At 71.6% G+C, this 40,659-nt stretch carries 39 protein-coding genes and 3 pseudogenes; 8 read left to right on the plus strand and 34 right to left on the minus strand.

The genetic code is table 11. The features are described from left to right. From GU5_RS17715 to GU5_RS0111620, 3 genes and pseudogenes are all read right to left on the minus strand, one after another. A pseudogene (locus GU5_RS17715) lies at nt 1-684 on the minus strand (hypothetical protein); the annotation flags it as partial. Between the two features lie 692 nt (nt 685-1,376). Next, nucleotides 1,377-1,865 (minus strand): annotated as a pseudogene (locus tag GU5_RS17955) (AAA family ATPase); the annotation flags it as partial. Continuing rightward, the gene (locus tag GU5_RS0111620; RefSeq protein ID WP_010525741.1) at nt 1,862-3,106 is read right to left on the minus strand and encodes an exonuclease SbcCD subunit D; all 1,245 of its coding nucleotides are present in this window, start codon (nt 3,104-3,106) and stop codon (nt 1,862-1,864) included. The gene GU5_RS0111620 and the pseudogene GU5_RS17955, both read right to left, overlap by 4 nt. A 168-nt stretch (nt 3,107-3,274) precedes the next feature. Here GU5_RS0111620 and GU5_RS0111625 point away from each other — a divergent pair, with 168 nt between their 5' ends. Further along, nucleotides 3,275-3,817 carry a hypothetical protein gene (locus GU5_RS0111625; protein ID WP_010525742.1) on the plus strand — a complete coding sequence of 181 codons (543 nt, stop codon included), beginning with the start codon at nt 3,275-3,277 and terminating at the stop codon, nt 3,815-3,817. Nucleotides 3,818-3,851: 34 nt separating this feature from the next. Continuing rightward, the gene (locus tag GU5_RS0111630; protein WP_010525743.1) at nt 3,852-4,763 is read left to right on the plus strand and encodes an ADP-ribosylglycohydrolase; all 912 of its coding nucleotides are present in this window, start codon (nt 3,852-3,854) and stop codon (nt 4,761-4,763) included. A gap of 89 nt (nt 4,764-4,852) precedes the next feature. Here the strand turns inward: GU5_RS0111630 and GU5_RS0111635 are convergent, their stop codons facing one another. From GU5_RS0111635 to clpS, 7 genes are read right to left on the minus strand one after another with little or no spacing between them, the layout of a single operon-like run. After that, nucleotides 4,853-5,962, minus strand: a complete 1,110-nt coding sequence (locus GU5_RS0111635) for an exonuclease domain-containing protein (RefSeq protein WP_010525744.1) — start codon at nt 5,960-5,962, stop codon at nt 4,853-4,855. Further along, complete coding sequence (rdgB, locus tag GU5_RS0111640; RefSeq protein WP_010525745.1) at nt 5,959-6,633, minus strand: RdgB/HAM1 family non-canonical purine NTP pyrophosphatase; 675 nt, start codon at nt 6,631-6,633, stop codon at nt 5,959-5,961. The genes GU5_RS0111635 and rdgB overlap by 4 nt, the downstream gene beginning before the upstream one ends. Continuing rightward, the gene (gene rph / locus GU5_RS0111645; protein WP_010525746.1) at nt 6,633-7,400 is read right to left on the minus strand and encodes a ribonuclease PH; all 768 of its coding nucleotides are present in this window, start codon (nt 7,398-7,400) and stop codon (nt 6,633-6,635) included. Before rph ends, rdgB begins: the two co-directional genes overlap by 1 nt. A 60-nt stretch (nt 7,401-7,460) precedes the next feature. Further along, nucleotides 7,461-8,285, minus strand: a complete 825-nt coding sequence (locus tag GU5_RS0111650; protein ID WP_010525747.1) for an MBL fold metallo-hydrolase — start codon at nt 8,283-8,285, stop codon at nt 7,461-7,463. Next, entirely contained in the window at nt 8,276-9,292 is a 1,017-nt protein-coding gene (gene murI, locus GU5_RS0111655) for a glutamate racemase (protein ID WP_010525748.1), read from the minus strand. Before murI ends, GU5_RS0111650 begins: the two co-directional genes overlap by 10 nt. Further along, nucleotides 9,289-10,038 carry a DUF2017 family protein gene (locus GU5_RS0111660; protein ID WP_010525749.1) on the minus strand — a complete coding sequence of 250 codons (750 nt, stop codon included), beginning with the start codon at nt 10,036-10,038 and terminating at the stop codon, nt 9,289-9,291. The genes murI and GU5_RS0111660 overlap by 4 nt, the downstream gene beginning before the upstream one ends. A gap of 5 nt (nt 10,039-10,043) precedes the next feature. Beyond that, nucleotides 10,044-10,352: an ATP-dependent Clp protease adapter ClpS gene (gene clpS, locus GU5_RS17105; RefSeq protein WP_010525750.1), complete on the minus strand. Its 309-nt coding sequence runs from the start codon at nt 10,350-10,352 to the stop codon at nt 10,044-10,046. An 18-nt stretch (nt 10,353-10,370) separates the two neighbouring features. Here clpS and GU5_RS0111670 point away from each other — a divergent pair, with 18 nt between their 5' ends. Then, entirely contained in the window at nt 10,371-11,714 is a 1,344-nt protein-coding gene (locus GU5_RS0111670) for a nicotinate phosphoribosyltransferase (protein ID WP_010525751.1), read from the plus strand. Nucleotides 11,715-11,789: 75 nt separating this feature from the next. On the opposite strand, the gene GU5_RS0111675 is transcribed toward GU5_RS0111670, so the two are convergent. Beyond that, entirely contained in the window at nt 11,790-12,353 is a 564-nt protein-coding gene (locus tag GU5_RS0111675; protein WP_010525752.1) for a helix-turn-helix domain-containing protein, read from the minus strand. Nucleotides 12,354-12,502: 149 nt separating this feature from the next. Here GU5_RS0111675 and GU5_RS0111680 point away from each other — a divergent pair, with 149 nt between their 5' ends. The 3 genes from GU5_RS0111680 (at nt 12,503) to GU5_RS0111690 (ending at nt 14,879) form a co-directional block, all read left to right on the plus strand. Further along, a complete protein-coding gene (locus GU5_RS0111680; protein ID WP_010525753.1) occupies nt 12,503-13,576 on the plus strand; it encodes an NAD(P)/FAD-dependent oxidoreductase in 1,074 nt (357 codons plus the stop codon). A 79-nt stretch (nt 13,577-13,655) separates the two neighbouring features. Then, entirely contained in the window at nt 13,656-14,300 is a 645-nt protein-coding gene (locus tag GU5_RS0111685) for an isochorismatase family protein (RefSeq protein ID WP_010525754.1), read from the plus strand. Between the two features lie 33 nt (nt 14,301-14,333). Continuing rightward, nucleotides 14,334-14,879 carry a hypothetical protein gene (locus tag GU5_RS0111690; RefSeq protein WP_139084437.1) on the plus strand — a complete coding sequence of 182 codons (546 nt, stop codon included), beginning with the start codon at nt 14,334-14,336 and terminating at the stop codon, nt 14,877-14,879. A 28-nt stretch (nt 14,880-14,907) separates the two neighbouring features. Here GU5_RS0111690 and GU5_RS0111695 read toward each other — a convergent pair whose 3' ends face one another. The 8 genes from GU5_RS0111695 to GU5_RS16485 all read right to left on the minus strand — a co-directional run bounded on the left by GU5_RS0111695 (nt 14,908) and on the right by GU5_RS16485 (nt 24,168). Next, nucleotides 14,908-16,650 carry a DEAD/DEAH box helicase gene (locus GU5_RS0111695; protein WP_050806679.1) on the minus strand — a complete coding sequence of 581 codons (1,743 nt, stop codon included), beginning with the start codon at nt 16,648-16,650 and terminating at the stop codon, nt 14,908-14,910. A 197-nt stretch (nt 16,651-16,847) separates the two neighbouring features. Next, entirely contained in the window at nt 16,848-17,243 is a 396-nt protein-coding gene (locus GU5_RS0111700) for a DUF3039 domain-containing protein (RefSeq protein WP_010525757.1), read from the minus strand. An 87-nt stretch (nt 17,244-17,330) separates the two neighbouring features. After that, complete coding sequence (locus GU5_RS0111705) at nt 17,331-18,338, minus strand: NAD(P)-dependent alcohol dehydrogenase (protein WP_010525758.1); 1,008 nt, start codon at nt 18,336-18,338, stop codon at nt 17,331-17,333. Nucleotides 18,339-18,506: 168 nt separating this feature from the next. Next, nucleotides 18,507-19,763, minus strand: a complete 1,257-nt coding sequence (locus tag GU5_RS16055) for a hypothetical protein (RefSeq protein ID WP_010525759.1) — start codon at nt 19,761-19,763, stop codon at nt 18,507-18,509. Between the two features lie 32 nt (nt 19,764-19,795). Beyond that, nucleotides 19,796-20,080, minus strand: a complete 285-nt coding sequence (locus GU5_RS16480) for a hypothetical protein (protein WP_010525760.1) — start codon at nt 20,078-20,080, stop codon at nt 19,796-19,798. A gap of 62 nt (nt 20,081-20,142) precedes the next feature. Next, nucleotides 20,143-20,991, minus strand: a complete 849-nt coding sequence (locus GU5_RS0111715; RefSeq protein WP_010525761.1) for an ATP-binding cassette domain-containing protein — start codon at nt 20,989-20,991, stop codon at nt 20,143-20,145. Nucleotides 20,992-21,095: 104 nt separating this feature from the next. Further along, the gene (locus GU5_RS0111720) at nt 21,096-22,127 is read right to left on the minus strand and encodes a tetratricopeptide repeat protein (protein ID WP_010525762.1); all 1,032 of its coding nucleotides are present in this window, start codon (nt 22,125-22,127) and stop codon (nt 21,096-21,098) included. A gap of 79 nt (nt 22,128-22,206) precedes the next feature. Next, nucleotides 22,207-24,168, minus strand: a complete 1,962-nt coding sequence (locus GU5_RS16485) for a hypothetical protein (RefSeq protein ID WP_010525763.1) — start codon at nt 24,166-24,168, stop codon at nt 22,207-22,209. Between the two features lie 293 nt (nt 24,169-24,461). On the opposite strand from GU5_RS16485, the gene GU5_RS0111730 reads away from it, so the two are divergent. Continuing rightward, nucleotides 24,462-25,814 carry an AI-2E family transporter gene (locus tag GU5_RS0111730; protein WP_010525764.1) on the plus strand — a complete coding sequence of 451 codons (1,353 nt, stop codon included), beginning with the start codon at nt 24,462-24,464 and terminating at the stop codon, nt 25,812-25,814. Between the two features lie 23 nt (nt 25,815-25,837). Here the strand turns inward: GU5_RS0111730 and GU5_RS0111735 are convergent, their stop codons facing one another. Next, nucleotides 25,838-26,152, minus strand: coding sequence for a hypothetical protein (locus GU5_RS0111735; RefSeq protein WP_029514249.1), 315 nt, complete (start codon nt 26,150-26,152; stop codon nt 25,838-25,840). A gap of 37 nt (nt 26,153-26,189) precedes the next feature. Between GU5_RS0111735 and nucS the strand changes: the two genes are divergently transcribed. After that, nucleotides 26,190-26,882, plus strand: a complete 693-nt coding sequence (gene nucS / locus GU5_RS0111740) for an endonuclease NucS (protein ID WP_010525766.1) — start codon at nt 26,190-26,192, stop codon at nt 26,880-26,882. A 128-nt stretch (nt 26,883-27,010) separates the two neighbouring features. Here the strand turns inward: nucS and GU5_RS16875 are convergent. The 14 genes and pseudogenes from GU5_RS16875 to rho all read right to left on the minus strand — a co-directional run. Continuing rightward, nucleotides 27,011-27,278, minus strand: a pseudogene (locus tag GU5_RS16875) (F0F1 ATP synthase subunit epsilon). An 84-nt stretch (nt 27,279-27,362) separates the two neighbouring features. After that, complete coding sequence (gene atpD, locus GU5_RS0111745) at nt 27,363-28,823, minus strand: F0F1 ATP synthase subunit beta (RefSeq protein ID WP_010525767.1); 1,461 nt, start codon at nt 28,821-28,823, stop codon at nt 27,363-27,365. Between the two features lie 75 nt (nt 28,824-28,898). Next, the gene (locus GU5_RS0111750; RefSeq protein WP_010525768.1) at nt 28,899-29,792 is read right to left on the minus strand and encodes a F0F1 ATP synthase subunit gamma; all 894 of its coding nucleotides are present in this window, start codon (nt 29,790-29,792) and stop codon (nt 28,899-28,901) included. Nucleotides 29,793-29,888: 96 nt separating this feature from the next. Continuing rightward, the gene (gene atpA, locus GU5_RS0111755) at nt 29,889-31,517 is read right to left on the minus strand and encodes a F0F1 ATP synthase subunit alpha (protein ID WP_010525769.1); all 1,629 of its coding nucleotides are present in this window, start codon (nt 31,515-31,517) and stop codon (nt 29,889-29,891) included. A 136-nt stretch (nt 31,518-31,653) separates the two neighbouring features. Continuing rightward, complete coding sequence (locus GU5_RS0111760) at nt 31,654-32,463, minus strand: F0F1 ATP synthase subunit delta (RefSeq protein WP_010525770.1); 810 nt, start codon at nt 32,461-32,463, stop codon at nt 31,654-31,656. Continuing rightward, nucleotides 32,463-33,026 (minus strand): F0F1 ATP synthase subunit B, encoded by a 564-nt coding sequence (locus GU5_RS0111765; RefSeq protein ID WP_010525771.1) that lies wholly within the window; start codon nt 33,024-33,026, stop codon nt 32,463-32,465. The genes GU5_RS0111760 and GU5_RS0111765 overlap by 1 nt, the downstream gene beginning before the upstream one ends. Before the next feature lie 84 nt (nt 33,027-33,110). Then, nucleotides 33,111-33,314 (minus strand): ATP synthase F0 subunit C, encoded by a 204-nt coding sequence (locus GU5_RS0111770; protein ID WP_010525772.1) that lies wholly within the window; start codon nt 33,312-33,314, stop codon nt 33,111-33,113. A 133-nt stretch (nt 33,315-33,447) separates the two neighbouring features. Next, entirely contained in the window at nt 33,448-34,260 is an 813-nt protein-coding gene (gene atpB / locus GU5_RS0111775; protein ID WP_010525773.1) for a F0F1 ATP synthase subunit A, read from the minus strand. 357 nt (nt 34,261-34,617) lie between these two features. Further along, on the minus strand, nt 34,618-35,058 hold the full coding sequence (locus tag GU5_RS16490) for a hypothetical protein (protein WP_010525774.1): 441 nt from the start codon (nt 35,056-35,058) through the stop codon (nt 34,618-34,620). After that, the gene (locus GU5_RS0111785) at nt 35,055-36,293 is read right to left on the minus strand and encodes an MraY family glycosyltransferase (protein WP_010525775.1); all 1,239 of its coding nucleotides are present in this window, start codon (nt 36,291-36,293) and stop codon (nt 35,055-35,057) included. Before GU5_RS0111785 ends, GU5_RS16490 begins: the two co-directional genes overlap by 4 nt. Before the next feature lie 18 nt (nt 36,294-36,311). Further along, nucleotides 36,312-36,986 carry an L-threonylcarbamoyladenylate synthase gene (locus tag GU5_RS0111790; RefSeq protein ID WP_010525776.1) on the minus strand — a complete coding sequence of 225 codons (675 nt, stop codon included), beginning with the start codon at nt 36,984-36,986 and terminating at the stop codon, nt 36,312-36,314. Further along, a complete protein-coding gene (gene prmC / locus GU5_RS0111795; protein ID WP_010525777.1) occupies nt 36,983-37,924 on the minus strand; it encodes a peptide chain release factor N(5)-glutamine methyltransferase in 942 nt (313 codons plus the stop codon). The genes GU5_RS0111790 and prmC overlap by 4 nt, the downstream gene beginning before the upstream one ends. After that, nucleotides 37,921-39,030: a peptide chain release factor 1 gene (gene prfA, locus GU5_RS0111800; RefSeq protein ID WP_033228239.1), complete on the minus strand. Its 1,110-nt coding sequence runs from the start codon at nt 39,028-39,030 to the stop codon at nt 37,921-37,923. The genes prmC and prfA overlap by 4 nt, the downstream gene beginning before the upstream one ends. 132 nt (nt 39,031-39,162) lie before the next feature. After that, the coding region (rho, locus tag GU5_RS0111805; protein WP_010525779.1) for a transcription termination factor Rho at nt 39,163-40,659 on the minus strand (1,497 nt) is incomplete at its 5' end.

Below are 40,659 nucleotides of genomic sequence, written 5' to 3' on the forward strand. Positions count from 1 at the left end.
CTGCTCAGGCTGCTCAGGCTGCTCAGGCTCTGCCGCTTCCCCGGCGAGCTCGGTCAACCGTCGCCGCGATTCGGCCACCGCCTCCTCGGCGACGCGCAGCTGCGCCTGGACCTGCTCTCGGGCAGTCTGGGCGGCCACCGCCTCCTGGCGGGCGTCCTCGACCTGCTGCTCGGTGATCGGCTCGGCGTCCTCGCGGCGATGGGCCGGATCGGGATGCTCCGTCGCCCCGCAGACGGCGCAGGGGGCACCGGGCTCGAGCTGCTCGGAGAGCCGCTGGGCGACCAGCCGCAGATGGCGGTCAAGCAGATCGCGGTGGACGGCGGAGGCCTGCTCCCAGGCCGTCTGCCGCGCCTGCAGGTCCGCCCGCAGCACCTCGACCCGGGCCGACCCCGAGTCCCGCTCCTCGACGAGCTCCACGCGGCGTGCGGCCTGCTGGGCGGCGGCCCCGACGGCCTCGACGGCGGCGTCGAGCTCCTCCGGATCGCGACGGGCCGCTTCGTCCTGCTCGATCTCGTCGACGAGGGTGCTCTGCTGGGCGGTCCGCTCGGCCTGCGCGGCGTCGAGCTCCTCCAGCGTCCGGAGGAGCTCGGCCCGGCGCCGTCGACGACGTCGCTGCGCCTTCTCCAGTCCCGCGACGTCGTCGGCGGTGAGCCGGCCGCGCAGCTGGCTGGACTCGGCCAGCACGCTCTCCAGCGCGGTCTCCTGGGCGCTCTCGTCAGGGGCTTCCGCGGCCTGCTCCCCCGCGACGGCAGCGCCTCCGGCACCGAGAGGTCGTCCTGGCCGGCGAGCGCCTCGGCGGCCTCGGCCACCACCACCTCGGCCTCGGCGCGTCGGCGGGCGACGGTCGTGGCGGCTTCGTCCGCGGAATGCACCCAGCGCAGGATCTCGGCGGCCTGGTCGTCGGCGGCGAGCGCGGCGCGGGCGACGGAGATATCCTCATCGGCGCCGCGATGCCGGGCGAACTCCTCGCGGTGCTGCTCCGCGCGCAGCAGCCGCGTGCGACGACGGCGCAGCTCCTCAGCCTCCTCGCCGGCGTGCTGGGCCTGTTCCGCACGCACCGCGGCGTCGACGGCGAGGTCGCGGGCATGCCAGGCGGCGAGCTGCTCGACGGTGTCCTCGAGCTCCTCGGCGGCCACGGCGTCGAACAGTCCGTCCTCAGCGCCTGCTGCGGACCCTGCGAGGGCCGGTCCCAGCAGCTGCGCGGCGCCGTGGCGGACGATCTCGGCATTCTCCGCCGCCCGGGTCTCGACCTGCTCCAGCCGGCGGCCGAGCACCCGTGCCTCCTCCACCGCCTGATCCTCCAGCCGGCGGAAGACGCTGGTGTCGAAGAGCCGTTGGAGCAGCTTCTGCTTCTCCGCGCTGCCGGCGTGCAGGAACTCGGCGAACTGGCCCTGCGGCAGCAGGATCACCTGGGTGAACTGCGCCCGGTCCAGCGGCAGGATCTCGTGCATCTCCTTGCCCACGGCCTGGGTGCCGCTGGTGGCCTCGCGCCAGACGGCGCCGTCGTGCTCCTGCAGCACCGCCGTCGGATTGCCCTTCACGCTGCCGTGCTTCGCCCGTCGACTGGGCCGGGTGTGCTGGGGCGTGCGGGTGATCCTGCGCCGTCGCCCGTCCAGGCTGAACTCCAGGACCACCTCCGGGATGCGGCCGGGCGGGGCGTGGTGGCTCTGCAGTCCGCGCGCGTCGCGCCGGCCGGGCACGTCGCCGTAGAGGGCGAAGGTGATCGCGTCCAGCACTGTGGTCTTGCCCGATCCGGTGCGACCGTTGAGCAGGAAGAGCCCGTCGGCGCTCAGCGCGTCGAAGTCGATGCGCTCGGTGCCGGGGAAGGCGCCGAAGGCCGTCAGCGTCAGGGCGTGGATCTTCATCGCACCCCTCCGGTCTCGGCGCGGACGGCGGCCAGCGCCTCGTCGATGAGTCCCCGCTCCTCCTCCGAGGCGCCGCGCCCGCGGACGTGGGCGAGGAAGGCCCCGACCACCTCCGGCTCGGTGCGGGCGGCCTCCACCGCCGCGGAATAGGTCGGCGGCTCCTCCGGACGCTGGGGAGGACGGTGGGTGAAGGTCGCCAGATGCGGGTAGGCCTGCTGCACCCGCTGGTGGGCGCGCTCGGGGCGGATCTCGTCGGTCAGCGTGATCTGTACGAAGGACTCCGCGTGGGCGGCGACGGTGTCTTCGTCGAGGATCTCGTCGATCGTTCCTTCGAGCCGGGCCAGCGGTCGGCCGATGGACCAGTCCAGCGGGCGAGGTTCGACCTCCGGCGTCGCGCTGTCCCAGAGCCAGGCGCCCTTGGCCTGGTCGGTCTCGGAGAAGGAGAGGCGCAGCGGCGAGCCGCTGTAGCGCACGGTCTCGCTGAGCCGCTGACGCCCGTGCAGATGCCCCAGGGCGACCTGGTCGAAGCCGTCGAAGACCTCCAGCGGGACCACGGCCAGCCCGCCGGCGGTCTCCTCGTCGTGGATGGCCGACTCGCCGGTCGGCACGTCGGCGCCGATGATCCGCTCGGAGTCACTGCCCACTCCGCGGGCCGCGAAGAGATGGGCCATCACCACGGTGCGCACCGGCGCTTCCGGGACGACGCCGTCGACCGAGCCGGCGGCGACCTGCTCGGCGCGGGCGGCGACGTCGGCACGGATGCGGTCGGTGACCGCACGCATCACCGCAGTGTGCGTCGCCCGCGCCAGGCCCAGGCGAGGGCCGATCAGCTGCGGCTCCAGATACGGGATCCCATAGACCAGCTGCAGCGCCGAGCCGTCGGGCTCGGGCAGCATCACCGGGGTCCAGGCGTCCTCCAGGGCGGTGCGCAGGTGCACGCCCGAACGGCGCATCAGCGCCGAGCCGAAGCCCAGTCGCCGGGCGGAATCGTGGTTGCCGGAGGTGATGATCACCTGGACGCCGGTCTCGACCAGGCGCTTCAGGCAGTCCTCGAGCATGGTGACCGCCCACTCCGGCGGCAGGGCGCGGTCGTGGACGTCGCCCGAGACCAGCAGCACGTCGACCCCCTCCTCCACGACGGCGGCGCAGACGGTCTCCAGCATCTCCTGCTGCGCGTCGCGCAGCGAGGTGCCGTGGAAGCCGCGGCCCAGGTGCCAGTCGGAGGTGTGCAGCCAACGCATGGCTCCACCGTATCGACGGGGCCGGACGCATCGGCCCGCGGCGCGCGTGTGACGTGGATCCGGCCCCGCGCCTGACGGCCGGAGGCGCATCGGACCCTCCTGCCTCCAGGCTGATTCCAGAGACTGTCTCTGCCGCAGTTCTGACGTGTCGCCCCGAAGAGGAGAAGTGTGCCGATCACCCCGGAGGAGATCGACGCCGCCGACGCCCTCGTCCGCGAACGATTCGACCACGCACGTCTCGTCGAGGCGTCCCTGGCGTCCGGAGACTCGCGGACCGGGGCCGCCAGGCTGGCCCGATGGGCACCTGACGCCTCCGAAGCGCAGGTGGATCACCTGGTCGCGGAGGAGTCGCAGGACGAGACGGTGTCGATCTCCGTGCGCACTGTCCGCGATCTGCCCAGTCCTCATGTCCTGCGGCGCATGCACGGTCAGGCGATCATGCAGCGCAATCATGCCCGGTACCGGCCCTCCGCCGTCGGCGCGACGGATGAGGCCCGGGCCGTCAGGATCAGTCTCGACGGAGAGCCCGTCGCAGCGCTGCGCTGGGACGAGGAGGAGAGCTGGTGGCTCGCCGCCGACCTGGCGGACGGCACCGCCGTCGTCGTCACCGGGACGGTCGGCACACCGGTGACCACTGAGCTGCGCACGGTCACCGATGTGGAGCCGCTGCTGGCCGCCCGCCGCAGACACCTGCTGCCCACGCCGGGCTGACCGACTGGATCCACAGACGTGGTTGGATAGTGCCGTGACACCACCGAGCCCCTCCCCCACGCCGTCCGAGCACCCCGAGACGCCGCAGGCCTCGGCAGCTGATCTGCTGCTGATCGAGCGGCTGCCGTCGGTGCTCGCCGCCGCCCTGCCGGACGAGGACTCGGGACAGGGATCGAACCGGAGACAGACGGAGGCGCCGGCCGACGGCTCGTCCGAGGCATCGTCCGCGTCCGACGCTGCGGTCCACGCCGAGGCGCTGCATCAGCTCTGCCTGGCCGACGGGCTCCTGGAGCTGCTCGACTGGACGCACCAGGGCGTCGGCGCCGATCCGCTGGCCTGCTTCTGGCTGGCCGCGCTGCGCTGGCACCGGCTGGTCACCGGCGGCTTCCCCGAGGCGGCCCCGCGTCCGCCGTCGCGCAGCGTCGACGAGCAGCTCTCGGCCCGGCTGCGCGCCGCGGGCAGGACCTCCGGTCCCCAGCAGGATGGCGCCGTACCCCTGGCGGTGCGCCCCGGCACCGAGACCCCCGGCGTCGACGGTCTGGCCGCCGGGGAGATGGCCTATCCCACCGCACCGGCGCAGCCGGAGCTCGACGACCCGACGGTGCTGCTGCGTCTGGTCCCGCTGGCGCTGGTGCCCTATATCGACGATGCGCTGCGCGAGCAGTGGGTCCGCCAGGCGACGGCTCTGACCCACGGGCATCCGCTGATCCTGGACCGCGCGCAGCGCCTGGTCCATCTGTTCCGCCGCGCCGCCTCTGCTCCGGCGGCCGAGCTCGCCGAGCATGCCGACTCGCTGGGCGGCGAGCTCGACGAGCTGCTCGCCGGCGCGGAGGGCGAGGCCCCGGTGAGCTCGACGCCGCGCAGACGCTGCGCCGCCAGCTGCAGGCGCTGCTCGACCTGGCGCAGTCGCCGATCGCCGACGACGGCGACGTCCCCGCCGCGCTGACCGAGCTGGTCGCCGAGTGGCGGAGGGTCACGCTGCCCGCCGGCTGACCGGCCGGCAGGAGCAGTCGCCCGGATCGGGCCGCCGACCGGTCAGTCGGCGAGGTCGCGGGCGATCGGCCACGCCTCCCCGAGCAGCTCGGCGAGCTCCGGCTCGGAGAGCAGCCGGATCGGCTGGCCGCCGGCGAGGCGGCGCAGCGCGTCACGAGCCTTGTTGCTGGCCAGCGGGCCGTCGAGCAGCACCGGAGCCTCGGCTTCCCCGCCGAGCACGCCATCGGCCTCCCTGACGTCGCTGCTGACCGACGCCAGCTCCTCGCCCACGGCGCCGTCGCCGACGACCAGCATCGTGGTGCCGGCGGTGACCCGGGAGCTCGTCCGCGCCCCGTGGGCGGCGACCAGACGCTTCGCCTCGCCGCGGGCCACGCCCAGGCCGCCGGTGAAGACCAGGTGCTGGCCGTGCAGCGGGTGGGCGGGATCCGCCCCGACGGCGGGCGGCAGGTTCTTCCCCTCGTCCTGCCAGCGCATCAGGTCCGGCAGCTGATCGTCGGGGACGGTGATCCGCCGGGCGTCGAAGATCGGGCCCATCGTGCGCACCTGGCGCGTCGCCCGCGACTCGCGGGCCGGGCGTCCCTGCCAGCGCGGCAGGTCATGGGTCTGCAGTCCCAGCGAACCGGCGAGGCCGTCGAGGTCGTCGGTCCCGCGCCGCGCGGCGATGTGCACCGCCACGGCCGCACAGGCCCGTGCGTCGTCGAGGGCATGATGGTGGTGGCGCAGCTCGTGGCCTGCCGCGGCGGCCGCCGACGGCAGCGCGTGGGAGTCCAGAGCCAGGACCTCCCGGGAGAGCTGGACGGTGCACCAGGCGCTCAGCCCCGGCGAAGACATCCCGCTGACCTCCAGCGCCGAGCGGAAGACCTCGATGTCGAAGGCCGCGTTGTGCGCGACCAGCACGTCCTCGCCGACGAACGCTGAGATCTCGGCGAAGAGTTCGGCGAAGCGGGGGCGGTCGGCCACCTGCTCGGCGCTGATCCCGTGGACGGCGACGTTGGCCGGATCGAAGCGGTCGAATCCCTGCGGCGGACGCATCGTCGCATAGTGGGCGTCGACCTCGACGCCGTCGCGCACCCGCACCAGTCCGATCGAACAGGGGGAGCCGCGGAATCCGTTGGCCGTCTCGAAGTCGACGGCGGTGAAGTCCAGGCTCACCGGCCGCCGTGCTCCTGACCGGGCCACTGATGGCCGGCCGCCTCGCCGGCCAGCGCCGCGGCCATCGGCGCGCGCAGAGCCGCGAAGGCCTTCCCCCGGTGAGAGATGGCGTTCTTCTCGGCCATGCTCAGCTCCGCGCAGCTGCGCGTCTCGCCCGCCGGACGCAGGATCGGGTCATACCCGAACCCATCCTCTCCCCTGGGCTCAGTCAGCAGCGTCCCCTCGAGGCGACCATGACGCACGATCTCGGTGCCGTCGGGCAGCACCAAGGCCGCGCAGCAGACGAAGGCCGCCGCCCGATGCTCCTCGCCGATGTCGGCCAGCTGCTCGAGCAGCAGCTGCAGGTTCCGTGCGTCCGAGGCCCGCGCCCCGGCCCAGCGGGCGGAGAAGATGCCGGGCGCCCCGCCGAGGACGTCGACGGCGAGCCCGGAGTCGTCGGCGACGGCGGCCAGACCGGTCTCCGCCGTGACGGCGCGGGCCTTCAGCAGGGCGTTCTGCTCGAAGGTCACCCCCGTCTCGGCCACCGGCGTGCAGCCTGCCGTGCCGGCGTCGACGACGGCGCTCTCCAGGTCCACACCGGCGTCCGAGACCTCCGGGGCCTCGGCCAGCAGGGCCTGCAGTTCGCGCAGCTTGCCCTGATTATGGGTGGCCAGCACCAGGGACGGGTGCATCAGGGCCGCCCCGGCGTCGTGGGCAGCTCCTCGGCGAGTGCCCGCCGCTGGTGCTCGGTCAGCTCGGCGGTGCCCTGCAGGGCGAGGTCCAGCAGCCGGTCGAGCTCGCCGCGGCCGAAGGCCGCGCCCTCGGCGGTGCCCTGGATCTCGACGAAGTCGCCCTCGCCGGTGGCCACGACGTTCATGTCCGTCTCGGCGGTGGAGTCCTCGGTGTAGGGCAGGTCCAGCACCGGGGTGCCGTCGGGCAGGATGCCCACGGAGATCGCGGCCACCGAGCTGGTCAGCACCTTCGCCGATCGGGCGACGTGTCCCTTCCGGCGAGCCCACTCGATCGCGTCGGCCAGCGCCACGTAGGCGCCGGTGATCGCCGCGGTGCGGGTGCCTCCATCGGCCTGCAGCACGTCGCAGTCCAGCGTGATCATGTTCTCCCCGAGAGCCTCGGTGTCGACGGCGGCGCGCAGCGCGCGGCCCACGAGTCGGGAGATCTCGTGCGTGCGCCCGCCGATCTTGCCCTTGACCGACTCGCGCGGCGAGCGGCTGCCGGTCGCCCGGGGCAGCATGGCGTATTCGGCGGTGACCCAGCCGCTGCCGCGGCCCTTGAGCCAGCGCGGCACCGTCTCCTCGAACGACGCCGTGCACAGCACCCGGGTCTCGCCGAACTCGATGAGCACCGAGCCCTCGGCGTGGGTCGACCAGCCGCGGGTGATGCGCACCTCGCGGAGCTGGTCAGGGGTGCGTCCGTCGCTGCGCAGATGGTTTTCAGTCACGCGTGTTCTCACAGTCCTCTCGGGAGTTCGGGGGGCTCAGTGGGGCTCAGGGGCCCGTGGTCAGGCATCGGCGACGGTTCGTCGCGGCGGGGCCGGCTCGACCTGGTAGGTCACGCCGGCCACGGCCACGGCGAGCTCGCCGTCGTAGACTTCGCGGGCCTTGTCCAGCAGGGTCCGCTGGGAGGTCCAGACCGGGATGTGGGTCAGCAGCATGCGCCCGACGCCGGCCTCGGCGCCGGTCAGCCCGGCGCGGCGTCCATTGAGGTGCACGCCCTCGAGATGGTCGTCGCGGCCGTCCTCGAAGGCGGCCTCGCAGAGCAGCACGTCGGCGCCGCGGGAGGCCTCGATCAGCCCCTCGCAGGCGTCGGTGTCGCCCGAGTAGGTCAGCGTGCGGACCTCGCCGCCGGCCCCCTCGGCGACCTCCACGCGCAGCGCGTAGGCCTCCTCGATGGGATGGCGCACCGGCACCGGGGTGATGGTGAAGGGACCGACCGTCTCCGGGGTGCGCGACCGCCAGTCGCGGAAGTCGAAGTCCGGGTGCATCCCCGGGTCGGTCTCCAGCCCGTAGGCGCTGGCGATGCGCTCGTCGGTGCCGGTGGGCCCGTAGACCGGGACATGCTTGCCGGGCCAGCCACCGGGGCGCCAGCGGATGGCCACGTGCAGCCCGCAGAGATCCATGAAGTGATCCGGGTGCAGATGCGTCAGGCAGACTGCGTCGAGATCCTCGAGCGCCATGTGCTGCTGCAGCTTCCCCAGCGCTCCGTTGCCCAGGTCCAGGATGATCCGCCAGGTGCGGCCCTCGTGCTCGGCGCTGAGCAGATAGCAGGACGCCGGGGACTCCGGCCCGGGGAACGACCCGCTGCATCCGATGATCGTCAGTTCCATGTGCTGCCCAGCCCTCGGTCGACGTCTCCGCCGGCGGGACGCGCACCCGCCGCCGGGTCGGCCGACTGTCCGGCGGCCCCGGCGGAGACGGCGTCCCCCGACGATCCTCTCGCTGCCGCCAGCATATCCGGGGTGATCCTCCGGATCACACCGGTGGGATAGGTCTCGGTGACATGGTCGATGCGGCGCACGGAGGCCACCTCGGGCCCCAGGAACCGTCGAGCGAGCTGCTGGAAGGCTTCGGCGTCGCCGGTGGAGAGGAAGCTGTGCTCGCCCGCGTCGGGCGTGTCGCCGGGATTGAGCAGTCCGTGGCGGGTCAGCGCCACGAAGAGGTCCTTGGCCGTCTCCTCCGCCGAGGAGACCAGCGTGACCTTCTCGCCCATGACGTAGGAGACCACGCCGGTCAGCAGCGGGTAGTGAGTGCATCCCAGCACCAAGGTGTCGACGGCGGCCGCCTGCAGCGGGGCCAGGTACTCCTCGGCCAGCGCGATCAGCTCGTCGGAGGCGGTGATGCCGCGCTCGACGAACTCCACGAACCGCGGACAGGCCGCACCGTGCACCTGCAGGTGCGGCGCCGCGGCGAAGGCGTCCTCATAGGCGCGCGAGCCGATCGTCGCAGAGGTGCCGATGACGCCGATGCTGCCGCTGCGGGTCGCCGCGGCCGCGCGTCGCGCCGCCGGCTGGATGACTTCGACCACGGGGATCCCGTACCGCGCGGTGTAGCGTTCCCGCGCGTCGCGCAGCACCGCCGCCGAGGCCGAGTTGCAGGCGATGACCAGGGCCTTGACCCCGGCGTCGACGAGTTCGTCCATCACGCCCACCGCATGGGCGCGGACCCGGGCGATGGGCAGCGGCCCGTAGGGACCGTGGGCCGTGTCGCCGATGTAGATCAGCCGCTCGTCGGGCAGCTGGTCGAGCACGGCGCGGGCGACCGTCAGGCCGCCGACGCCGGAGTCGAAGATCCCGATGGGGGCCTGACGGCCGCGATCGTGGCCGCCGACCCTCATGCCCGTCGGCCGTCCGCGGCTCCACCCTCGGCGTCGCCGTCCCCGCCATCGTCGGGCAGCGCCTCGAGCATCGCCGAGAACAGCGTCTCCTGCAGCCAGGTGACGAAGGTGTAGACCTCGGCCATGAACGTCTCCTCGTCGCTGCCGCCGCCGCGCACCGCGCGCTGCTGGACCGCCTCGGCGTCGGATTCGTCCTCGACGCCGAGCCGGGCGGACAAGGTCAGCCGCACGTCGTTCAGCGCCCGACCGAGCATCGGCGCCTGCTCGTCGGTGACCTGCACCGGCGAGGACTCGAGCAGCATCCGGGCGGTGCGCAGATCGGCGATCTTCGCAGCGCGCAGCGAGGACTCGCTGAGCCGGCGGAAGCGGCCGGCCTCCTCGGCGTCGGTCGAGGCGTCGGGCAGCAGCCGGCGCAGCACCGGGTCCTCGGGCGCGGAGAGCGAGTCGTCGCCGTCGAGGCCGGCCAGCTCGGCGCTGAAATGCGCGAAGACCGAGTCGTCCATGCCGATGTCGGCGGGCGCGTCGGCGGATGCGTCGGCGGATGCGTCGGCGGATGCGTCGGCGGGCGCCTCGATCGGCTCGCTCGCCGGCGCGTCGTCAGAGACGTCGGCGTCGTCGGAGACGTTCCGGGTGCGCCCCTCGAGGATCGTCACGACATCGCCGCAGAGACGGCTGAGGAGCCGGCGCTCGTGCTGCTCCAGCTCGGCGCGGCAGCCGCGGGTGGTGGGACGGAAGGCAGTGGCCACGTCGCTCAGCTCTCCTCGAGGGTGGCCTGCAGGCCGTAGTGGTGCATGGCGGTCACATCGCGCTCAGCCTGCTCACGGCTTCCGGTGGCGACGACGGCGCGGCCCTTCTCATGGACCTGCATCATCAGCTCGTGGGCGCGAGAGGACGAGTGGCCGAAATAGGTGCGGAAGACCCAGCTGACGTAGGACATCAGATTCACCGGGTCGTTCCAGACGACGACGTGATACGGACGCTGCGCCGCGGCCCGGACCGAGGACTCCTCCTCGAGGTCGGTCTCTCCGCGGGCGAGCGTCGACCCTGCAGTGGAGCTCATGGCCGATATTCTACGCTGGTGACCGTGACACAGACATCCGAGGCCGCGACCGCCGGGCCCGGCGACTCCACCGCGCTGCGCACCGACCAGTACGAGCTGACCATGGTCCAGGCCGCCCTGCGGTCCGGGGCCGCGCATCGACGCTGCGTCTTCGAGGTCTTCGCCCGCAGCCTGCCGGCCGGGCGCCGCTACGGTGTGGTCGCCGGCACCGGCCGGCTGCTCGAAGGGCTCGCCCGCTTCCGCTTCACCGAGGAGCAGCTGGGCTGGCTCGACGACCGGGGCATCGTCGACGCGCCGACGCTGGAGTTCCTGCGCGACTACCGCTTTTCCGGCACGATCACCGGCTACGCCGAGGGCGAGGTCTACCTGCCCCACTCCCCCGTGCTGCGCGTCGAGTCCAGCTTCGCCGAGGCCACGCTGCTGGAGACCTATCTGCTCTCGGTGCTCAACCACGACTCCGCCGTCGCCTCGGCGGCCTCCCGGATGACGCTGGCCGCCGGCGACCGCCCCTGCGTCGAGATGGGCTCGCGCCGGACCCAGGAGGCCAGTGCGACCGCCGCGGCGCGGGCGGCGATGATCGTCGGCTTCTCCGGCACCTCGAACCTGGAGGCCGGCCGCCGCTGGGACGTGGCCACGCTGGGCACCGCGGCCCACGCCTTCACCCTCCTGCACGACTCCGAGCAGGAGGCCTTCGCCACGCAGGTCGAGGCCTTCGGCCCGTCGACCTCGCTGCTCGTCGACACCTACGACGTCGCGGCAGGCGTCCGGCGCGCGGTCGAGGCCGCCGGCGCCGAGCTCGGCGCCGTCCGGCTGGACTCCGGCGATCTGGTCGAACAGGCCCACGAGGTCCGCCGGCTGCTCGACGAGCTGGGGAACACCTCCACCCGGATCATCGTCACCTCCGACCTGGACGAATACGCCATCGCCCGACTGCAGTCCGCGCCGGTGGACTCCTACGGCGTGGGCACCCAGCTGGTGACCGGCTCCGGGGCGCCGACCGCCTCGATGGTCTACAAGCTCGTCGAACGCACCGACGCCGACGGCGCCGCCGTGCCCGTGGCCAAGACCGCGGTGGGCAAGCGCAGCGTCGGCGGAGTCAAGCACCCGCTGCGCACCTATGGGGCCGACGGCTCCGCCACCACCGAGCTGATCGGGGTCGGCGGCGCCCCCGACCCCGAGGGACGCCGAGCGCGGGAGCTGATGGTCCCGCTGGTCGTCGACGGTGAGATCCGCGCCGAGCACACCGGCGCGTCCGGCGTCGAAGCCGCCCGCGAGCGCCATCGCGCCTCGGTGGCCGAGCTGCCCACGGCCGCGCATCGGCTGCAGGACGGGGAGCCGGTGCTGCCGACCGTCTTCGACTGAGGCCCCCGTTGCGATGACTCCGTGGAAAGCGCGGGAAAGCCGACGCATTCCCACCCGTTCCGCGGAGTCATCGCGTCATGGTGAGGACGAGACGCGGGTGCGGAAGTGCTCGCCGGACTCGTTGAAGATGCCGATCACCTCGGCCGACTCCGGGCCGGGAGCACTGAACGCGTGCGGAGTGACGGTGTCGAACTCCGCGGCCTCTCCCGGATGCAGCATGATCTCCTGCTCCCCCAGCTGCAGACGCAGCCGACCCGAGATCACATAGCACCAGTCGTGGCCGGGGTGGCTGTGGAGCTCCTCGGCGGGGAGCGGCGGACGCGGGGCATAGGTCAGCTTCATCGTCTGCACGGGCGCGGTCTCCGGCGAGAGCGGCTGGACGTGCATCTCCTCCTGCCGCCAGCCGTCACGACGCACGCGCGGGTCGCCCGGCTCGACGGCGAGAAGATCGTCGACGGCGATCCCCAGGCTCCGCGTCAGCGGCAGCAGCAGCTCCAGACTGGCCTGGCGTTTGCCGGACTCCAGCCGCGAGATCGTGCTCGCCGAGACGCCGGCGGACCGGGCCAGGCGGTCCAGGGTCCAGCCCCGCCCGGTGCGCGCGGCGCGCAGCCGCAGCCCGACCTGAGAGAGCGCGTCCATCCGTCCTCCTGTCTCGATCGCTGCTTCGAACCCTGCCTCGAAGCCTGCCTCGCGCGCCGGAGCCGGCGTCGCTCCTCCCAGCATGGGAGATTCTTGCCGATCCGGCAAGATGCATTTCTGAGATCGAGTCGCAGGAGGAGGATGAAGCCATGAACACCTCATCCCCCGCATCCTCCGCCGTCCCCACGCCCCACACATCCGCCGACCACGATGCGGTCGCCCCCTCACGGCTCCATGACGTCATCGTCCTCGGCGGCGGCGCGGCCGGTCTCTCCGCGGCCGTCGCTCTGGGCCGCGCCCGGCGCGACACCCTCGTGCTGGACACCGGTGCCCCGCGCAATCGCTTCGCCGCCGGCATGCATGCCGTCCTCGGCCACGAGGGCCTCGACCCGGCCGATCTGCTGGGCCGCGGACGGGCCGAAGCGGCCGCGTACGGCGTCTCCTTCGCCGAGGCCGGCGCGGTGGAGGTCGTCGAGTCGGCCCCGGCGGCCGACGATTCCCCGGACGCCGCGGCCCCGCGGCCGCTGCACGTGACCGACACGACCGGCGTCGTCCGCCGGGCGCGCGCCGTCGTCGTGGCCACCGGAGTGAGCGACCGACTGCCGGAGATCCCCGGTCTCGCCGAGCACTGGGGCACCGCTGTGCTGCACTGTCCGTACTGCCACGGCTGGGAGGTCGGCGACGCCCGACTGGGAGTGCTGGCCGCCGGCCCGATGAGCCTGCACCAGGCCGAGCTGATCCGCCAGTGGAGCGACCGACTGACGTTCTTCAGCGCCGCGGCCGAGCCCCTCGAGCAGCAGACCCTCGACCGGCTCGCCGTCCGTGACGTCGTCGTCGAGCCGTCCGCGGTGGTCGAGGTCGTCGGCGACGGCGAGCGCCTGCACCACGTGGAGCTGGCCGACGGGAGGCAGGTGGCCCTCGACGCACTGTTCACCGCCGGCGAGCTGATCCCGCACGACGGCTTCCTCGACGCTCTCGACCTGGAACGCGCCGACACCCCCGTAGGCCGCTTCCTGGCGGTCGACCAGGGAGGCAGGACCAGCCATGGGCGGATCTTCGCCGCCGGCAACGTCGCCCAGCCGATGGCCAACGTCCCCACGGCGATGAGCACCGGCACCATGGCCGGCGCCATGGCCAATATGACCCTGGTCACCGAGGACTTCGACCGAGCCGAGCGCCATCGGCGGGGTCCGACGCAGGACGCTGTGCGCGACCGCTTCTGACTCCCCCGCCAGCCGGTGTCCGGCTGCGCGGCACGTGCAGTAGCGTGGAAGGGACAGCCCGCCGACAAGGAGGATCATCATGGCCGAGGCCCTGATCATCGTCGACGTCCAGCATGACTTCTGCGAAGGCGGCGCGCTCGCCGTCGAAGGCGGCGCGCGCGTCGCCGGCGAGATCAGCGAGCATCTGGAGGACGCCCACGCCCAGTACGAGGCCGTGGTCACCACGCAGGACTGGCACATCGACCCCGGATCGCACTTCTCCGACGATCCAGATTTCCGGACCTCCTGGCCGGTGCACTGCGTGGCCGGCACCCACGGGGCCGAGCTCCACGACGACCTGGACACCGACCACGTCGACCAACCCTTCCTCAAGGGGCTCTACAGCGACGGCTATTCGGGCTTCGAGGGCCTGGTCGGCGATCCGGAGAAGGTCGGCACGCTCGAAGGCGAGAAGGGCACCAAGGTCGGCGCCGCCGACGCCGTCGCCGCCGACGCCGAGGATCTGCACGCCTGGCTGGCCGAGCGGGAGATCGACGCGGTCACCGTGGTCGGGCTGGCCACCGACCACTGCGTGCGCGCCACCGCGCTGGACGCGGTGGAGAACGGCTATCAGGTGCGGGTGATCCGCGAGCTCACCGCCGGCGTCGACGCCGCGGCAGTGGCCGAGACCTATGAGGAGTTCGCCGAGGCCGACATCGAGGTCGTCCGGCTCGACGAGCTCTGAGCACCGGCGAGAGCCGACGAGCACGGAGGAACTGTGGAACGAAAGCGACAGAGGACATCCCCGGCGACGGCGGGGCTCGCAGCGCTCGGAGGGGGCGTGCTGGCCGTGGTCCACGTCCTGGCGACGGGCCTGCTCGGCGTCCAGGTCATGGCGGCCGAGCTCGGCATCACCATGAGCGCGACCAACGAGGTCATCTCGGTCACGGGGACGCGCACACCGGGACTCCCGCTGCTGGGCATCGCCGCGGTCGGCGCCGCCGTCTACGGTTTCGTCGCCGCGCTCCCGCGCCGTCGGGCTCCGGGCGTGCGCCTGGGGCTGCTCGGCGGCTTCCTCGTCGTCGGCACCGCCCTGTGCCTCTGGTCCTTCACGATCACGACCGACGCCTCGCAGATGCCCGCCCCGGTGGACCTCGCCGGCGGCTGGCAGGGGTGGATCCAGCACGGCGGCGAGAACTCGGCGGTGCACCTGCTGCTGGTGATCGCGCTGGCGGCACTCGTGCCCGCAGTCCGCGCCCTGATCGCCGACCGGAGAGCGCCCGAGCCGCAGGGCCGGCCGGCCGGGGCGTCGGCCCGCGGCTGAGCTGTCGCCGGGCCCGACCCGGCTGAGCTCACTTCCGTCCGACGAACCAGTTCTGCAGCTTCTTCAGCCGCTCCTCCAGCTGCGTCTGGGTCGCCTGGCCCACCTGCGGGCCGCCGCAGGCCTCGCGCAGCTTGTTGTGGATCGTGCCCTGGTGCATGCCGGTCTTCCCGGCGTACGCCGAGACCGACTTGTTCAGCTGGCCGCGCAGCTTCTTCAGCTGTCGGTGGTCGACGACGTCGGCCGCCCGATCCTGCGCATCCTGCGGGCGCCGCTTGATCTGCTCGGCCTGATGCTGGCGCAGCAGCGTGGAGACCTGTTCGGGCTCGAGCAGCCCCGGGATGCCGAGGAAGTCGCGTTCCTCGTCCGAGCCGACCTCTCCGCCGAGACCGAACTCGTCGCCGTCGAAGAGCACGCGGTCGAAGGAGGCGTTGGAGTCCAGCGCGGCGAAGGAGCCGCGGGCCAGCTCGTCGGAGGCCTTCTCCTCCTTCTCCGCCTCCTCGAGCAGATCGTCGTCCAGCCCCTCCTCCTCATCGGTCTTCTGCGCCGACTCGGGGACGTCGAGGGCATGGTCGCGCTCGGCCTCCAGCTCATTGGCCAGATCCGTCAGGGTCGGCACCGAGGGCAGGAAGACGCTGGCGACTTCGCTGGCGTTGCGCCGACGCACGAAACGCCCGACCGCCTGGGCGAAGAACAGCGGCGTGGACGTCGAGGTCGCGTAGACCCCCACGCAGAGCCGCGGCACGTCGACGCCCTCGGAGACCATCCGGACGGCGACCATCCAGAGCTTCGAGCCGTCGGCGGTGAACTCCTCGATGCGCTCGGAGGCTTCGTCGTCGTCGGAGAGCACCACCGTGGTCTTCTGGCCGGTCAGCTTGTCCAGCTGGGCGGCGTAGGCCCGAGCGTGCTCGTGATCCGTGGCGATGACCAGCCCGCCGGCGTCCTCGACGCGGTCGCGGACCTTCAGCAGCCGCTGGTGCGCGGCGGCCAGCACCTGTGGGATCCACTCGCCCTCGGGGTTCAGCGCGGTGCGCCACGCCTGCTGGGTGATGTCCTTGGTGGCGGCCTCCCCCAGCTGGGCCTCCATCTCCTCGCCCTCGGAGGTGCGCCAGCGCATCGTCCCCGAATAGGCCATGAAGACCACCGGGCGCACGACCTTGTCCTGCAGCGCCGGGCCGTAGCCGTAGGAATAGTCGGCCTTCGAGCGGCGCACTCCGTCGGCGTCCTCGACGTAGTCGACGAACGGGATCGGCGCCGTGTCCGAGCGGAACGGCGTGCCGGTCAGCGCCAGCCTCCTCGCCGCGGGTTCGAAGGCCTCACGGATGCCGTCGCCCCAGGACAGCGCGTCGCCGGCGTGATGGATCTCGTCGAGGATCACCAGCGTGCGGCCGGCGTCGGTCTTGTTGCGGTGCAGCGCCGGCTTGTTGGCCACCTGCGCATAGGTCACCGCGACGCCGAGGAACTGGCGGCCGTGGCGGCCATCGGAGTTTTTGAAGTTCGGGTCGATCGCCAGCCCCAGGCGCGAGGCGGCGTCGGCCCACTGATGCTTCAGATGCTCGGTGGGGGCGACGACGGTCAGCCGGTTGATCTCGCCGGAGTCGACCAGCAGCTTCGCCACCCGCAGCGCGAAGGTCGTCTTGCCGGCTCCCGGGGTCGCGACGGCCATGAAGTCCCGCGGCCGTCGCTCGATGTAGAGGTCCAGCGCCTCCTGCTGCCATTGGCGCAGCTTCGGCGCCGTGCCGCGCGCCGCCCGGTGAGGATAGACCGGCGGCATCGACGAGCCGACGTCGCTGCCGACGTCGAAGAGCGACTCCGTCTGAACGCCCGAGGAATCAGTCACAGCTGTGCAAGCACCCTTGGAAGGTCGGGGATGGTGGATCTGCCGTCGGCGGAGCGGGCGTGGCGCCCGCGCACACGGCACCCGCCGGACGACCGCTGGGCCGTCCGGCGGGTGCCGGGCGAAACGTCGGACTACTTGTTGCGGCCGAAGCCGAAGAATCCGCCGCCGGATTTTCCGGATCCGGAGTCGGAGTCGTCGTCGCCGCCCTGCAGCTCCTCGTAGATCTCCTTGCACTCGGGGCAGACCGGGAATCGCTGCGGGTCGCGGGAGGGCACCCAGACCTTGCCGCAGAGGGCGACGACGGCGTCGCCCTCCAGCGCGGACTCCATGATGCGGTCCTTCTTCACGTAGTGGGAGAACCGCTCGTGGTCGCCGGGCTCGGCCTGCTGCTCCTGCTGCTCCCGCTCGATCGTGGCGGCGCCGCCGGAGGACGGCGCGGCGTCCGGGTCGGCGGTGTGCAGACGGACGTCGAGGTCCTCCTGGCCGGAGACCTCGGCGGCGGAGTGGCTGTGCGCATGAACCATCATGTCCCCCATTCTACCGGCCCGCGGCGACTCGGCGAGATCCGGTGCGGACGCAGACCTCCGGTCCCGGTCTCACCAGCCTCACCGGTCTCAGTGCTCCAGGACGATCTTGCCGACGTGGCGTCCAGACTCCTGGTGCCGGAAGGCCTCAGCCATCTGCGCCAGCTCGAAGCTGCTGTCGATCAGCGGACGGATGCCGGTGGTCTCCAGCGCCCGGACCAGCTGCTGCTGATGCGCCCGGCTGCCGACGGCGACTCCGTGCAGCGTGGCCTGCCGGCCCAGCAGCGCACCGGTGGGCACCTCGCCGGTCACCCCGGTGAGCACGCCGATCTGCCAGATGTCGCCGCCGACGGCGACGGCCTGCAGCGACTGCGGCAGCGTCCCGGCGCCGCCGACCTCGACGACGTGGTCGACGCCGCGGCCGTCGGTGAGCTCGCGGACTCGGCGCCCCCACTCGGGGTGCTCGGTCCGGTCGATGGTCGCCCCGGCGCCGAGCTCCTCGAGCCGACGCCGCTTCGCCTCCGAGGAGGTGGTGGCGATGACCTCGGCGCCCATGGCGCGAGCGATCTGCAGCGCGATGATCGACACGCCGCCGGTGCCCAGCACCAGCACCGACTGGCCGGCACTGAGCCCGCCGTCGGCCACCAGCGAGCGCCAGGCGGTGACCCCTGCCGTGGGCAGCGTCGCGGCCTCAGCATGGCTCCAGCCGGCCGGCGCACGGGTGAAGGAGGTCGCCGGCCGGACCACGATCTGCTGGCCGAAGCCGTCGATCCCGTCGCCGGGCACTTGGGAGAACTCTCCTGTGGTCGGCGGCCCGTCGAGCCAGGTGGTGAAGAAGGTCGAGACCACGGCGTCGCCGACGACGAACGCCTCGACGCCGGCTCCGACGGCCTCGACCTCGCCGGCGCCGTCGGCCATCGGCACGCGTCCGGAGGCAGTGGGCATCAAGCCGGCGACGATCGCGTAGTCGTGGAAGTTCAACGAGCTGGCGTGCACGCGCACGCGGATCTCGCCGGGTCCGGGCTCTCCCGGATCGACGACGTCCTCGACGACGAGACGGTCGAGTCCGGCGGAATCGGGGACGGTGACACGGCGCATGGGGGTATTCCTCTCGTGCAGGAGACGACGGCGGACCTCACCGGACGGCGACGTCCGTCCGGGCCAACAGCGCCCGCGGCGACGCTGTTCCTGCGCTCCCGCTCCCACGACTCGCCCGAGCCGGCGTCGGCCGTCGCACCGTCCACGCCGGCTGCGGCCGACTCGCCGTCAGTCGCTGACCTGCTGGAAGAGCTCGGGCTGGTGCCGGTCATAGACGCGGGCGCCGAGCCGGATGCCCAGGATGAGCAGCCCGAGGCCCTTGAGCAGCGTCACGGCGAGGAGCACCGGCACCAGCCAGTCGAGCTCGGCGAACATCCAGACGATCCAGAGCACGAGCTCGGGAAGCATCGTGGCCGCCATGACCACCATGGAGCCGAGCTGCACCATCATGGTGCGCCCCGCGGCCCCGGGCGGCTGCTTGAACGGGCTGTCGCCGGGCCGCGGCACCGGATAGGTGAAGCGCGCCGAGACCAGGCTGGAGATCCCTGTGGAGGCGAGGAGCAGTCCCAGACTGACCGCGGTGGTCAGCACCACCGCCGTCGCGTCGCCGACCAGGGCCGCGGGCACGATGGCGGCGATCAGCGTCGCGGGCACCGCGAAGGCCAGCAGCGCGAGCGCCCGGCCCAGCCGATCGTCGATCCCCCGCACTCCGGCGGTGACGTGCAGGCTGAAGGCCGAATGGTCGTAGGAGACGTCGGCCGAGATCCCGAAGCCCAGCATGAACGCGACGAGCAGACCCAGTCCGTAGAGCGTCCAGTCGGCCTGGCTCTGCAGATGCAGCATCACCGCGACGGCCACCAGGCCGGGCAGCACGATCAGCGAGCCGCCGTAGCGCGGATCGCGCATCCAGTAGATCAGCGCCCGCGCCGCGACGGCCGCCCAGGGCCGGTCCGGGACCAGGCCCAGCACCCCGAGCCCACGCCGGCCTGCGGAGCGCGAGGCCGCCGGAGGACGGGGGCGCTCGGTGATCCGCACCAGCCCCGCCCGGATGACGAGTAGCGCGACGGCCATCGTGGCGACCACGATCACCAGCCGCAGGCCGACGGCGGCCCAGTCGCCGGCGGCGACGTCGGCAGGCACCGCGGCGGCCGCGCCCAGCGGCGTGGCCGCCAGCACTGTGGTGATCGTCGGCAGCGCGTCGGCCAGCGTGTCGAAGGAGTTCTGCACGGCAGTGGTGATCGGCCAGATCATCACCGCGAGGCCCACGCCGAGCACCGCGAACAGGTCGCGCGCGCGGCGTCCGGAGAACCAGGCGCTGGCCGCGGTCGTCGCGGCCTGGCTGAGCAGGCTGAGCATGCCCAGCAGCACCGGGGCCATGACCAGCGCGGCGAGCATCGCCCCCGGATCGGCGCGCCAGTACAGGATGTGGCCGGCCTGCCAGAGCAGGGTGAGCACGGTGGAGATGGAGACCAGCCCGCAGAGCACCAGTGCGAGGACGAGCTGCCTCCGGCCGATGCCTAGGGGATCAGCTGACGCGGATCGATCACGCTGTCGCCACCGGTGAGGAAGAGCGGCACCAGCACCCAGATCAGCGTCGCTCCGGCGCCGAGCAGCACGGAGACCGTCGCCCGGGTGTCGACGGGGACCTCCTGACCGCCGGCGAACCCCAGGCCCCCCGCGATCATGCCCACCACGCCCAGTCCGTAGAGCAGCGCGAAGATCGTGCCGACGATCTGCCAGGTCGAGCGCATCATGCCGTTGCCCAGCAGCCGCAGCTTCAGCCGCAGGATGGTGGCGATCATGCTCGGCGGCCTCGTCGGTCCCGTCGGAACCGTCGGAACCCTCGGAGCGGCCTCGGACGGGGTCACAGGCGCAGCCACGAGAGCTCCTCTCCCCCGCCTTCGGCGCCGACGAGTTCGACGAAGCGGCTCTCCAGATCAGCCTCGCCGCGGACCTCGTCGGTGGTGCCGGCGTCGAGCAGCCGCCCGTCGGCGATGATCCCGACATGGCTGCACATCCGCTGGACCAGGTCCATCACATGCGAGGAGAGGATGACTGTGCCGCCGGAGGCGACGTAGCTGTCCAGCAGTCCGCGGATGGTCCGAGCCGAGACCGGGTCGACGGCCTCGAAGGGCTCGTCGAGCACCAGCAGCTGCGGGGCGTGGATCATCGCCGAGGCCAGGCCGATCTTCTTCGTCATGCCGGCCGAGTAGTCGGCGACGAGCTTGCCGGCGGCGTCGGCGAGCCCGAGCACCTGCAGCAGGTCCTCGGTGCGTTCGGAGACGGTGGCGCGGTCCATCCCGCGCAGCAGCCCGGAGTAGGTGACCAGCTGCCGGCCGGTGAGCTTGGTGAACAGCAGCACGCCGTCGGCGAGCACGCCCATGGCCTGCTTGGCCCGCTGCGGGGAAGCCCAGACGTCGACGTCGCCGACGGCGGCATACCCGGAGTCGGGCCGCAGCAGACCGGTGGCCATCGACAGCGTGGTCGTCTTGCCCGCACCGTTGGGGCCCACGAAGCCGTAGAACGAGCCGCGCGGCACGGCCATGTCCAGCGCGTCGACGGCGAGCGTGTCGCCGAAGCGTTTGGTCAGCCCGTTCAGGGTGAGCGCCGGCGTCTCGCCGGTCGCTCCGCCGGACAGATCGGAGGGTGCCGGTGCGGCGGAGTGCTGAGGGCCCGCGGCGGTCGACGTCGCCGACGAGCCGGACGGTGGCATGCTCATCATGTCCGGCAGACTAGGCCATGCGAACGAGCATGCCATCCGTCGCAGGGATGATCCCGCCGGATCGGCGCCTCACCGGTGTCCGCTCGTCCCGCCCCTCAGAACAGCGCGCGGGCGAGCTGCTGCCGCGACTTGTTCACCCGCGGGTCGGAGTCGCCGACGATCGAGTACAGCTCGACCAGATGCGCCCGGGCCGTCTCCCGGTCCTCGCCGGGGTGCTGCTGGATGAAGCGCACGAGTCGGGCGAAGGCGTCCTCCACATGGCCGCCCAGCACGTCGACGTCGGCCACGGTCGTCTGGGCGTCGACGTCGTCCGGCGCGTCGGCGGCCGCGCGGCGGACCTGCTCGACGTCGACGTCCTGGGTGCGCTTCATGAGCTTCACCCGGGCCAGGCCGAGCGTGGCGTCCTCGTCGGCGGGCTTCTGCCGAAGCGCCTCCTCGTAGGCGGCGATCGCGTCGTCCAGGTCCCCGGCTTCGAGGGCGTCATGGGCCTTCTGATGCTCCGGCGGCAGCTCCGGCTCCGCCTCGGTGCCGCCTGCGGCTCGAGCGGACTGCGGCGGCAGCACCTCGGTCATGCCGTTCTGCGTCGCGGCCTGGACCAGCTGCGGAACCAGCTGATCCAGCTGCTCGGCCGGCACCGAGGAGTCGAACTCGCCGACGGGACGACCGCCGAGGAAGGCAGTGGCCACCGGCACCTGGTCGGCGCCCTGAGCCTGGGCGATCTCCGGGCTGGAAGCGTCGATCTCGGCCATCAGCACGCGCCCCTGCTGGGCGTCGACCGCGTCCTCAAGCCGGGTGCGCATCTGTTCGGAGGCGTCGTCGGCACCGTGGATCAGCACGATCACCGGTGCCTGCGACGAGAGCTGCACGACCTGCTGCAGCTGCTGGGCCTGCACGGCGATCACCCAGCTGTCGGCGCCCTGACCGCCGCCGGAGGCGGCCGGCTGCTGCGCCGCCTGCGGCGCCGGCCGGCTCGCTCGACTCTGCTGGCCCTGCTGGCCGCCGGCCAACGACGAGAGGTCGACGGCGCCGCGCGAATCGACTCCGCGCGGTTCATCGGCGCCGCCGGCGGGCGCGGCGCCGGCGCGCGGGTCTGCGGAACGCGGGTCCTCGGGTCCGGGCTGGGTCACGGGGCACTCTCCTGTGCTGCTGGTCGTCTCTGCTGGGATCCTGCTCTGCGGGAATCCGGCCGACCGGGCGCCGTGCGCCTCAGTCGTGGATGGTCACATCACTCACGATAGTATCCACGCCCAACACAGACATATCCTGCTCCTCGTCCGCGGGGATGTGCAGGATCATCCCCTCGCGGCTGATCACGTCGGCATCGGCGTCGGTGGAGCTGGTGCCGGCGATGTCGGCGGCCACCGGGGAGTCGAAGTTCACCTCGGCCCCCTCCTCGGGACGGAGCTGCATGGTCGAGTCGAAGCTGCCCACCGCGATCGCGGAGCCGTCCGGCAGACGCAGGGCAGTCAGGTCCGACACCAGCGGTCGGGTGTAGTCGACCTCCACGTCCTCGGCGTTCTCGGCGACCTCCTCCTCGTAGGCGTGCAGGTCCTCGATGTACGCGTTGTCGGCGACATAGTTGCCGAAGTAGTACTCCTCGTTGTTGAGGTAGACCGCGGTGTGGATCAGCGAATGCTCGGGCGAGAAGGCCGCGGCGTCCTCGTCGGGGCCGATCGGCGACACCCCGCCCTCCTCGACGCCGATGGCCGGGAACTCGGCGCCGGGCATCATCGTCACCGCCTGGCGCACCTTGTAGTTGCTGCGCGCCGTGTGCTGCTCCAGCGCCAGCACCTGGTTGGTCTCGGAGTCCTCGGAGGTGGTGATGGCCACCGCCTGCCGCGGGAACTCGCTCGAGGAGGTCACCGCCGCGGCGAGGATCTCGGTGCCGATCGGCTCCGGCGCCGGCTCGGAATCGTCGATCTCCTGATTCCGATAGGTCAGCTTGCGCATGTCGTAGGCGTTGCCCCCGAAGCGCGTCATCAGCTGCTCGGGGTCGCCTGCCTCGTCGCCGGCCGCCGCGGCCTCGGAGATCTCGCCGAGGATGCGCTCGAGCTGGCTGTGCAGCAGCACCGAGTACTCTCCCTCGGACGCTGCGGGCTCCTCCTCGCCGGACTCCGCGGACTCGGCCGAGGCGCTCGATGAGCCGCTCGGCTCCGCGGAGCTCGCGGCGAGGACGCCGTCGGCGCCCGGCACCGCCGGAGCGAGGGCGACGGCGACCGCGGCGAGCGTGCCCACCGCCGGCCGCCGGGTCCACCACGTACGACGGCCGTGGCCGTCGGCGTCCTCCTCCGAATCCTCGCCGGGACTGTCTCCGGCCTGGTCCTCGGTCTGGTCCTCGGTCTGCTCCTCGGCAACCGGCACAGCGGTCTCCTCCGTCTCGTGATGCGTCTCGGAATGCGTCTCAGGCTCCGCCTCGGGGTCGGTCTCGAGCTCCTGCTGCTCGTCGTGGAGCCCTTCGCCCGCGGCGGTCTCCTCGCCACGGCCTGCAGCCCCGGCGGCCCCGGCAGACTCTGCGGCGTCCTCCCGGCGCGCCTCGCGATCCTCGCCGCGCCGCCGGCGGTCCCGGGCCAGCGCCCGGTAGAAGAGCGCCAGGGCCAGCAGGATGAGCACGGCGCCGACCACGATCAGCACCACCGGGATGGTCTGGTCGTGCTCCTGCGCGACCGAGACCTCGACGTCGGTCGGCGCGGCCTGTTCGCCGTCGCGGAAGATCAGCAGCGCCCAGTCGCCCGAATCGTCAGGCACGGACCAGCGATACTGCAGAGGACCCTCGGCCTGCTCCTCGGCGGCCCAGAGATCGGAGCCGGAGGGGTCCGGGACGGTCGATTCGCCGTCGACGTGCTCGCCGACCATCTGCGGCGCCTCGTCCTCGCCGCCCTCCTCGAGCCCGGTGATGCGGTTGTGCGCGGCATCCCCGATCCACGCCTCGACGTCGCCCTCGCGGGCCAGCGCCAGCGAATACTCGCCCTCGGCGTCGACGGTCAGATCCTCCCGGCCCGCCGCGGGATCGACGACGCCGTCGGTGACCACGGTCAGCGGCGCCTCCTCCAGCGAGGCGGACTCGGCCACGACGGAGTCCTCGGGAGCCCAGACGGTGAGCTGACCGATGCCCGCGCCGAGCGCGACGAGCCCCAGGAGGAGGGAGAGCAGGGAGGAGAGGATTCGCACAGGTCGTGTGTCCTTCGATGAGACGGGGCGGAGACGAGTCGGGAGACGCCGGGGCGCCCTCCTACGGCGCCGGCTCCGCGGTCCCGTGACGGGGCCGCGCCGGACACGCACGGACTGACTGTCTCAGATGAACAGAGACCCCAGGATATCGCGAGATAACGATCTGGTCACACTCTCGCTTCACTCCGGAGATCTCTGCAGGTCAGCTTCGCTCGCGCGGACGCAGCACACCCTCCGGGCGCGCCCCGCCCATGCTTCTCGGCCTCGACGGCGCCAGTGGCTAGGGTGGTGTCGTGGATTCCCTGCGACGAGGGCGACGCCGCATCGCCCGCCTGACGGCCCCGCTGCGCTCCCGGTTCGCGTCCGGGCGCGCGGCCCGCGCCCGGGCCGCCGACCGACGCCCGCGCTATGACGCCCACGGGCTCCCCGTCGTCGAGGAGACTCCGACCGAGGCGCACAGCGCGCCGCACCCCGGGCTCGACGGGGCCCCGGACGTCGTCGCACCCGCCTCCGGCTCGGAACGCGCCGAGGCCGAGGGCGGCGGCGACGCGGCGGCCGGGGCCGGGGCCGGGGCCGGGGCCGGGGCCACCGTCCACCATTCCACCGCCGGCGTGCTGGCACGCCCCATCTACACCGGCTTCATGTTCACCGTCGGTGTGGGCCTGGCGCTGCTGCTGTTCTACATCGGCCAGTCCAACACCCAGCTGCTGATCTGGATCGGCGCGGCCCTGTTCATCGCCCTCGGCCTCGACCCGATCGTCCGCGGACTGGAGCGGCTCGGCCCGCCGCGGCCGATGAGCGTGGCGATCACCATGCTCGGCTTCGTCGGCGTGCTGGCCGGCTTCCTCGCCGCCGTGATCCCCGTGGCGACCCGGCAGATGTCGACCTTCGCCCAGTCGGTGCCGGAGCTCATCGACGACATCTCGTCCTCGGACTGGTTCCGCCGCCTCGACGAGACGCTGGGCCTGCAGGATATCGTCGACCGCGAGCTCAGCCGCTTCGTCGCCGACCCGACGGCGGTGACCGATGCGCTCGGCGGGATCTTCGGCGTCGGTGCGGCCGTGCTGACCACCGGCGTCGGCCTCCTCGTGGTGCTGGTGCTGGCCCTGTACTTCCTGGCCTCGTTGCCGACGATGAAGGCCTGGGCCTATCGGCTCGCACCCGCCTCGCGGCGGCCCCGTCTGCAGCATCTCGGCGACCGGATCCTCGATGGCGTCGGCCAGTACGTCATCGGACAGGCCTGCGTGGCCGTGCTCAACGGTCTGGTGGCCTTCGTGGCGATCCGCCTCGCCGAAGTCCCCTTCGGGGCGCTGCTCGCCGTCGTCGTCGGCATCCTGGCCTTCATCCCGCTGGTCGGCGGGGTCACCGGCGGCGTGCTGGTCACGCTGATCGCGCTCACCGTGGACTGGCAGACGGCGCTGACCTTCGCCGTCGTCTACTTCATCTATCTGCAGATCGAGGCCTACTTCGTCTCGCCGCGCATCATGTCCCGGGCCGTACGCATCCCCGCTGCGGTGGCGGTGATCTCGGTGATCGCCGGGGGCGCGCTGCTGGGGATCCTCGGCGCACTGATGGCCATCCCGCTGGCTGCGGCGGTGATGCTGGTCATGCGCGAGGTGCTGATCCTCCACCAGGATCGACGGTAGCTCCAGGACGCCCCGGGGACGTCCTAGCCGATGCGCCAGCAGTGCGGGTGCCAGTGGCGGCGCTCGGAGACGGCATGCTCGTCGCCGAGGATGAAGTCCGCCCGCCAGGCGACGACGTGCGGAGTCCCCGGCGGGATCGGCAGATGGCACCCCGGGCAGATGTATTCTTTCGTCGCCCCGGACGCTGTGATCCGCCGCACGTGATACTCGCCGTCGCGACGACGCACTGTGCCGCCCTCGACCCCTCCGGGCATCGTCAGCCCCGGATTCAGCGGGCGGTGGCCCTGCTGCCACTTCGATCCCCGCCGGCGCCCCGGCTTCCCCGCTCCTCTCGCCATGTCGGCCATTCTTCCAGAACCGGTAGGATCGTGGACTGTGCGACTGGTGATTGCGACATGCTCAGTGACCTACACGGGGCGGCTGACCGCCCACCTGGCCCAGGCGACGCGCCTGCTGATGGTCAAGGCCGACGGCTCGGTGCTGGTCCACTCCGACGGCGGCTCCTACAAGCCGCTGAACTGGATGTCTCCCCCGGCGACGATGCGCGTCGGCGAGCCCGAGCCCGATGAGGTCTCCGCAGGGGTGACCGAGGTCTGGACGGTGCAGGCGACCAAGAGCGACGACACCCTGCGCATCGCGATCTTCACGCTCCATCACGACTCCTCCCACGAGCTCGGCACCGACCCGGGCCTGGTCAAGGACGGCGTCGAGTCCGATCTGCAGCGGCTGCTCGCCGAGCAGATCGAACGCCTCGGACACGGCCATGCGCTGATCCGTCGCGAGCACCCCACTCCCATCGGCCCGGTGGACATCCTCGCCAGGGGTCCCGAAGGGCACGTGGCGGTGGAGCTGAAGCGCCGCGGAGACATCGACGGCGTCGAGCAGCTCACCCGCTACCTGGAGCTGCTCAACCGCGATCCGCTCCTCTCGCCCGTCGAGGGCGTCTTCGCCGCGCAGCAGATCAAGCCCCAGGCGCGCACGCTGGCCGAGGACCGCGGCATCCGGTGCGTGGTGCTCGACTACGACGAGATGCGCGGCCTCGACGACGCCGACTCCCGGCTGTTCTGAGGGTCCGCGGCTCCGCGCACGACGACGGCCCCGAGCCCGTCTCCGCGCAGGAGACGAGGCTCGGGGCCGTCGTGCGTGTGAAGTGAGTGGAGTTCCTCGCCGCCGGCCGGTCTTCCGGCCGGCGCGGATCAGTCCGAGACCAGCTGGGCGTCGTCGGCCACGATGGTCACCCGGTCGGAGTCGACCGACGAAGAACCCGCCGTTGACCTGGGCCCGCACCGGAGCGCCGTCCACCGGCTCGATGACCAGCTCTCCGGAGTCCAGCAGCGCCAGCACCGGAGTGTGGCCCGGCAGGATCCCCATGTCTCCGTCGGTCGTGCGGCCGCGGATCGCCGTGGCGGCTCCGGACCACACCGCGTGGTCGTGCGCGACGACCTCGACGTCGAGTTCAGCCATGCCCTGTTTCCTTCCTCAGCAAGCGGGCGGCGGGGCCCCCGTCGACGACGCCGAGGCGTCGTCGACGGGGCCGACGCAGTGTGGTCAGGAGTTCTTCTTGAGCTCCGCGTACTTCTGCTCGACGTCCTCGAGGCCGCCGACGTTGTAGAACGCCTGCTCCGGCACGTGATCCAGATCGCCGTTGCAGATGGCGTTGAAGCCCTCGATGGTGTCCTTGATCGGGACGGTCGAGCCCTCGATGCCGGTGAACTGGATCGCGGTGTAGGTGTTCTGCGACAGGAACTGCTCGATGCGACGGGCGCGCGAGACGGTGACCTTGTCCTCCTCGGACAGCTCGTCCACACCGAGGATCGCGATGATGTCCTGCAGCTCCTTGTTCTTCTGCAGGATCGCCTTCACGCGGGTCGCGGTCTGGTAGTGCTCGTCGCCGATGTACTGCGGGTCCATGATCCGCGACGTCGACGTCAGCGGGTCCACGGCGGGGTACAGACCGCGGGAGGCGATCGCACGGGAGAGCTCCGTGGTCGCGTCCAGGTGGGCGAAGACGTTCGCCGGCGCCGGGTCGGTGTAGTCGTCGGCGGGGACGTAGACGGCCTGCATCGAGGTGATGGAGTGGCCGCGGGTGGAGGTGATGCGCTCCTGCAGCACGCCCATCTCGTCGGCGAGGTTCGGCTGGTAGCCCACCGCCGAGGGCATGCGGCCCAGCAGCGTGGAGACCTCCATGCCGGCCTGCGAGAACCGGAAGATGTTGTCGATGAAGAGCAGCACGTCCTGGTTCTGCACGTCGCGGAAGTACTCCGCCATGGTCAGCGCCGACAGCGCCACGCGCAGGCGCGTTCCGGGCGGCTCGTCCATCTGGCCGTAGACCAGCGCGGTGTCCTTCAGCACGTCCGACTCGGCCATCTCGACCCAGAGGTCGTTGCCCTCGCGGGTCCGCTCGCCGACGCCGGCGAAGACCGAGGTGCCTCCGAAGTTGCGGGCCACACGGGTGATCATCTCCTGGATGAGGACCGTCTTGCCCACGCCGGCGCCGCCGAAGAGGCCGATCTTGCCGCCGGAGATGTAGGGGGTCAGCAGGTCGATGACCTTGATGCCGGTCTCCAGCATCTCGGTCGAGCCCTCCAGCGTCGCGAAGTTCGGGGGCTCGCGGTGGATGGGCCAGTGCTCGGTGACCTCCAGCTCGGAGGTCGGGATGTCCAGAGTCTCGCCCAGGACGTTGAAGACGTGACCCTTGACCCCGTCGCCGACGGGAACGGTGATCGCGGCACCGGTGTCCTGCACCGGAGTGCCGCGGACCAGGCCGTCGGTGGCCTGCACGGCGATGGCGCGCACCAGGTTGTCGCCCAGGTGCTGCGAGGTCTCGAAGGTGACCGTGCGGGTCTGGCCGTTCGTGGTGATCTCGGTGGTCAGGGCGTTGTACAGCTCCGGGATCGCGTCGGACGGGAACTCGACGTCGACGACCGGACCGATCACACGTGCGATGCGACCGGTCGCGCCCGGCTGAACGGCTCCGGAGGAGCCCTGTTCGGTCGTGGTGGCAGTCATCTCTCTCACTTCACTTGATCTTGGATGATGTCGGAACGTGGTCTGCGTGGTCTCCGGCGACTCCGGAGACGGCCGCTAGCTGGCGGACAGCGCCTCGGCGCCGCCGATGAGCTCGGTGAGCTCCTGGGTGATCTCGGCCTGGCGGGCGTTGTTGCGCAGCAGCGTGTACTTCCGGATGAGCTCGTCGGCATTGTCCGCTGCCGACTTCATCGCACGCTGGCGGGCGGCCAGCTCGGAGGCGGCGGCCTCGAGCATCGCGGCGAAGATCCTCGACTCCACGTAGCGCGGCAGCAGCGCGTCGAGCACCGCCTCGGGGCCGGGCTCGAACTCGTAGAGCGGCAGCGGGTCCTCGCCGGACCCCGGCTGCTGCTCGACGAAGGCCAGCGGCAGCAGGCGCTTGACCACCGGCTCCTGCCTGATCATCGACTGGAACTCGGTGTGCACCACGTAGAGCTCGTCGACGCCGCCGGCGTCGGTGCCGCGCGAGAACCGGTCGATCAGCGCGTCGCCGATCTCCCGAGCGGTGTACACCTCCGGCGCGTCGGTCTTGCCGGTCCAGACCTTGTCGTACTCCCGCTCGCGGAAGTCGAAGTAGGCCTGCGCCTTGCGGCCGTAGAGGTACGGGCGGACCTCCTTGCCCTCGCCCTGCAGCTTGGCGATGAGCGACTCGGCGCGCTTGAGCACGTTCGTCGAGTAGGCGCCGGCCAGGCCGCGGTCCGAGGCCATGATGAGCACTGCGGCGCGCTGCGGGTTCTCCGCCTTCTGCGTGAGCACGTGCTCGACGTCGTCCTGCGAGGCGACGGCCGACACCGCACGGGTGATGGCCTCCGCGTACGGCAGCGAGGCCTGCACCCGCTCGCGCGCCTTGCCGATGCGCGAGGTCGCGATCAGCTCCATCGCCTTGAAGATCTTCTTCATCGACGACGTCGATGCGATCTTCTCGCGGTAGACCCGGATCTGGGCTCCCATGCTTGTCCTTCCCTGAGATGGTCGGCTCCGTCGGCGCCGTCACCGCCCGGCAGGGCGGGGCGACGGCGCCGACGGCGACGAGAGGTCGAGTCGGCCTCAGCGCTGCTGAGTCCCGATCTCCTCCTGGTTGATCTCGTCCTCGGACAGCGGCTCGGCGTGCTCGGTGAACACCTGCTTGCCGGTCGACGACTGGAACGTCGGCTTGAAGGCCTCCATGGCCTCGTTCAGCGCGTTGATCTGGTCGTCGCCCCAGGCGCCGCTCTCGGCGATGGTGGTCAGCACCGAGCTGTGCCGGCGCAGGTGGTCGATCCACTCGGTCTCGAAGCGCTGCACGTCGGACGTGTCGACCTCGTCGAGGTGGCCCTGCGCGCCGGCCCAGATGGAGGCCACCTGCTCCTCGACCGGGTACGGGGTGTACTGGGCCTGCTTGAGCAGCTCCATGAGCCGCTCGCCGCGGACCAGCTGCTGGCGGGTGGCGGGGTCGAGGTCCGAGGCGAACATCGAGAAGGCCTGCATCTCGCGGAACTGGGCCAGGTCCAGCTTCAGCGTGCCGGCGACCTTCTTCATGGCCTTGACCTGCGCCGAGCCGCCGACGCGGGACACCGAGATGCCGACGTCGACTGCGGGCCGCTGGTTGGCATTGAAGAGGTCCGACTGCAGGAAGATCTGGCCGTCGGTGATGGAGATGACGTTGGTCGGGATGTAGGCCGAGACGTCGTTCGCCTTGGTCTCGACGATCGGCAGGCCGGTCATCGAGCCGCCGCCCATCTCGTCGGAGAGCTTGGCGCAGCGCTCCAGCAGGCGGGAGTGCAGGTAGAACACGTCGCCCGGGAAGGCCTCGCGTCCCGGCGGACGGCGGAGCAGCAGCGAGACCGAGCGGTAGGCCTCGGCCTGCTTGGTCAGGTCGTCGAAGACGATCAGCACGTGCTTGCCGCCGTACATCCAGTGCTGGCCGATCGCCGAGCCGGCGAACGGAGCCAGGTACTTGAAGCCGGCCGGGTCGGACGCCGGGGAGGCCACGATCGTGGTGTACTCCAGCGCGCCCTGATCCGCCAGGGTCTGACGGACCGAGGCGATGGTGGAGGCCTTCTGGCCGACTGCGACGTAGATGCAGCGCACCTGCTTGTCAGGATCGCCGGAGTCCCAGTTCGCCTTCTGGTTGAGGATCGCGTCGACGCCGATCGCAGTCTTGCCGGTCTGGCGGTCACCGATGATCAGCTGGCGCTGGCCGCGGCCGATCGGGATCATCGCGTCGATGGCCTTCAGACCGGTCTGGAGCGGCTCCCCGACCGACTGGCGCTGCACGACCGTCGGAGCCTGGAGCTCCAGCTCGCGGCGCCCCTCCGGGGTGATCTCGCCCTTGTCGTCGATGGGCTGGCCCACCGGGTCCACGACGCGGCCGAGGAACTCGTCGCCCACCGGGATGGACAGGACCTCTCCGGTCCGGCGGACCTCCTGGCCCTCCTCGATGCCCTCGAAGTCGCCGAGGACGACGGTGCCGATCTCCCGGGTGTCCAGGTTCTGGGCCAGGCCCAGGGTGCCGTCCTCGAAGCGAAGAAGTTCGTTGGCCATGGTCGAGGGCAGTCCCTCGACGCGGGCGATGCCGTCGGCCGCGGAGATCACGCGTCCCACTTCGACGCGCTCGGCGCTGCCGGGCTCGTAGGACGCTGCGAACTCGTTCAAAGCATTGCGGACGTCGTCGGCGTTGATGGTCAAGTCGGCCATCTGCAGTCCCTGCTCTCCTGTGTCATGGCCGCGGCTGCGGCCGGAATGGTTCAAAGTGTCACGTCTGGCGGCGTGGACGACCTCTCGGGCCGACCGCCGCGAAGCGCGAGTGAGCCGATGCCGGAGGTCCCGGCGCTCAGCCTGCCAGTCTCCGCTGCAGGTCGTCGACCTTCGCCGAGATCGTCGAATCGACGACCTCGTCGCCGACCTGCACCCGGATGCCGCCGACCACGTCGGGATCGACGACGACGTCGAGCTTCAGCTCCCGACCGAAGTACCGGTCGAGGCTCGCACGCAGCCGCTCGCGGCGGTCGGCGTCGAGCTCCTGGGCCACGGTGACCCGGGCGATCCAGCGGCTCTGGCGTGCGGCCACCTGCTCGGTGAACCGCTCGACCAGCGCCTCGGGGCGCAGTCCGCGCGGCGCGACGACGGCCCGGTCGATCAGCAGCCGTGCCTCGGCGTTTGCATCCGGAGAGAGTCGCGACGCCAGAGTCCTCAGCGCCTTCGCGCCGGCCTGCGGCTCGGTCAGCGCCCGCTGCACCTCGTGCGAGGACCCCACCGTCCGGCGGAAGGCCAGCAGCTGGGTCTCCAGCTGCTCGAGCCCGTCGATCCCCTCCGCCTCGGCCTGCTGCGCCACCACGGTCACCGCCAGAGTCTCGACGGAGTCGGCGAGGTCCCGGTCCCGGCTGAACCGCTTCGAGACCAGGGCCTCGAGCAGGGCCAGCGTCGTCGGAGCGACCTTCTCGCCGAAGAGTCCGCGCACCACGGAGGCCCGCTCATCGGGCTCCCGAGCCGGGTCGGTCAGGCTGCGTCGCAGCGCCGAGGAGGAGTCGAGCACGTCCACCGCGCCGAAGAGCTCCTCGGCCACGGTCAGGTCCGCGGACTCGACCGCCCGGGCCTGCTCCTGCAGCACCGCCGCCAGGGATTCGCTGGTCACCGCGGCCATTACTGGGCAGCCTCCGTCCGACTCTGGTCCGTCTGCTCGGCGTCGAGGTCAGCCAGGAAGCGGTCGACCACGCGCTGGGAGCGGGAGTCGTCGTCCAGCGCCTCGCCGACGATGCGACCGGCCAGCTGGGTGGCCAGGGTGCCGACGTCCTGCCGCAGCGACGCGAAGGCCTGCTGCCGCTCGGCGGCGATCTGCTGCTGAGCCTGCTCGGTGATGCGCGCGGCCTCGGCCGCCGCCTTCTCCTTGTGCTCGGCGACGATCTGAGCGCCCTCGGCGCGGGCCTCCTCGCGGAGACGGCTCGCCTCGGCGTGCGCGTCGGCCAGGCTCTGCTCATAGCGAGCCTTCATGGCCTCGGCCTCGGCCTGGGCCTCCTCCGCCTTGTTCAGGCCGCCCTCGATGGCCTCGACCCGCTGCTGGTAGGTCTTCTCGAAGGCCGGCACGATGAACTTCACCACGACGATCATCAGCACGATGAAGCCGAGGCCGGTGGCGAGGATCTCCCAGGGGTTGGGAACCAGCGGGCTCGCCTCGCCGGCGGCGTGGAGCACGTCTGCGCTGATCATGTGTTCACCCATTTCCTTGATCTGTGGTCCTGAGGGTCACGAGAGTCGCGGCGAGGAGCTCGACGCGACGTCATCCGGGACCGGTCAGAGGACGAAGGCGAAGACCAGAGCCAGAACGAAGACTGCCTCGGCCAGTGCGAAGCCCAGCAGGGCGATCGGCTGCAGGATGCGCTGAGCCTCGGGCTGACGGGCCACACCGTTGATGTAGGCCGCGAAGACCAGGCCGATGCCGATGGCCGCACCGGTGCCGGCGAGGCCCATGCCGATCATGTTCAGGTTTCCGTCCATGTCCTTGTGCTCTCTTTCTGTGATGTCGCCGGGGCGGGCCCCGGCGGCTTGCGGGATGGGGTGACGCTCCGCGCCGCGCGTGGAGTGCGTCGCTTCCGGAGGGAGGCCCTCCGTGAGTCTGGGGGTCGCCGCCTCAGTGGGCCTCGGCCTCGAGGGCTCCCTGCAGGTAGACGGCGGTGAGCAGCGTGAAGACGAAGGCCTGCAGGATCATCATCGCCAGCTCGAGGAAGTACATCGGGATGAAGCCCAGCAGCACCAGCACGCCGGTGGCGTTCATGGCCAGCGACTCCTGCTGGGTGATGAGGAACTCCGCGCCGGAGCCGACCAGCATCACGATGACGTGGCCGGCCAGCATGACCGCCATCAGACGCAGCGAGTGCGTCACCGGGCGGATGATGAAGTTCGACAGGATCTCCAGCGGGACCAGCAGGATCAGCAGCGGCTTCGGGACGCCGGAGGGCACTGCGACGAGCTTCACGTAGCGCAGCCCGTACTTCTGGAAGCCGACTCCGACCCAGAGGATCCAGACGATGCCGGCCATCGCGTAGGCTGCGCCGACGTGCGAGAAGCTGGGCAGCTGCAGCAGCGGGATCGCGCCGAAGAGGTTGTTGACCAGGATGAAGAAGAAGATGCCGAAGAGCAGCGGCACCCAGGTCATGAAGTGCTTCTCGCCGATGACGTCGCGGCCCATCGTGTTGCGCACGAAGCCGTAGCCGGACTCGGCCAGCCACTGGAGGCGCGAGGGCACCAGGGCCCGCTTGCGGATGGCGGCGGAGAAGAACCACCAGATGAGCACGATCGACAGCACGATCATCAGCATCTGCTTGCCGAAGCCGGTCCCCCATTCGGCCATCCACGGCAGGATCTCCGGAAGGTGGGTCTCTTCGAGGGTCGGCGGGGTGAAGCCGCCCTCATTGTCGGCGGCTGCGAGCGCAAGCGAGTGCAACGCTGGTCCTCTCTGCGGTGTCCGTCATCGGGCACGTGCCCCGGGCATCGGCGAGCCGGGAGGGGACTCCGTCTCGCGGTGGTCTGGTGCGCAGTGCGGGATCTCCTCCGGTGCACGCACGTGAGCATGCCTGCACACAGCGTCGAGCTCTGCCTGTCAGGACTGATCGTCGTCGTGCGGTGGGCCGGGAAGCATCCATCGCCGTGGCGCGGTCATCGGTCAGCCTATCAAATGACGAGGGTCACGCAGCGACCGCGCCGGAAGCGCAGGTCCAACTGTACTACACGCTGTAGAAATCCTGGGCGCGAGCTGGAGCCGCGACGGTCGTCGCCGACTCCGCGGGCGCGGGTCGGACCATCAGTCCGACTCCGGGTCGACGGTGACGCGCATCCCCAGGAACGCACGGATCTCGGCGATCTGCCAGCCGACGACGACCACGGCGGCGGTGACCGCCGCCCAGCCGGGGCGCACCCAGTCCGGGGCCGCGGCCTGCTGCGCCAGCAGCACCAGGCCGATGACTTTGATGACGAAGGCCGCGAGGAACAGCGGGACGGTCAGCCGCGGGACCCGTCGTTCGGCCAGGTCGATGAGGGCCAGACTCGTCGCGGAGAGCACCAGCACCGCCGCTCCACCGGACAGCGCGCTGAGTGCGGCCTCGTCCCCGGCGACCAGCAGCCCCAGCACCGCCGCGAATCCGGTGATCGCCGCACCGGCGACGACGGCGGCGACCAGCACCGGCCGCCAACCGGTGCCGCGCACCACGGCCCTGCGGCGCCCCGCTCCCGAGGTCGGGGTCATCGCTCCTCCTCCGAGGCGTCGAAGTCATCGACGTCGTCGACCTCGGCGAGGTCGGCGCGGTCGGCGCGGTCGGCGCGGTCGGCGCGGGCCGCCCCGCGACGCCGCCGCAGACCGGCGACGGCGGCCTCACGGTTCGTCCGCCGCGCGCGCCGCTGCAGCCACGGGCCCAGCGTCAGCACGCTGGCCAGCCCCAGCGAGAGGATCATCGCCGCGCTGACGAGCCACCACGGCAGGAAGTTGAAGGACACCGCGCCGAAGGCGAAGAGCCCCGACCACAGGTGCAGCAGCAGCACCGCCTGAGGATGCGAATAGCCCTCGTCGATGAGCTTGTGGTGCAGATGCCCGCGGTCCGGGCTGAACGGCGAGGCGCCGCGGGCGGTGCGCCGGATGACCGCCAGCGCGAGGTCGAGCACCGGCAGCAGGATCACCGCCAACGGCAGCAGGACCGGCATATAGGCCGGGATGTTGCGGAACCGGAAGCCCTCGGCGAGCTGGCCGACGTCGGAGGTCACCGCCACCGCGCCGGCCGCCATCACCAGGCCCAGCAGCATCGCGCCGGTGTCGCCCATGATGATCCGGGCCGGGTGGAAGTTGTGCGGCAGGAAGCCCAGGCAGGCGCCGACGAGCACCGCCATCAGCAGCGTGACCAGATTCGAGGCGTCGAACTCGTTGATCGACAGCGTCAGCAGATAGCTGTAGATGAAGAACGCGCCGCCGCCGAGCGCCGCGACGCCGGCGGCCAGCCCGTCGAGGCCGTCGATGAAGTTGAAGGCGTTGATGGTCAGCACCACCAGGAAGACCGTCAGGCCCGCCTGCACCGGTGCGTCGCCGACCCCCAGCCAGCCGACCGGCATGACCTCCAGGCGCATGCCGTGGGCGACGAGCACCACGCCCGAGGCGATCTGCCCCAGCAGCTTCAGCGCCCAATGGATGTCCCAGGCGTCGTCGGCCAGGCCGACCACCAGGATGATGATCATCGCCAGGAAGACGCCGCGGACCGGGGTGAGGTCGGCGAAGATCCCGCTGAGATACGGGATCGCCGAGGCCGCGGCGAGCCCGACCACCATGCCGACGAACATCGCCGCCCCGCCCCAGCGCGGCATCTGCCCCCGGTGCATGTCGCGCGTGCGCACCGGCGTGTAGACGCCCAGGTGCAGCGCGATGCGGCGGACCGGCGGGGTGAGGGCATAGGTCACCACCGCTGAGATGGTGAGGACGACGAGGAAGTAGATCATGCTGCGGTGTCGCGGCGCTCAGCCTTCGTCGTCGGCGGTCTGCGGGCCGCGGACTTCGCCGGCGACCGCCTGCAGCTCGGCCAGGCTCACCGCGCCGTCGCGGACGACCTGCGGGGCCGAGAGCGTGCAGTCGACGATGGTCGAGGGGCGCGTGGTGCTCCGCTCGCCGTCGTCGAGGTAGACGCTGACCGCCTCGCCGAGCATCTGCTCCGCCTCGGCCGCCGTCGTCGCCGCGGGCAGCGAGGTGCGGTTGGCCGAGGAGACGGCCATCGGCCCCACCTGTCCCAGCAGGTCCAGGGCGAGGTCGTCGGCGGGCATCCGCAGGGCCACGGTCCCTCGGGTCTCCCCGAGGTCCCAGGCCAGCGACGGCTGCGCGGGCAGGATGAGGGTCAGCGCGCCGGGCCAGAAGGCCTCGGCCAGGCGCCGGGCGGTCTCGGGCACCTCGTCGGCCAGCGCGCCCATCACCGCCGTCGAGCCGATCAGGACCGGCGGCGGCATGGTGCGGTTGCGTCCCTTGGCGGCGAGCAGGATGCTCACCGCCTGCGGCGAGAAGGCGTCCACCCCGATGCCGTAGACGGTGTCGGTCGGCAGCACGACGCACTCGCCGTGCTGGACGGCCTCCTGGGCCGCGGCCAGGCCGGCGGAACGGGCGCCGGGATCGAGACAGTCGACGATATGGCTCACGCGCGTCATTCTTCCATGGTCGTGGTGGTGTTCTCGGACATCGAGGACCGCCGCGCGGCGCTGGTGGCCCGATCACGGCCGGTCAGGTCCTGGTGGGTGCGCACCGCCGTCAGCCGGGGGTGCGCCGTGCAGCGGGCGGCCAGCGGCTCGGCCTGCTCCTCGGCGTGCTCCATGATGAACCAGCCGCCGTCGCGCAGCAGCATCGCCGCGACCTCGACGACCTGATGCGGCAGCGACAGCCCGTCCTGGCCTCCGCCGTAGAGGGCGACCTCGGGATCATGCTCGCGGACCTCGGTTTCGACGGGGACCATCGAGGCCGGGATGTAGGGCGGATTGGAGACGACGACGTCGGCGGTCTCCGCCCAGTCCTCGGGCAGGTCGCGGAGGTCGGTGCGGTGCAGGTGCACCCCGAGCGGCTCGAGGTTCAGCGCGGCCCAGGCCGCCGCCTCGGCGGAGACTTCCACGGCGTGGACCTCGGCGCCGGGAAGCTCGGCGGCCACGGCCGCGGCCAGCGCTCCGGATCCGGTGCCCAGGTCGAGCACGCGCAGCCCGGCGCCGTCGCCCGCCCCGTTCTCCGCGGCGAGACGGTGCAGGCGGTCCAGAGCGATCTGAGCGACCTGCTCGGTCTCCGGCCGCGGGACGAAGACCCCCGGGCCGACGCGCAGCTGAAGGTCGCGGAACGGGGCGACGCCGGTCAGATGCTGCAGCGGCACCCGACGAACCCGCTCGGCGACCAGCTGGTCGAACCGCTCGGCCGCCGTCGCCTCGAACCGGGCGCCGCTCAGCACCAGGGCCGCGGCCCGGCCGCGCGAGACGCCGAGGACGTGGGCGGCCAGCAGCTCGGCGTCCACCCGCGGCGAGGGCACCCCGGCCTCGGCCAGCCGCGCCGTCGCCGCACGCATCAGCTCCTCGAGATCGGGCCCGGGGCCGGACATGCTGTCGCTCACGAGGCCGTCGACTCCGCTCCGGATCCCCCACCCGAGTCCGCCAGCGCAGCGAGACGCTCCTGCTCGTCGAGCTGGATGCAGGACTGCACGACCGCCTCCAGATCGCCGCCCATCACCGTGTCGAGGTTGTAGGCCTTGTATCCGGTCCGGTGATCGACGATCCGGTTCTCCGGGAAGTTGTAGGTCCGGATCCGTTCGGAACGGTCCATCGTGCGCACCTGCGAGGCGCGCGCGGCGGCATTCTCGGCGTCGATCTCCTCCTGTTGGTGGGCCAGCAGCCGGGACCGCAGCACCCGCATGGCCGCCTCCCGGTTCTGCAGCTGGGACTTCTCGTTCTGCATCGCCACCACGAACCCGGTGGGCAGATGGGTGATCCGCACCGCCGAATCCGTGGTGTTGACCGACTGTCCGCCCGGTCCCGAGGAGCGGTAGACGTCGATCTTCAGATCGTTCGGGTGGAGCTCGATCTCCTCGGGCTCGTCGACCTCGGGCATCACCAGAACAGCCGCTGCCGAGGTGTGGATCCTCCCCTGAGACTCGGTCTCCGGGACGCGCTGGACGCGATGGACCCCGCCCTCATACTTCAGGTGGGCGTGGACGCCCTGGGCCGGATCGTTCGTCGACGAGCGGACCGAGAGCTGGACGTCCTTCACCCCGCCCAGGTCCGAGGGCGTGGAGGAGAGCACTTCGGTCTTCCACCCCTTGGACTCCGCGTAGCGGGTGTACATCCGCAGCAGGTCGCCGGCGAAGAGCGCGGCCTCGTCGCCGCCGGCACCGCCCTTGATCTCGACGATGACGTCGCGGGCGTCGTTCTCGTCGCGCGGGATGAGCATGCGCAGCAGCCGGTCGGCGGCCTGCTCGTGCTCGACGGCCAGCCGCTCGGCCTCCTCGGCGAAGTCCGGCTCCTCGGCGGCGAGCTCGCGCGCGGCGGCGAGGTCCTCCTCCGCCCGGGACCAGCGACGATGTGCCTCGACGACGCCGTTCAGCCGGGCGTAGCGACGGCCCAGCCGACGGGCCAGCGCCTGATCGGCGTGGACGTCGGGATCGGCGAGGCGCTCCTGCAGCTCGGCATGCTCGGCGAGGAGCGCGTCGGCGGAGGCGAGCATGCTCTCGGTCAGCGAGGCGTCGGGGCTGGACATGACGGGGACCTTCTTCAGCGTGGTGGACGGGCGGCGGGGCGCGGGACGGCTTCGGCCCGGGACGCCTCGTGCGTCCCGGGCCGAGGCGGACCTGCGGCGCTAGTCCTTCTTGTCGCCGAGGGTCGTCTTGTTGGCCAGCAGGAGGAACTCCGCGTTGGACTTCGTCTCCTTGAGCTTGTTGATGAGCAGCTCCAGGCCCTGCTGCTGCTCCAGTCCGGAGAGGACCCGGCGCAGCTTCCACATGATCTTGATCTCCTCCGGGGAGAGCAGGTTCTCCTCGCGGCGGGTGGAGGACGCGTTGACGTCCACCGCCGGGAAGATGCGCCGGTCGGCCAGGTGCCGCGACAGGCGCAGCTCCATGTTGCCGGTGCCCTTGAACTCCTCGAAGATGACCTCGTCCATCCGCGAGCCGGTCTCGACCAGCGCGGTGGCCAGGATCGTCAGCGAGCCGCCGTTCTCGATGTTGCGGGCCGCGCCGAAGAAGCGCTTCGGCGGGTACAGCGCGTTGGCGTCCACACCGCCGGAGAGGATCCGGCCCGAGGCCGGCGCGGCGGTGTTGTAGGCCCGGCCCAGCCGGGTCATCGAGTCGAGCAGCACCACGACGTCCTTGCCCATCTCGACCAGGCGCTTGGCCCGTTCGATGGCCAGCTCAGCGACCGTGGTGTGGTCGTCGGCCGGACGGTCGAACGTCGAGGCGATGACCTCGCCGTCGACGGTCCGCTGCATGTCGGTGACCTCTTCGGGCCGCTCGTCGACGAGCACCATCATCAGGTGCACCTCGGGGTTGTTCGTCTTGATGGCCCGAGCCAGGGCCTGCAGGATCAGCGTCTTGCCGGCCTTGGGCGGCGAGACGATGAGGCCGCGCTGGCCCTTGCCGATCGGCGAGACGAGGTCGATGACGCGGTTGCCGACCTCCTTGGGGTCGTTCTCCAGCCGCAGGCGCTCCTGCGGGTAGAGCGGCACCAGCTTGCCGAAGTCCACACGACCATCGTTCTGATCGGCCGGACGGCCGTTGACCGACTCCAGCTTCACCAGCGGGTTGAACTTCTTGTTCTTGCCGGAGTTGCTCTCCCCGTCGCGGGGGGCCCGGATGTAGCCGTGGACGGCGTCGCCCTTGCGCAGGTGATGGCGCTTGACCTGGTTCAGCGAGACGTAGACGTCGTTCTGGCCGGGCAGGTACCCGGAGGTGCGGACGAACGCATAGTTGTCCAGCACATCCAGGATGCCGGCGACCGGCAGCAGGACGTCGTCCTCGGTCAGCTCGGTGTCGTCGACCTCCGGGTTGTTCCGGCCCTTGCGCCGGTTCCCTCGATCATTGCGGTTGCGGTTGCGCCGGCTGCGGCGTCCGTCGTCGTCGTTGCCGCGACCGCCGCCGTCGTTCTTCGGGCCATTCTTCGGCCCGTTGTTCTGGCCGTTGTTCTGGCCGTTGTTCTGGCCGTTGTTGTTCCGACCGCCGCGACCGCCGTCGCCCTTCTGGTTCTGCTGGTTCTGCTGGTTCTGCTGGTTCTGCTGGTTCTGCTGGTTCTGCTGGTTCTGCTGGCCGCCGCCGTCATTCTGATCGTCGCTCCGGCCACGGTTGCGGCGGTGCTTATTGCC

This window comes from Nesterenkonia sp. F, assembly GCF_000220985.1.
Taxonomy (GTDB): Bacteria; Actinomycetota; Actinomycetes; order Actinomycetales; family Micrococcaceae; genus Nesterenkonia.

Bases quoted from the DNA above. Each gene is read 5' to 3' on its own strand.
- GU5_RS0111620 (WP_010525741.1), bottom strand. From the start codon at position 3,106: ATGCGTTGGCTGCACACCTCCGACTGGCACCTGGGCCGCGGCTTCCAC.
- rdgB (WP_010525745.1), bottom strand. From the start codon at position 6,633: ATGCACCCGTCCCTGGTGCTGGCCACCCATAATCAGGGCAAGCTGCGC.
- GU5_RS0111650 (WP_010525747.1), bottom strand. From the start codon at position 8,285: ATGGAACTGACGATCATCGGATGCAGCGGGTCGTTCCCCGGGCCGGAG.
- murI (WP_010525748.1), bottom strand. From the start codon at position 9,292: ATGAGGGTCGGCGGCCACGATCGCGGCCGTCAGGCCCCCATCGGGATC.
- clpS (WP_010525750.1), bottom strand. From the start codon at position 10,352: ATGAGCTCCACTGCAGGGTCGACGCTCGCCCGCGGAGAGACCGACCTC.
- GU5_RS0111675 (WP_010525752.1), bottom strand. From the start codon at position 12,353: ATGGACGCGCTCTCTCAGGTCGGGCTGCGGCTGCGCGCCGCGCGCACC.
- GU5_RS0111680 (WP_010525753.1), top strand. From the start codon at position 12,503: ATGAACACCTCATCCCCCGCATCCTCCGCCGTCCCCACGCCCCACACA.
- GU5_RS0111685 (WP_010525754.1), top strand. From the start codon at position 13,656: ATGGCCGAGGCCCTGATCATCGTCGACGTCCAGCATGACTTCTGCGAA.
- GU5_RS0111695 (WP_050806679.1), bottom strand. From the start codon at position 16,650: ATGCCGCCGGTCTATCCTCACCGGGCGGCGCGCGGCACGGCGCCGAAG.
- GU5_RS0111700 (WP_010525757.1), bottom strand. From the start codon at position 17,243: ATGATGGTTCATGCGCACAGCCACTCCGCCGCCGAGGTCTCCGGCCAG.
- GU5_RS0111705 (WP_010525758.1), bottom strand. From the start codon at position 18,338: ATGCGCCGTGTCACCGTCCCCGATTCCGCCGGACTCGACCGTCTCGTC.
- GU5_RS16480 (WP_010525760.1), bottom strand. From the start codon at position 20,080: ATGATCGCCACCATCCTGCGGCTGAAGCTGCGGCTGCTGGGCAACGGC.
- GU5_RS0111715 (WP_010525761.1), bottom strand. From the start codon at position 20,991: ATGCCACCGTCCGGCTCGTCGGCGACGTCGACCGCCGCGGGCCCTCAG.
- GU5_RS0111735 (WP_029514249.1), bottom strand. From the start codon at position 26,152: ATGGCGAGAGGAGCGGGGAAGCCGGGGCGCCGGCGGGGATCGAAGTGG.
- atpD (WP_010525767.1), bottom strand. From the start codon at position 28,823: ATGACTGCCACCACGACCGAACAGGGCTCCTCCGGAGCCGTTCAGCCG.
- GU5_RS0111750 (WP_010525768.1), bottom strand. From the start codon at position 29,792: ATGGGAGCCCAGATCCGGGTCTACCGCGAGAAGATCGCATCGACGTCG.
- atpA (WP_010525769.1), bottom strand. From the start codon at position 31,517: ATGGCCGACTTGACCATCAACGCCGACGACGTCCGCAATGCTTTGAAC.
- GU5_RS0111760 (WP_010525770.1), bottom strand. From the start codon at position 32,463: ATGGCCGCGGTGACCAGCGAATCCCTGGCGGCGGTGCTGCAGGAGCAG.
- GU5_RS0111765 (WP_010525771.1), bottom strand. From the start codon at position 33,026: ATGATCAGCGCAGACGTGCTCCACGCCGCCGGCGAGGCGAGCCCGCTG.
- GU5_RS0111770 (WP_010525772.1), bottom strand. From the start codon at position 33,314: ATGGACGGAAACCTGAACATGATCGGCATGGGCCTCGCCGGCACCGGT.
- GU5_RS16490 (WP_010525774.1), bottom strand. From the start codon at position 35,058: ATGACCCCGACCTCGGGAGCGGGGCGCCGCAGGGCCGTGGTGCGCGGC.
- GU5_RS0111785 (WP_010525775.1), bottom strand. From the start codon at position 36,293: ATGATCTACTTCCTCGTCGTCCTCACCATCTCAGCGGTGGTGACCTAT.
- GU5_RS0111790 (WP_010525776.1), bottom strand. From the start codon at position 36,986: ATGACGCGCGTGAGCCATATCGTCGACTGTCTCGATCCCGGCGCCCGT.
- prfA (WP_033228239.1), bottom strand. From the start codon at position 39,030: ATGCTCGCCTCCGCCGACGCGCTCCTCGCCGAGCATGCCGAGCTGCAG.